Source organism: Blautia luti (genome assembly GCF_033096465.1).
Lineage (GTDB): Bacteria > Bacillota > Clostridia > Lachnospirales > Lachnospiraceae > Blautia_A > Blautia_A luti.
Window position 1 is genome coordinate 35001 of sequence record NZ_AP028156.1, and the last position, 57671, is coordinate 92671.

General features: G+C 40.7%; 51 protein-coding genes, 8 tRNA genes, 1 rRNA gene and 2 pseudogenes (2 of these 62 cut by a window edge). 53 read left to right on the forward strand and 9 right to left on the reverse strand.

Features of this window, described 5'->3' with window-relative positions:
- The 16 genes from R8695_RS00170 to R8695_RS00245 form a co-directional block, all read left to right on the forward strand.
- A 23S ribosomal RNA gene (locus R8695_RS00170) occupies positions 1-798 on the forward strand (it extends 2086 nt beyond the left edge of the window).
- Positions 799-870: 72 nt separating this feature from the next.
- Positions 871-944, forward strand: a tRNA-Asp gene (locus R8695_RS00175).
- Positions 945-983: 39 nt separating this feature from the next.
- Positions 984-1056, forward strand: a tRNA-Val gene (locus R8695_RS00180).
- Between the two features lie 7 nt (positions 1057-1063).
- Positions 1064-1145: transfer RNA gene (locus R8695_RS00185), tRNA-Tyr, on the forward strand.
- 17 nt (positions 1146-1162) lie between these two features.
- Positions 1163-1235, forward strand: a tRNA-Thr gene (locus R8695_RS00190).
- A 20-nt stretch (positions 1236-1255) separates the two neighbouring features.
- A tRNA-Met gene (locus R8695_RS00195) sits at positions 1256-1329 on the forward strand.
- Positions 1330-1333: 4 nt separating this feature from the next.
- Positions 1334-1406 (forward strand) — tRNA-Phe (locus R8695_RS00200).
- A 29-nt stretch (positions 1407-1435) separates the two neighbouring features.
- A tRNA-Lys gene (locus R8695_RS00205) sits at positions 1436-1508 on the forward strand.
- Between the two features lie 328 nt (positions 1509-1836).
- The gene (locus tag R8695_RS00210; RefSeq protein ID WP_154781037.1) at positions 1837-2154 is read left to right on the forward strand and encodes a hypothetical protein; all 318 of its coding nucleotides are present in this window, start codon (positions 1837-1839) and stop codon (positions 2152-2154) included.
- Between the two features lie 197 nt (positions 2155-2351).
- Positions 2352-3176, forward strand: a complete 825-nt coding sequence (locus tag R8695_RS00215) for a SpoIID/LytB domain-containing protein (protein WP_154781038.1) — start codon at positions 2352-2354, stop codon at positions 3174-3176.
- 95 nt (positions 3177-3271) lie between these two features.
- The gene (locus R8695_RS00220) at positions 3272-4117 is read left to right on the forward strand and encodes a M23 family metallopeptidase (RefSeq protein ID WP_154781039.1); all 846 of its coding nucleotides are present in this window, start codon (positions 3272-3274) and stop codon (positions 4115-4117) included.
- 184 nt (positions 4118-4301) lie between these two features.
- Positions 4302-5303 carry a LacI family DNA-binding transcriptional regulator gene (locus tag R8695_RS00225; protein WP_118512301.1) on the forward strand — a complete coding sequence of 334 codons (1002 nt, stop codon included), beginning with the start codon at positions 4302-4304 and terminating at the stop codon, positions 5301-5303.
- A gap of 312 nt (positions 5304-5615) precedes the next feature.
- Positions 5616-7544 (forward strand): PTS sucrose transporter subunit IIABC, encoded by a 1929-nt coding sequence (locus tag R8695_RS00230; protein ID WP_118512299.1) that lies wholly within the window; start codon positions 5616-5618, stop codon positions 7542-7544.
- A complete protein-coding gene (locus R8695_RS00235; RefSeq protein ID WP_118512297.1) occupies positions 7541-8980 on the forward strand; it encodes a glycoside hydrolase family 32 protein in 1440 nt (479 codons plus the stop codon). The genes R8695_RS00230 and R8695_RS00235 overlap by 4 nt, the downstream gene beginning before the upstream one ends.
- Before the next feature lie 215 nt (positions 8981-9195).
- Complete coding sequence (locus R8695_RS00240) at positions 9196-9438, forward strand: GIY-YIG nuclease family protein (RefSeq protein ID WP_243139603.1); 243 nt, start codon at positions 9196-9198, stop codon at positions 9436-9438.
- Positions 9439-9521: 83 nt separating this feature from the next.
- Complete coding sequence (locus tag R8695_RS00245) at positions 9522-10481, forward strand: transglutaminase domain-containing protein (RefSeq protein WP_118512293.1); 960 nt, start codon at positions 9522-9524, stop codon at positions 10479-10481.
- Between the two features lie 134 nt (positions 10482-10615).
- Here the strand turns inward: R8695_RS00245 and trhA are convergent, their stop codons facing one another.
- The gene (gene trhA / locus R8695_RS00250) at positions 10616-11278 is read right to left on the reverse strand and encodes a PAQR family membrane homeostasis protein TrhA (protein ID WP_118512291.1); all 663 of its coding nucleotides are present in this window, start codon (positions 11276-11278) and stop codon (positions 10616-10618) included.
- Positions 11279-11557: 279 nt separating this feature from the next.
- Between trhA and R8695_RS00255 the strand changes: the two genes are divergently transcribed.
- The 12 genes from R8695_RS00255 (at position 11558) to R8695_RS00310 (ending at position 26157) form a co-directional block, all read left to right on the forward strand.
- Positions 11558-12349, forward strand: a complete 792-nt coding sequence (locus tag R8695_RS00255) for a ParA family protein (protein ID WP_154781040.1) — start codon at positions 11558-11560, stop codon at positions 12347-12349.
- On the forward strand, positions 12336-12539 hold the full coding sequence (locus R8695_RS00260; protein ID WP_154781041.1) for a hypothetical protein: 204 nt from the start codon (positions 12336-12338) through the stop codon (positions 12537-12539). The genes R8695_RS00255 and R8695_RS00260 overlap by 14 nt, the downstream gene beginning before the upstream one ends.
- Before the next feature lie 104 nt (positions 12540-12643).
- A complete protein-coding gene (locus tag R8695_RS00265; protein WP_317676209.1) occupies positions 12644-13276 on the forward strand; it encodes a LacI family DNA-binding transcriptional regulator in 633 nt (210 codons plus the stop codon).
- A gap of 24 nt (positions 13277-13300) precedes the next feature.
- The gene (locus R8695_RS00270) at positions 13301-13672 is read left to right on the forward strand and encodes a substrate-binding domain-containing protein (RefSeq protein ID WP_465221365.1); all 372 of its coding nucleotides are present in this window, start codon (positions 13301-13303) and stop codon (positions 13670-13672) included.
- 332 nt (positions 13673-14004) lie between these two features.
- On the forward strand, positions 14005-15270 hold the full coding sequence (locus R8695_RS00275) for an extracellular solute-binding protein (RefSeq protein ID WP_118512283.1): 1266 nt from the start codon (positions 14005-14007) through the stop codon (positions 15268-15270).
- A 136-nt stretch (positions 15271-15406) separates the two neighbouring features.
- On the forward strand, positions 15407-16867 hold the full coding sequence (locus R8695_RS00280; RefSeq protein WP_154781042.1) for a carbohydrate ABC transporter permease: 1461 nt from the start codon (positions 15407-15409) through the stop codon (positions 16865-16867).
- Positions 16867-17721: a sugar ABC transporter permease gene (locus tag R8695_RS00285; RefSeq protein ID WP_118512281.1), complete on the forward strand. Its 855-nt coding sequence runs from the start codon at positions 16867-16869 to the stop codon at positions 17719-17721. Before R8695_RS00280 ends, R8695_RS00285 begins: the two co-directional genes overlap by 1 nt.
- 4 nt (positions 17722-17725) lie before the next feature.
- Complete coding sequence (locus R8695_RS00290; protein ID WP_243139604.1) at positions 17726-18502, forward strand: TraX family protein; 777 nt, start codon at positions 17726-17728, stop codon at positions 18500-18502.
- A 39-nt stretch (positions 18503-18541) separates the two neighbouring features.
- Positions 18542-20566 carry a beta-galactosidase gene (locus tag R8695_RS00295; protein WP_154781043.1) on the forward strand — a complete coding sequence of 675 codons (2025 nt, stop codon included), beginning with the start codon at positions 18542-18544 and terminating at the stop codon, positions 20564-20566.
- Positions 20567-20662: 96 nt separating this feature from the next.
- Entirely contained in the window at positions 20663-24061 is a 3399-nt protein-coding gene (locus R8695_RS00300; RefSeq protein ID WP_154781044.1) for a DEAD/DEAH box helicase, read from the forward strand.
- Between the two features lie 186 nt (positions 24062-24247).
- Positions 24248-24796, forward strand: a complete 549-nt coding sequence (spoVT, locus tag R8695_RS00305; RefSeq protein WP_118512275.1) for a stage V sporulation protein T — start codon at positions 24248-24250, stop codon at positions 24794-24796.
- 158 nt (positions 24797-24954) lie between these two features.
- On the forward strand, positions 24955-26157 hold the full coding sequence (locus R8695_RS00310) for a metallophosphoesterase (protein ID WP_154781045.1): 1203 nt from the start codon (positions 24955-24957) through the stop codon (positions 26155-26157).
- Here R8695_RS00310 and R8695_RS00315 read toward each other — a convergent pair.
- Positions 26150-26722 carry a M15 family metallopeptidase gene (locus tag R8695_RS00315; protein ID WP_154781046.1) on the reverse strand — a complete coding sequence of 191 codons (573 nt, stop codon included), beginning with the start codon at positions 26720-26722 and terminating at the stop codon, positions 26150-26152. The genes R8695_RS00310 and R8695_RS00315 overlap by 8 nt on opposite strands.
- Positions 26723-26786: 64 nt before the next feature.
- Positions 26787-28250 carry a nicotinate phosphoribosyltransferase gene (locus R8695_RS00320; RefSeq protein WP_154781047.1) on the reverse strand — a complete coding sequence of 488 codons (1464 nt, stop codon included), beginning with the start codon at positions 28248-28250 and terminating at the stop codon, positions 26787-26789.
- A gap of 411 nt (positions 28251-28661) precedes the next feature.
- Between R8695_RS00320 and R8695_RS00325 the strand changes: the two genes are divergently transcribed.
- Positions 28662-28733 (forward strand) — tRNA-Gln (locus R8695_RS00325).
- A gap of 172 nt (positions 28734-28905) precedes the next feature.
- Here the strand turns inward: R8695_RS00325 and R8695_RS00330 are convergent.
- A complete protein-coding gene (locus tag R8695_RS00330) occupies positions 28906-29247 on the reverse strand; it encodes a helix-turn-helix transcriptional regulator (protein ID WP_154781048.1) in 342 nt (113 codons plus the stop codon).
- Positions 29248-29715: 468 nt separating this feature from the next.
- Between R8695_RS00330 and R8695_RS00340 the strand changes: the two genes are divergently transcribed.
- Together R8695_RS00340 and R8695_RS00345 are read left to right on the forward strand one after the other, a co-directional pair.
- On the forward strand, positions 29716-30822 hold the full coding sequence (locus tag R8695_RS00340; RefSeq protein WP_331669649.1) for an RNA-guided endonuclease TnpB family protein: 1107 nt from the start codon (positions 29716-29718) through the stop codon (positions 30820-30822).
- A 435-nt stretch (positions 30823-31257) separates the two neighbouring features.
- Positions 31258-31947 (forward strand): N-acetylmannosamine-6-phosphate 2-epimerase, encoded by a 690-nt coding sequence (locus tag R8695_RS00345; protein ID WP_154780789.1) that lies wholly within the window; start codon positions 31258-31260, stop codon positions 31945-31947.
- A gap of 122 nt (positions 31948-32069) precedes the next feature.
- Here the strand turns inward: R8695_RS00345 and R8695_RS00350 are convergent, their stop codons facing one another.
- Positions 32070-32714, reverse strand: coding sequence for a type I phosphoribosyltransferase (locus R8695_RS00350; protein WP_118512377.1), 645 nt, complete (start codon positions 32712-32714; stop codon positions 32070-32072).
- Positions 32715-33206: 492 nt separating this feature from the next.
- On the opposite strand from R8695_RS00350, the gene R8695_RS00355 reads away from it, so the two are divergent.
- From R8695_RS00355 to R8695_RS00370, 4 genes are all read left to right on the forward strand, one after another.
- Positions 33207-33500 carry a hypothetical protein gene (locus R8695_RS00355; protein WP_154780788.1) on the forward strand — a complete coding sequence of 98 codons (294 nt, stop codon included), beginning with the start codon at positions 33207-33209 and terminating at the stop codon, positions 33498-33500.
- A gap of 81 nt (positions 33501-33581) precedes the next feature.
- The gene (locus tag R8695_RS00360; RefSeq protein ID WP_154780787.1) at positions 33582-34997 is read left to right on the forward strand and encodes a hypothetical protein; all 1416 of its coding nucleotides are present in this window, start codon (positions 33582-33584) and stop codon (positions 34995-34997) included.
- Complete coding sequence (locus R8695_RS00365; protein WP_167829780.1) at positions 34994-35347, forward strand: leucine-rich repeat domain-containing protein; 354 nt, start codon at positions 34994-34996, stop codon at positions 35345-35347. The genes R8695_RS00360 and R8695_RS00365 overlap by 4 nt, the downstream gene beginning before the upstream one ends.
- A gap of 186 nt (positions 35348-35533) precedes the next feature.
- Positions 35534-36370: an alpha/beta hydrolase gene (locus tag R8695_RS00370; protein ID WP_118512373.1), complete on the forward strand. Its 837-nt coding sequence runs from the start codon at positions 35534-35536 to the stop codon at positions 36368-36370.
- A 98-nt stretch (positions 36371-36468) separates the two neighbouring features.
- Here R8695_RS00370 and R8695_RS00375 read toward each other — a convergent pair whose 3' ends face one another.
- Positions 36469-37287, reverse strand: coding sequence for a MurR/RpiR family transcriptional regulator (locus tag R8695_RS00375; RefSeq protein ID WP_118512383.1), 819 nt, complete (start codon positions 37285-37287; stop codon positions 36469-36471).
- A 362-nt stretch (positions 37288-37649) separates the two neighbouring features.
- Here R8695_RS00375 and nagB point away from each other — a divergent pair, with 362 nt between their 5' ends.
- From nagB to R8695_RS00390, 3 genes are all read left to right on the forward strand, one after another.
- Positions 37650-38393, forward strand: a complete 744-nt coding sequence (nagB, locus tag R8695_RS00380) for a glucosamine-6-phosphate deaminase (RefSeq protein WP_118512371.1) — start codon at positions 37650-37652, stop codon at positions 38391-38393.
- 26 nt (positions 38394-38419) lie between these two features.
- Positions 38420-39523, forward strand: coding sequence for an N-acetylglucosamine-6-phosphate deacetylase (nagA, locus tag R8695_RS00385; protein ID WP_118512369.1), 1104 nt, complete (start codon positions 38420-38422; stop codon positions 39521-39523).
- A 196-nt stretch (positions 39524-39719) separates the two neighbouring features.
- Positions 39720-40421 (forward strand): N-acetylmannosamine-6-phosphate 2-epimerase, encoded by a 702-nt coding sequence (locus R8695_RS00390; RefSeq protein WP_118512367.1) that lies wholly within the window; start codon positions 39720-39722, stop codon positions 40419-40421.
- Positions 40422-40526: 105 nt separating this feature from the next.
- Here the strand turns inward: R8695_RS00390 and R8695_RS00395 are convergent, their stop codons facing one another.
- Entirely contained in the window at positions 40527-40916 is a 390-nt protein-coding gene (locus R8695_RS00395) for a MurR/RpiR family transcriptional regulator (protein WP_243139570.1), read from the reverse strand.
- 51 nt (positions 40917-40967) lie between these two features.
- Positions 40968-41426, reverse strand: coding sequence for a MurR/RpiR family transcriptional regulator (locus R8695_RS00400; protein ID WP_243139569.1), 459 nt, complete (start codon positions 41424-41426; stop codon positions 40968-40970).
- Positions 41427-42031: 605 nt separating this feature from the next.
- On the opposite strand from R8695_RS00400, the gene R8695_RS00405 reads away from it, so the two are divergent.
- From R8695_RS00405 to R8695_RS00450, 10 genes are all read left to right on the forward strand, one after another.
- Positions 42032-43108, forward strand: a complete 1077-nt coding sequence (locus R8695_RS00405; RefSeq protein ID WP_118512365.1) for a GntR family transcriptional regulator — start codon at positions 42032-42034, stop codon at positions 43106-43108.
- 19 nt (positions 43109-43127) lie between these two features.
- The gene (locus R8695_RS00410; protein WP_154780785.1) at positions 43128-44015 is read left to right on the forward strand and encodes an N-acetylneuraminate lyase; all 888 of its coding nucleotides are present in this window, start codon (positions 43128-43130) and stop codon (positions 44013-44015) included.
- 65 nt (positions 44016-44080) lie between these two features.
- The gene (locus R8695_RS00415) at positions 44081-45637 is read left to right on the forward strand and encodes an ABC transporter substrate-binding protein (protein ID WP_118512361.1); all 1557 of its coding nucleotides are present in this window, start codon (positions 44081-44083) and stop codon (positions 45635-45637) included.
- Positions 45638-45745: 108 nt separating this feature from the next.
- Positions 45746-46705, forward strand: coding sequence for an ABC transporter permease (locus tag R8695_RS00420; RefSeq protein ID WP_118512359.1), 960 nt, complete (start codon positions 45746-45748; stop codon positions 46703-46705).
- A 16-nt stretch (positions 46706-46721) separates the two neighbouring features.
- A complete protein-coding gene (locus R8695_RS00425; protein WP_167515489.1) occupies positions 46722-47618 on the forward strand; it encodes an ABC transporter permease in 897 nt (298 codons plus the stop codon).
- Positions 47619-47629: 11 nt separating this feature from the next.
- Positions 47630-48658, forward strand: coding sequence for an ABC transporter ATP-binding protein (locus tag R8695_RS00430; protein ID WP_118512357.1), 1029 nt, complete (start codon positions 47630-47632; stop codon positions 48656-48658).
- A 1-nt stretch (position 48659) separates the two neighbouring features.
- Entirely contained in the window at positions 48660-49673 is a 1014-nt protein-coding gene (locus R8695_RS00435; protein WP_118512355.1) for an ABC transporter ATP-binding protein, read from the forward strand.
- A complete protein-coding gene (locus R8695_RS00440) occupies positions 49670-50125 on the forward strand; it encodes a NanQ anomerase/TabA/YiaL family protein (RefSeq protein WP_118512353.1) in 456 nt (151 codons plus the stop codon). Before R8695_RS00435 ends, R8695_RS00440 begins: the two co-directional genes overlap by 4 nt.
- Positions 50126-50165: 40 nt before the next feature.
- Complete coding sequence (locus R8695_RS00445) at positions 50166-51083, forward strand: dihydrodipicolinate synthase family protein (RefSeq protein WP_118512351.1); 918 nt, start codon at positions 50166-50168, stop codon at positions 51081-51083.
- Between the two features lie 65 nt (positions 51084-51148).
- The gene (locus R8695_RS00450) at positions 51149-52591 is read left to right on the forward strand and encodes a glycoside hydrolase family protein (RefSeq protein ID WP_154780784.1); all 1443 of its coding nucleotides are present in this window, start codon (positions 51149-51151) and stop codon (positions 52589-52591) included.
- Between the two features lie 130 nt (positions 52592-52721).
- On the opposite strand, the gene R8695_RS00455 is transcribed toward R8695_RS00450, so the two are convergent.
- Positions 52722-53600, reverse strand: coding sequence for an ROK family protein (locus R8695_RS00455; RefSeq protein ID WP_118512347.1), 879 nt, complete (start codon positions 53598-53600; stop codon positions 52722-52724).
- Positions 53601-54121: 521 nt separating this feature from the next.
- Here R8695_RS00455 and R8695_RS00460 point away from each other — a divergent pair.
- From R8695_RS00460 to R8695_RS00480, 5 genes and pseudogenes are all read left to right on the forward strand, one after another.
- Positions 54122-54337, forward strand: a pseudogene (locus tag R8695_RS00460) (histidine phosphatase family protein); the annotation flags it as partial.
- Positions 54330-55019, forward strand: a pseudogene (locus R8695_RS00465) (alpha/beta hydrolase); the annotation flags it as partial. The pseudogenes R8695_RS00460 and R8695_RS00465, both read left to right, overlap by 8 nt.
- 16 nt (positions 55020-55035) lie before the next feature.
- Positions 55036-56625, forward strand: coding sequence for a phthiocerol/phthiodiolone dimycocerosyl transferase family protein (locus R8695_RS17920; protein WP_330585243.1), 1590 nt, complete (start codon positions 55036-55038; stop codon positions 56623-56625).
- Between the two features lie 123 nt (positions 56626-56748).
- Positions 56749-57408 (forward strand): IS607 family transposase, encoded by a 660-nt coding sequence (locus tag R8695_RS00475; protein WP_154780783.1) that lies wholly within the window; start codon positions 56749-56751, stop codon positions 57406-57408.
- Positions 57356-57671 carry the start of an RNA-guided endonuclease InsQ/TnpB family protein gene (locus R8695_RS00480; protein ID WP_154780782.1) on the forward strand. It continues 848 nt past the right edge of the window, so only the first 316 of its 1164 coding nucleotides appear in the window; it begins with the start codon at positions 57356-57358; the stop codon falls past the right edge of the window. Before R8695_RS00475 ends, R8695_RS00480 begins: the two co-directional genes overlap by 53 nt.

The following is a 57671-nucleotide window of genomic DNA, read 5'->3' on the forward strand; positions in this document are numbered from 1 at the left end:
GGTATTGCATGTACAGGATAGGTGGGAGGCTAGGAGATAGTAACGCCAGTTATTATGGAGCCGCTGTTGGGATACCACCCTTGCAGTATTGGGTTTCTAACCAGCCGCCGTGACCCGGCGGTGGGACAATGCCAGACGGGGAGTTTGACTGGGGCGGTCGCCTCCGAAAGGGTATCGGAGGCGCCCAAAGGTTCCCTCAGAATGGACGGAAACCATTCGAAGAGTGCAAAGGCAGAAGGGAGCTTGACTGCGACACCGACGGGTGGAGCAGGTACGAAAGTAGGGCTTAGTGATCCGGTGGTATTAAGTGGGAATGCCATCGCTCAACGGATAAAAGCTACCCTGGGGATAACAGGCTTATCACTCCCAAGAGTTCACATCGACGGAGTGGTTTGGCACCTCGATGTCGGCTCATCGCATCCTGGGGCTGTAGTAGGTCCCAAGGGTTGGGCTGTTCGCCCATTAAAGCGGTACGCGAGCTGGGTTCAGAACGTCGTGAGACAGTTCGGTCCCTATCCGGCGTGGGCGTAGGATATCTGAGAGGAGCTGTCCTTAGTACGAGAGGACCGGGATGGACGGGCCGCTGGTGCATCGGTTAGACTGCCAAGTCTACGGCCGAGTAGCCAAGCCCGGAAGGGATAAACGCTGAAGGCATCTAAGCGTGAAGCCCCCCTTAAGATGAGATATCCCATTCGAAAGAAGTAAACCCCCTTGAAGACGACGAGGTAGATAGGGCAGAGGTGGAAGTGCAGTAATGCATGGAGCTGACTGTTACTAATCGGGTGAGGGCTTGACCAAGAATCGCAGGAAGTAATGAATCTCAAGGAAATGTCAACATGTATGTAGTTTTGAAGGTGCAAAACCTTTAATGGCCCAGTGGCTCAGTTGGTTAGAGCGTCGCCCTGTCACGGCGAAGGTCGAGAGTTCGAGTCTCTTCTGGGTCGTTAGCAATTCGCTGATGAAGTAAATTGCATAAGGAATATGGAATCTTAGCTCAGCTGGGAGAGCATCTGCCTTACAAGCAGAGGGTCATAGGTTCGAGCCCTATAGGTTCCATATATTTGGATGGATTCCCGAGTGGCCAAAGGGGGCAGACTGTAAATCTGTTAGCAACGCTTTCGAAGGTTCGAATCCTTCTCCATCCACTTAGCTGTTAAGCTAAGCCGATGTGGCTCAATTGGCAGAGCAGCTGATTTGTAATCAGCAGGTTATCGGTTCGAGTCCGATCATCGGCTTTTAAATCAATAATGATTATCGCGGGGTGGAGCAGTCTGGAAGCTCGTCGGGCTCATAACCCGAAGGTCATAGGTTCAAATCCTGTCCCCGCTATTTTGCCCAGATAGCTCAGTTGGTAGAGCAGAGGACTGAAAATCCTCGTGTCGCTGGTTCGATTCCGGCTCTGGGCATTTGTGCTGAGATATGTACAAATGAATATGGAGCATTAGCTCAGTCGGTAGAGCACTTGACTTTTAATCAAGTTGTCCGGGGTTCGAATCCCCGATGCTTCACTTTAAGACTTCTGTAGATTCTACAGAGGTCTTTTTGTTTTAGATAAAGGATTTTCATAACAATTTATAAGGTCAGAAAATCCATGTTTAAGTTTTAGATGAACTGCAGTTTCTTATTTTTAACTTCTTAAAGTATAGCTTCCTGATAAATATATTTAGAAAGTAGCTTTCAGTTTATTTGGTTGCATCGTTTCTAAAAAAATTAAATTTTCAGTTCTAAAACAGAATGTGATCTGCATAGAGTTATATTACCTGATAGCCATAGGAAGTGCGCAGTCCGAATGGGACAGGCATAATGAAATATGAAATGCAGAACAGGAGGGAAAATATGAAGAATCTGAAAGATTATTTAAAAATGATAGTAACTGCTGTTACCTGCTTTTTAATGGGATTTGTAAAAAGAGAAAAAGAATATGACTGGAAACTGGGAAATGTATGGAGAAATACAGGAAACTATGTTGTATGGGACAACCCGAAAGCCAAAATGATTTCAGCATATATTGTAAAAGATAATGAATCGAAAAAGAAAGAATTTGGGGCGTTCCGTGAGAGAAGAAAGACTTCACGGAAAAATAAGATCATATATTGGAATGAACCGAGAATACAAAATAAACTAAGTAGATATGTGTATTTCAATACGGGGTAACTGTTGCAAAAAGCTATATGTTTGATTGCTGTAAAATTATAAAAGCAGATGAAAGATTTCTGCGCTCATAATTAATCTGCTCTGGTCAGGATCTGATAATGGACCTGGCCGGAGTGGATTGTCTAAAAATCATCAAAATTAATATAAATCTGTCTCTGTCCATATATTAGAAAGAAAGAATCTGGAAAGGCAGATTTATGCATCGTCTTTTTTTTCTGTGTTTTATTCCCTATCTTATGGTTATACTTATGAATGGTGCAGATACTGCATTATTAATCCGTAAATTTAATATGGAAATGATCCTGCCTGTTATTACAGCGGCACAGATTCCGGATGATTATGAGCTGGAAACAATAAAAGCCCAGACAATCATAGCAAGGTCAAATCTCATCAGACAGATTCAGGAAAGCGGGGTGAGGGCTCAGTTAAAGGAATTACAGAAAACAGGAAACAAGGATATTTTTTTGAAAAAACTGTTGAATGAAAAATATGAAACTGCTGCAAACCAGACAGAAGGGCTGATCCTTACTGCAGGGCAGCAACTGAAAACAGTACCTTATCATGAAATAAGTGCAGGGAAGACCAGAGAGGGTGCAGAATGTTTACATGACTCAGAATATGATTATCTTAAATCTGTAGAGAGTACTGCGGACAAAGAAGCTGACGGGTATTTGACGGGAATTTATGTCAGCGCGAACCGCCTGCCCGATAAATTGGTGATAAAAACCAGAGACAGTGCCGGATATGTAACAGAACTGCTTGCTGACGGAAAAGTTCTGGAAGGAGAATCTTTTCGAATGGGAATGGGACTGCCGTCTTCGAATTTCACGGTACAGAGAATTGGCAAAAGCATCCGGTTTATGTGCAGGGGAAAGGGACATGGGCTGGGATTTTCACAGTATGGAGGAAATGCGCTGGCAAAGGAGCAACAAAAAGCAGAAGAAATCCTGGCTGTATATTTTCCGAAAATGAAACTTACAGATGTGGAAGAACTGCAGATGCAGGGAAAAATAAAAGAGTAACAGGAAACAGTAAGAAATATTTCTGAAAAACTGTATAGCCTGAAATATTCTGGACACCCTATAGGTATGAAGATGAAAAAAGAGGTGAAAGGAATATGATGAATAACAAAATCACGCGAATCATCGCCAATACGGTTGGGCTGGCGGCAGTGGCAGCATTGGGAATTACAGTATATCAGCTGGGAACAGCTCCTGTAAAAGAAAACGCACCTAAGGAGCAGACAGAAAGTACAGGTCAGGAAGAAGATTCTATGGTGGATGTGGGAAACAGCCAGGTAGAATCAGAAAATCAGCCACTTATCCAGGAAGAGGGCGAAGAAAACCAGGATTATACACAAGACACAGAAAACACTGTGGAAAACTCACTCGAAGACAGTGAAGCAGATGAGGATAACAGTGGGGAAGATGCGAATAGCGATGAAGAAGATGTTTCATCGGGAGAAGAAACGTTACAGACAACCGAAAACGAGGATGCAGGCGAAGCAACAGATGTATCTGCTTCAGCAGTAAATCTTCCGGCAGTGAATTTCTCTGAAGATACTTTAATGGAGTGGCCGGTGAACGGAAATATTCTGCTTGATTACAGTATGGATCAGACCACATATTTTCCTACATTAGATCAGTATAAATTAAGCCCGGGGATTTCAGTCGGAGCAGTTGAAGGGGCACCTGTAACAGCAGCTGTAAATGGAACGGTATATTCAATAGAGCAGGATGCACAGACGGGAACTACTTTAACTATGGAACTGGGAAATGGTTACCAGGCAGTGTATGGACAGCTGGAAGACCTGACAGTATCTGAAGGGGATACAGTGAAGAAGGGAACTACCATCGGATATATTGCGCAGCCTACAAAATATTACAGTACAGAAGGAACAAACCTGTATTTCGCCATGAAGAGAAATGGCGAACCCGTTGATCCAATCCAATACCTTCCATAACTTTTCTATAATTTTTTGATAACCTTTCTATAACCTGAGACAGTAATCAGAGCTGAACCTGAAAAATGGTTTGGCTCTGATTTCGTTTGCAATAGAAAGTGGAACTGTTGTATAATAAGACATACAATCCGGATAAGTTATTGTGAAAATACATTAGAAGAATGCAACGAAAAAGGAGTTTTAAATGAACATAAATGAAATTGCCAGGCTGGCAGGTGTTTCGAGGGCAACTGTGTCCAGATATCTGAATAATGGTTATGTCAGTGAGGAAAAGAAAGCAGTTATCCACCGGGTGATAGAAGAAACCGGATATCAGCCATCTTCACAGGCGCAGATGCTCAGGACCAAGAAGACCAGACTGGTAGGAGTGATCCTGCCGAAGATCAATTCCAATACCATCAGCAGGGAAGCCGCAGGAATCAGTGATATTCTTACGAAAAAAGGATATCAGATCATTCTTGCAAATACGAATAATGATATAGAAGAAGAACTTAAATATATTTCGCTTTTCAAAGATAACCAGGTGGACGGCGTGATCTTTATTGCAACAATACTGACCCGCCGACATAAAAAGCTCTTGAAGGAATGCAAGGTACCGGTAGTGATCCTGGGACAGCTTCTGGAAGGGTATCCGTGTATTTTTCAGGATGATTATAAGGCGGCAGGCAGGATTACAGAACAGCTGGTTCAGACGGGAAATAAATTCGGATATATCACAGTTACGGATAAAGATGAAGCAGTAGGACAGCAAAGAAAAGCAGGAGTGGTGGACACCCTCGCCAGATATGGCAGAGAGCTGCAGCCGAAATGTGTGAAAACAGGAGATTTCACTCTGGAATCTGGTTATGAAGCTGCCAGGGAATTATTTCAGGAGCAGGGGGATGTGGATACGCTGATCTGTGCCACAGATACCATGGCTGCCGGTGCAATGACCTGGCTGAAGGAAAATGGATACAGGATTCCACAGGATGTGCAGGTAGCCGGGATCGGTGACAGTCCACTGGGAAAGATCCTGGAACCCAAGCTTACCACCATCCATTTCTATTATAAGACCAGCGGAATGGAAGCTGCCGAGATGCTTACCAGCCTGATGGAATCCGGGAATGGCGGTGTCTGTAAGGAAATAAAAATGGGATGTGAACTGGTACTGAGAGGTTCACACAGAGATCCTGTGAAAAGTAAATAAGAAATCATGAGGGCAGTTCTGGGTAACTGCTCTTTTTTGTCGCATAAAATTGATCAGTAATACTTCTGTGATGTGAGAAAGCCTTTTGGGCAGGATGTCACCGCAGTGTAGTACTTTTTTTGTGAAAATTCGACAAATTCTGAAAAGAATATTTGTGATAAGTTACATCTTTACAAATGGAAATGTCGTGGATATAATGAAAACAATATATGAGAACGATTCCATGCAGAAATGCTGTATAAATAAAATGAATATATAAAATAAACAAAAATATTTATATGGGGAACGATAACATAAAAGAGGGAGGATATTATGGATTACAGAAAGACAGCTCAGGAAATCTATGACCATATCGGAAAAAAAGAGAACATTATTTCCGCTGCTCACTGCGCCACACGTCTTCGCCTGGTTATTGCAGATAATGCGAAGGCAGACAAAGAATATGTGGAGAATATCGAAGGAGTAAAGGGCGTTTTCTTTGCACAGGGACAGATGCAGATCATTCTGGGAACCGGTGTGGTAAATAAAGTTTATGACGAATTTATCCAGATCGCAGGCGTCAGCGAGAGCAGTAAGGAAGAACTGAAGAAAGTAGCAGCTTCCAGAGCGAATCCTGTTCAGAGACTGATCAAGACACTTGGAGATATTTTCGTACCTATCATTCCGGCGATCGTAGCCAGCGGATTCCTGATGGGCATCATGGAGGCACTGAACTTCATGGTAAACAATGGATTCCTGAACATTGATACAAGCGGTTCTATTTATACATTTGCACAGCTTTTCAGTAATACGGCGTATACATTCCTGCCGATCTTGATCGCTTACAGCGGTGCGAAGGTATTTGGCGCAAATCCGTATCTGGGTGCAGTAATTGGTATGATTATGATCCACCCCAATCTGCAGAATGCCTGGACTGTAGCTACAGAAGGTGTTCATGCAACACAGAAAGTCTGGTTCGGGCTGTATTCCATTGATATGGTTGGTTATCAGGGACATGTAATTCCGGTTATCATTGCAGTCTGGGTACTGGCACAGATCGAGAAACGACTGCATAAAGTTGTACCGGCGATGTTCGACCTGTTTGTAACTCCTCTGGTCAGTGTATTTGTAACAGGTTATCTGACATTATCTATCATCGGACCGATCTTCGTAGCTTTAGAGAATGGACTTCTGAATGGAATCCAGTGGCTTATCGCACTGCCGTTCGGTGTGGGAAGCTGTATTATGGGTGCTTTTTATGCACTGACTGTTGTAGCTGGTGTTCATCACATGTACACCATTATTGATCTGGGGCAGATTTCCAAGTTCGGAATGACATACTGGCTGCCGCTGGCATCTGCTGCAAATATTGCCCAGGGTGGTGCAGCACTTGCAGTAGCCATGAAATCAAAAGACCAGAAGATCAAGTCAATGGCTGTACCATCTGCGTTAAGTGCATGTATGGGTATTACAGAACCGGCGATCTTCGGTGTAAACCTTCGTTTCGGAAAACCGTTTGTAATGGGATGTATCGGTGGAGCAGCAGGTGCATTGTTTGCTTCTGTTGCAGGTCTGGGAGCTACAGGAACCGGTGTCACAGGAATCTTCGGAATTCTGCTTTGTCTGAATAATCCGGTTGCTTATATTATCATGTTTGTGATCGCATTTGGCGTAGCTTTTGTTCTGACATGGTTATTCGGATATAAAGATGCTGTACCGGAGAATGAAGCCCCGGCAGCAGGAAAGAACGTAGAACAGGCAGCAGATAGCTCAGAAGAAAATAATTCAGAAAGTGATCCGGAAGATGAAAACATCCTCTACAGCCCGTTAGAGGGAACTGCAATTCCACTTTCACAGGTAAATGATGCTACTTTTGCATCAGAAGTACTGGGTAAAGGTATGGCTGTAATCCCGGATAAAGGTGAGGTTGTGGCACCATGTGATGCTACAGTTGAGACTGTTTTTGACACGAAACATGCAGTTGGTTTAAGTACAGAAAGCGGAATGGAACTTCTGATCCACATTGGTGTAAATACCGTGGAACTGGGCGGAAAATATTATACAGCTCATGTAAAGGATGGTGATCATGTAAAGAAAGGCCAGCTTCTGGTTTCTTTTGACATGGATAAGATCAAAGAATCAGGATATGATGTGACCACACCGCTGATCGTAACCAATTCAGACGATTACAAGGATGTGAAACTTCTTAAGGAAGGGGTTACAGCGTCCGGAGATAAAGTATTGGAGATTGTGAAAGAATGAGTACTTTAACGAAGGTTCTGGAGAGAAATGTAGCAGAAGTGGAAAAAAGAGCAGACCTGACCGAAGGCAGATACAGGCTGGGGCATCACCTGATGCCTCCGGTGGGCTGGCTGAATGATCCCAATGGGCTGTGCTGGTTTAAGGGAAAATATCATGTATTTTTCCAGTATGCACCTTTCGAAGTAAAGGGCGGACTGAAGTTCTGGGGACATTATACAAGTGAGAATCTGGTGAACTGGAAATATGAGGGTGTTGCGCTTTATCCGGATTCTCCTTATGACTGTCATGGAGTTTATTCCGGTTCTGCGCTGGTGGATGAAGATAAACTGCATCTTTTCTACACTGGAAATGTTAAGATCGATGGTGACTATGATTATATCAACACAGGAAGAGAGACAAGTACACTTCATGTGGTAAGTGAGGACGGAATCCATTTCAGCAATAAAGAAGTGGCAGTTTCTTTTGAACAGTATCCGGAAGAATATACCTGCCATATCCGTGATCCGAAAGTATGGAAGAATAACGGAACATATCGCATGGTTCTGGGAGGACGCTTAAAAGGGGATCACGGTTCTGTTTTGTTTTATGAATCAGAAGATATGGAGAACTGGAAGCTTACAGGAACTCTTACTACATCGGAAGCCTTCGGATATATGTGGGAATGCCCGGATTATTTTGAACTGGACGGACAGAAAATCCTGTCTGTTTCCCCACAGGGACTCAGGCGTGAGGAATACAGATTCCAGAATATCTATCAGTCGGGATATTTTCCAATGAAAGAAGATGGTTCTGTAGATGTGCAGGACTTCCGGGAATGGGATATGGGATTCGACTTTTATGCCCCCCAGACTTTCACTGATGGAAAGGGAAGACGGATTCTGATCGGCTGGATGGGAATGCCGGATGCAGATGAGGAATATACCAATCGTACGATCAAAGAAGGATGGCAGCACTGCCTGACTGTTCCCAGGGAACTGAAATACAAAGATGGAAAGATCCTGCAGTATCCTGTGGAGGAAATGAATGTACTGCGAAGAGACAGGACTTCTTTGAAGGACGAAAAGGGAGTTATGGAACTCTGTATGGGAACAGATGAAGGTTTTGATCTGGTTCTGGATGAAATCGAACTTAAAGATGGACGCTTTCAGGTAAAGCTGGGAGGGATGATGATCTTCCAGTATCTGGAGAAAACAGCCCAGATCGAATTTCACGGGGCGGCAGGTGCAGGCAGGACTGTCCGTAAAGCGAAGACAGATTCCCTGAAATCCCTTCGAATTCTGGCAGATACTTCGGCAGTGGAAATTTATCTGAATGATGGAGAAACTGTATTCTCCACCAGATATTATCCGGATCAGGAGAAGATACGTCTGAAGATCAGCGGCGGAAAATTTAAGGGAAATATATGGAATCTTAACAGGATGTTATTCACAAAATAAAAAAATTCACGTATAATAAAGCAGGTGGGAAAGCAAATCCGCAGTCGGTTTCCCTTCCTGCTTTTTCGCATATAAGCATAAAGGCTTATATGTCCGGGTGAAATACAAGTTTTACACCGACTGTTCATTATAGAGATCAGTGATGGGATGATCGTATATAGAATATACGGTTATCCACTACATATTATTTCAGGATGAATGGAGACGGTGTTGGATTGAATTACACTTATATGGTCAAATGTGCAGACGGAACTCTTTATACAGGATGGACAAACTGTCTGCAGAAACGTTTGAAAGCGCACAATGAGGGGAAAAACGGAGCCAAATATACGAAGGCCAAAAGACCTGTAAGTCTTGTATATTATGAAGGTTTTCGTACAAAGGAAGAGGCCATGAGGCGGGAATATCAGATCAAGCAGCTCACCAGAGAAAAGAAGCTGGGTCTGATGGAGTTTTAACCGGATCAATCGGATCGGTAAGCCGCAAATGTGGATTGCAGACAGATGATGGATAAATGTTTTAGATGAGGAGGAAAAAGAAGATGAAAAAGTTTACAAAATGGCTTGCTGTCTGTGCAGCTTGTCTTGCGTTGGGAGCAGTTCCGGCAGCAGGAGCAACTACATCTGTGCAGCCAACTGTTGCCCAGGCTTCAGTGAAAACAACGAAACCTGCACCGAAACCAAGACGCGGATGGTACGGAACCATGCCGAAGAAATGTTATTATGGTAAAGATGGACAGACTCTTAAGGGACTGCATAAGATCAAAGGAGAATATTACTATTTCGGTCAGATCAAAGGCTACATGAAAACTGGCTGGAAAAACATTGTGAGAAATGGAAAAATGCGCCGTCACTATTTTTCACCGAAAACCGGAAAAGCCTGTATTGGATTACATAAGATTGATGGAAAATATTATTTCTTTAATAAATATGGAATTATGAAAATTGTCAATACTGTAGACGGAAAGACTACTTACTATATTGGCTCCGATGGTGTTATCCAGGCACGAAAAAAGGGAAATACCATGTATTATGCAAATGGTAAGAAAAAGATGAATCAGACAGCATATGAGTATGAAACTCTGCTGAGAGCGAAAGCAGTCGTAGCAGCCATTACCACTCCGGGAATGTCTCAGAGTGAGAAATTCCAGACCTGCTATAATTGGGTGATCAAACATTATTACAATACACGAAGAATTTTCCAGAATCAGACTTCCTGGCCTGCATTGTATGCCAATGATTATTTCCTGACAGGCAGCCAGGGCGGTGACTGTTTCTCTGACTCATGCACTTTCGCATATCTGGCCAGAGCACTGGGATACAAGAATGTTTACGTATGTGTGGATACAGATCTTTTTGATGACAGCGGACATTGCTGGGCAGAGATCAATGGGCTGGTATATGACCCGTTATTCTCAGAGGCGAAAAATTATTATAAATATTTCGGAGCTACCTATGCATCTTATGGATTATCTCCGATCAGACGTGTACGTGTGAACTAAATAAAAAGATGATAAAAAAAAGACCTTTGCCAGCTGCATAGTCAATGCAGCCGGGCAAGGGTCTTTTTTGCAACAGTGAAATATGTTGTTAAAAAAAGCGCTGCAGGCGGAGAATCCCGCCTGCAGAACACCTTTTATACAGGAAGCGGAGCTACGAAGAAGTACATGACGATAAAGTGGCAGGCACTTCCAAGCATAACGAAAATATGGAAAATTTCGTGTGATCCGAAATTCTTGTGTTTGGCGTCAAAAAGCGGAACTTTCAGCGCATAGATCACACCGCCGATGGTATAGATGATCCCACCTGCCAGAAGCCAGTCGAAGCCAGCCCTGGGAAGTGCATGGAAGATGGGGACAAAGGCAAGAACACAAAGCCAGCCCATTCCAATATAAAGCACAGAGGATAGCCATTTCGGGCAGGTGATCCAGCAGCCTTTCAGGATCATACCAAGAATAGCAATGCCCCATACCAGTGAGCACAGAATATAGCCAATATGGTTATGAAGCACGATGAGGCACACGGGAGTATAACTGCCGGCAATCATAATGAAGATCATCATATGGTCCATTTTCCGCAGCCTGCGGTTTACTTTATCTGTGGAATCTACAGAATGATAAATAGTGCTGGCTGCATAAAGAAGGATCATAGTGAGGATAAAAACACTAAGGGCAAAAATATGGATCACATCGTAGGATCTGGCTGCTTTTATAATAAGAGGAACAGCTCCTGCCAGTGCGAGAAGTAATGCGATGCCGTGGGTGATGGCACTTCCTGGATCTTTTAACTTAAATTTCATGATAATCGCCTCCTGATACAGATGAGTCCATGGATTCTTTTTATAACTTTTTATAATAAAACAGAATGCATGGAAAATGAAAAAACTTATCAAAAACTTTGTAATGTAGTAATTAAAACTATATATTAAGTATATGAATACTATAACACAAATATTCAAAAATGCAAGTATTTATTTTGGAAATCAAATAAAACTCAGGAAGTGTGGGAAATTGTTGAAAACAGACGAAAAAGCTCATATAATGAGTATATATAAAGCAAAAACGAGGGAGGTATTTCCATGGGAAAGACCATAACCATGTGTTTTACGAACAATAAGGGAGGAAGCGGGAAGTCTACAACCTGCTCCAACCTGGGGGCAGCAATGGCGAAGGCGGGAAAGAAAGTACTGTTGATAGACGGAGATATGCAGCTGAATCTGTCGCTGGCATTTTTCCCGGAAGACTGGGTGCTGGAGCATGCGGCGGGAGAACTGAATCTGTACCGGGCCATTGGGAAACAGGCGGATCTGACAGAGTATGTGGTGCATACACCGTATGAGAATCTGGATCTGATTCCGTCATCCACATTGATGAGCTCTATTGAGTATGAACTTTTTACCAAGTGGCAGAGAGAGTTTATATTGCGGAAATGTCTGCAGAAGATCAGGGAGTCAGAAGCATACGATTATATTCTGATCGATGCTCCACCTACATTGGGAGGATGGGTCATGAATATCCTGTGTGCTTCCGATCAGGTGATCATTCCGGTAGAAGCCAGCCCGTGGGGGATGTTTGGACTGGCGAATATGTTTGAATTCCTGAATGAGGTGAAACAGATCTCACCTGAACTGGAAGTTGCGGGAATTGCGGTCACGAAAGTGGATACCCGCAAGAGCTATTATAAGCAGACCATGGATACCCTGCATGAACTGGAGAATATTCATGTATTTGAGCAGGTGATCAGGGTAGACAGTGCAATAGAATGGTCACAGGATAACAGTATTCCGGTAGTAGAATACAAAAAGTCCAGCAGAAGCGCAAAGGAATACACACAATTAGCAGAGGAGGTAATGGAACATGTCAGTAGGTAAAGGAAGCATTCAGCGTGCAGCAAGTGCAGAAGCAAAGAAAACCACAACCAGAAAGAAAGCGGTGAAGACTACAGTCCTCACTCCACAGAATTCAGAAGAACTGGAAAAAGCCTTTGTTACAAAGAAGCAGGAAGAGCCTGTAAAAGGCCCTGTGCATATCAATGAAGAGCTGCCGGTATATCTCCTGTAACCATTTATCCGGCTGTGAACCGTAAAATAGGTCTTGTCAGAGCCCCATTAATTTGCTATGCTATTTAATAAATGAACAAACGGTTGCGTAAATGGGGTGTTTTTATGGAATCAGAGGAAAAGAACATATATACAGAAGAGAAGAAAGTATATACCATAGAGGATATTGCCAGGGAACTGGGAGTCAGTAAGACTACGGTTTCCAGGGCAATTTCCGGCAAGGGACGTATCGGACAGGCAACCAGGGCGAGAGTGCTTCAGTTTATTGAAGAGCATGATTACCGTCCCAATGTGATGGCGAGAGGGCTTGCCCAGAAGAAAACTTATAATCTGGCATTGCTTTTGCCCAAGGATTATGCTGCTACGGAGTTTCCGTTTTTCAAAGACTGTATGAATGGAATCTGTGAGGTAGCGTCCAGTTACGATTATGATATTCTTATTTCTATGATAGACGGGGAAGATCTGTCACAGATACAGCGTCTGGAGGCGAACCGGAAGGTGGACGGAATGATCGTCAGCCGTGCGGTGGAGAGTTCGAAAGCGCAGAAATATCTGAAAAGCTGCAAGGAGCCTTTTGTGGTGATCGGTCCTTCAGGGGATGAGGAAATCCCATTTGTGGATAATAGGAATCAGGAAGCAAGTGAAGAACTGACCAGTATCATGCTTATGAAAGGAACCCGCAGACTGGCACTGCTGGGAGGAAACCGTTCCTACAGTGTGACAGGAAGCAGATATTAGGGGTATAAGGATGCACATGAGAAAATGGGTGTTCCGCTGGATACAGGACTGGTCTTTATGGACTGTGACAATCAGCTGAAGGTGACTGAAGCGGTGAAAAAGGCACTGGATCAGAAGGCAGACGGGATATTGTGTATGGATGATGTGATCTGCAACATGTGTCTGAGCAGCCTGAGAGAGAAAAAAGTGAAGGTTCCTTCCGGAGTACGGGTAGCCAGCATGTATGACAGTAAAAATCTGGAATATAACAATCCGCCGGTTACCAGTGTGAAGTTCGATACAGTAAGACTTGGTAAAATGGCATGTGTGAAATTGTTGAAGATTCTGGGGGAAACTCCTGAAGAAGATACACTGCCGTTGAATTACCAGGTAGTTCTGAGGGAATCTACACAGTAATTATAAATGAATATCAGTATCCATTGAGAGAGATATAAAACAGGATTATATGGGAAGTCTCGAAACAGTTGACAAGGTCAGCTTTTCGAGATTTTTTGTTGTCATTCACAGGATAAACGTTTGCGCAAATTGCTATATTACATACAACTGCATTGTGCAATATGCTAAAAAGTTACATGCTAAATTAGAGAATAATATCTAATTGACATTAAGAACCAGATAGAATATACTAAAAACATGAACAAACGGTTGCGCAACGAAAGCGAACAGGAATCTGAATACATCAGAATGAAGGTGGAGCGCAGCGTCTCAGAATATCAGGAGGTAGAGAGATGAACAAAACAGTGAAAAAGGTAATGGTACCGGCATTAGCAGCAGTTATGGCTGTTTCTTCCGCAGTATGCGTAAGTGCAGCAGAAGACGAAACAATTAAATTAACTGTATGGGGAGCTGAGGAAGATCAGACTTTATTAAAAAATCTGACAGATAAATTCCAGGAAGCTTACCCGGATCAGAAATTCGACATTCAGATCGGTGTAGAATCTGAGTCTACTGCAAAAGATACTATTCTGACAGACGTAGAAGCTGGTGCAGATGTATATGCATTCGCAGATGATCAGCTCACAGATCTTGTAAAAGCCGGAGCACTTCTGAAACTTGATGATTATGCAGAAGCACTTCAGCTTGCAGATACAACACTTGATGATGTAAAAGCAGCAAACGTTGAAGGTGCTATTGATGCAGCAACAATTGATGGCAGCCTGTATGCATTTCCAAGAGCTGCTGACAACGGATATTTTCTTTACTATGATTCATCTGTAATTTCCGAGGAAGATGCAGCAAGCTGGGACAGCCTTCTTGAAGCAGCTGATAAGGCCGGAAAGAAAGTCGGTATGACACTTGCATCCGGATGGTACAATGCTTCCTTCTTCTACGGTGCAGGATTTACAACAGGACTTAACGATGACGGAACAACAACTATGGACTGGAACGGAACAAGTGCTGACGGATATACAGGTGTTGATGTAGTGAAAGGAATGCTTGATATCACATCCAATTCATCATTTATGGCAGTTGCTGATGGGGATATGTCTAACCAGCTTGCATCCGGTAATCTGGCAGCATGCGTCTCCGGTACATGGGATGCGATCACTGCACAGGATGTATTTGGTGACGGATATGCAGCAGCAAAGCTTCCTACATTTACAGTTGGTGACAAACAGGTTCAGCAGGGATCTGTTGCCGGTTATAAATATGTTGGTGTAAACGGCTATTCTGAGAATTCCGGATGGGCAGTTCTTCTTGCAGAGTACCTTACAAACGAAGAATCCCAGCAGATGTTCTTTGATCAGAGAGAAAGCGGTCCTTCAAACAAGAATGTAGCAGCATCTGATTCTGTTCAGGAAAATGTAGCACTTGCAGCACTTGCAGCTCAGTCTGAATATGCACAGGCTCAGAAGGTTGGCGGAAAATATTGGGATCCTGCAAAGACATTCGGAGAACTGATTGCACAGGGAACATTATCTGCAGACGATGATAACGCAATCCAGGAAGCACTTGATAATCTGGTAGAAGGTGCTACTGCTTCTGTAGAATAATTGTAAAATAAAAAAATTATATAACAGATTTTAAAAATGGCCCATATGCATAACGACATGTGGGCTGTTTTAAGGAAACGGCAGATGCTGTCTGAGAAAAGACAGTAACAAAAATGAAATGACGAGGAGGAGAGATATGGCAGCACAGGACAATAATTCTGCTGCAGCGGCAGTGAGTGGATTCTTTAAATCCATCGGTGGATTTTTCGCTGACTTTGGTACTGCTGTAGTGAAAGGTGATGCTTTTGTAAAGCTGTCCCTGATCTGGATGGGCGCAGGCTATGCAAAGCGTAAACAGTATGTGAAAGCAGTACTGATGACATTGCTGGAGATCGCAGTGATCGTTTTTTCAGTGAAATTTGCAATGCAGTATGTATCAAAATTCAGTACCCTTGGTACTGTAAAGATGGAAAAAGTCTTTAACATGAAAACAATGAAAAGTGAATTTAATGATTATGATAATTCCTTTACGATCCTGTTGTTTTCATTGTTCAGCTTTGTTGTATGGTTTGCGGCAGCTGTTGTGTGGTTTAAGAACGTGATCAATGCTTATACACTTCAGAAAATGGAAGAAGCGGGAAAGCATATCAATACTTTTAAAGAAGATCTCAGATCACTGACAGAAGAGAAGTTTCATATTACATTACTGACACTTCCGGTACTTGGAGTTGTGATTTTCACATTAATCCCAATCTTACTTCTGATCTTTGTAGCATTTACAAATTATGATCAGCAGCATATGCCTCCTACTGAGTTGTTCTCATGGGTAGGTTTCAGTAACTTTATCAGTTTGTTTGGCGGCGGCGGTCTTACATCTACGTTCGGATATGCATTTGTGCGGGTTCTGGGATGGACACTTGTATGGGCTTTCTTCGCAACATTTACAACTTATATCGGAGGTATCCTGCTTTCACTGCTTCTTAACAGCAAGAAGACAAGACTGCCGAAGATGTGGCGTACTTTATTTATCGTAACGATTGCAGTACCGCAGTTTGTATCACTTCTGCTGGTGCGTAATTTCTTCTCAAATGGTGGTATCGTCAATACAATCTGTCACAGCATTGGACTGACCGGATTCTTAAGAAGCATAGGACTTGTGTCCACAAGCTATATTCCGTTTCTTTCTGCTCCGGGCTGGGCACATGTAATGATCATTCTCATTAATATCTGGATCGGTGTTCCGTATCAGATGCTGATCGCAACAGGTGTCCTGATGAACCTTCCTTCTGACCAGCTTGAGAGTGCAAGAGTAGACGGCGCAACAAACTTCCAGATATTCAGAAAGATCACAATGCCATATCTGCTCTTTGTAACAGGACCTGCTCTGATCACAGATTTTGTAAAAAATATTAATAACTTTAATGTTATTTATCTGCTCACACAGGATGTTTATACAACAACGAATCAGGCAATGGCAAGCTCACAGGCAAAAGAGGTTGACCTTCTGGTTACCTGGCTGTTCCGTCTGACTCAGGATTACTACAACTATAAGATGGCATCAGCAATCGGTATTATCGTGTTTATTATCTGTGCAGTATTCACCCTGGTTGCATTTAACAGGATGATCAAGGGAGATAAGGAGGGAACATATCAATAATGAAAAAGATGAAAGATAGTCGTACTTCTTCTATAGTATTACATAATTTATTGATCGCAGTGCTGGCATTTATCTGGCTGATCCCGATCATCTGGCTGGTATGTACCTCCTTCAGTGCATATTCAGGAATGAATACCAGTACATTTTTTCCGAAGGAATGGAGCATCAGCAATTACATGAAGCTGTTTCATTCAGATTCTGTATCTCAGTTTCCGCAGTGGTTTCTGAATACATTTATCATTGCATGCTTTACATGTGTAATTTCCACTATGTTCGTACTGATGGTTGCATATGCCACATCTGTTATGAGATTCAAGATGAGAAAACCGCTGATGAACATGGCAGTTATCCTGAATCTGTTTCCTGGTATGCTGGCAATGATAGCAGTTTATTTCACACTGAAATCCTTTAACCTGACAAACAGCTATGCCGGTCTTATCATGGTTTATTCCGCTTCTTCAGGTCTTGGTTATCTGATCGCGAAAGGATTCTTTGATACAGTTCCGAGAGCGCTCTGTGAGGCTGCCAGAATTGACGGATGCAGTGAGGCAAGAATCTTCTTCCAGATGGTTCTGCCCATGAGCCGCCCGATCGTTGTTTATACAGTTATCAGCAGTTTCCTGGTACCGTGGATGGATTTCGTGTATGCGAAGATGATTCTGAATGCAGGTATTTCTTCTAAATATACAGTTGCAATTGGTCTGTACAAGATGCTGGATAAGAGTCTTATCAATTCTTATTTCACTCAATTCTGCGCAGGTGGCGTACTGGTATCCATACCGATTTCTATCTTGTTTATGATCATGCAGAAATTCTATGTGGAAGGAATTACAGGCGGTGCTGTAAAAGGTTGATGTTATGAATATGACAACGGGAAGAAGAGGAATCGTCTGGAAAACTCCGGATATCACAGCTGATGGGCTGAAGATGTTTGCATGTATTGCCATGCTGATCCAGACAATCGGAATTGCTGTTATTGAAAAAGGACTGATCCATCTGGATCAATATACACAGGACAGTCTGAATCAGGCGATGGCCCAGGATTCCCGTTTGATGACACTTGCGGGAATCGGTTCTATCATGCAGCTTATCGGCGGGATGGCGATTCCCGTATTTACATTTCTGCTGGTAGAAGGCTTTCGGAATACTTCTGATTATAAGAAGTATCTGCTTCTGATGGTATTGACTGCGGTGATCAGTGAGATTCCTTATGACCTGGCAGTGGGCGGGAAAATTATGGACTGGTCAAGCCAGAATGCGATGGTTACCATGAGTATCTGTCTGATCATGCTGAAATGTCTGGACATCTTCAAGGATGGTTCCGGATTTACAGGAGGGCTGGTCAGAATGCTGATTGTGCTGGCTGCTGTGGTCTGGGTAAGTCTGTTCAGAGCGGAATATGGATTATGTATGGTGCTTTTGACAGCAGTATTTTATGTGTTTTATACACAGAATATTTTGAAAACAGTACTTGGCTGTATCATCAGCCTCATGTATATAACAGGTCCCCTGTCTTTCTATGGGATCTGGTGTTACAACGGTGAACGAAAAGACCGCATTAATAAATATGTTTATTATGCTTTTTATCCAGTGCATCTGCTGGTGCTTGGAGTAATTGCGAAATATGTTCTGTAAAGACTAAAACGAAGATAGCGAATTAAGAGGAGAACAAGTATGGACTTTAGAACGGACAAGCTGCTCCACGGCGGCGACTACAATCCTGAACAGTGGTTAAAAAGACCGGATATTCTGGAAAAGGATATTGATATGCTGGAGGAATCCGGATGTAATGTGGTAAGCCTGGGTATTTTTTCCTGGTCTACACTGGAACCGGAAGAGGGAGTTTTTAACTTCGGATGGCTGCAGGAGATCATTGATAAACTTTATAAGAGAGGAATCTCTACGATCCTGGCTACACCTTCAGGTGCCAGACCGAAATGGATGGCAGACAAATATCCGGAAGTGCTCCGTGTAGATGAGACACGTCACAGAGCGCTGTTCGGATTCAGACATAATCATTGTTATACTTCTCCTGTTTACAGAGAGAAGGTACATATCATCAACAAGAAACTGGCTCAGGAAGTTGCCACACATCCAGGTGTGATCCTGTGGCACATTTCCAATGAGTACGGCGGAGAATGTCACTGTCCCCTTTGTCAGGAAGCATTCAGGGGCTGGCTGAAGGTGAAATACCAGACCATCGAGAACCTGAATGACAAGTGGTGCACAACGTTCTGGAGTCACACTTATAACAGTTTCGACCAGATTGAGAGTCCATCTAAGATTGGTGAGACACAGCTTCATGCACTGAATCTGGACTGGAAACGATTTGTTACTCATCAGACAGCAGATTTCATTCATCATGAGATTGCTGCACTGAGAGAGGGTGGCAGTACACTTCCAACAACTGCAAACCTGATGCATTATTTCGGAGGTCTGGATTACTTTAAGATCGCGAAAGAGATCGATGTAGTTTCCTGGGATACTTATCCTACATGGCATAAAGAGGCTGTGATCGATACTGCCTATGATAATGGTATGTGCCACGACCTGATGCGTTCCCTGAAGGGCAAACCATTCTTCCAGATGGAATCCTGTCCGACTTCTACCAACTGGCAGAGTGTCAGCAAGCTGAAGAAACCTGGAATGCTTTTCGCACAGTCCATGCAGGCGATTGCACATGGCGGAGAAGGTTCTCTGTATTTCCAGATCCGCCAGAGCAGAGGTGCTTCTGAGAAATTTCATGGAGCAGTGATCGACCATTATGGCGGGAATGACACCAGAGTATTTAAAGAGGTTTCCAAGGTTGGAGCAACCCTGAAAGAGTTACAGGAACTGGCTGGAACAACTATGAGCAGCCAGGTGGCCATGATCTACGACTGGGACAGCCAGTGGGCAATGGAAGACAGCCAGGGACCAAGGAACAAAGGACTTCATTACCTGGAAGCAATGCTGAAATTCTACAGAGGCTTCCGTAAGCAGGGCGTGAATGTGGATCTCATCGATATGACCTGTGAACTGGACAAATATAAAGTGCTGGCGCTGCCGATGGTTTATATGTTCAAGGAAGGTTTCGCAGAAAAAGTTTGTGCATTTGTGGAGAATGGCGGCGTGCTGATCACCAGCTACTGGTCAGGAATTGCGGATGATACAGACAGATGCTATCTGGAAGGAACTCCACATGGTCTGATGGATGTACTGGGAATCAGAAGTGCTGAGATCGATGGTCTTTATGACTGGGAAGAGAATTCTTTCGTACCTGTAGAGGGTAATGAACTTGGTTTGGATAAGACTTATACATGTAAGTATCTGTGTGATCTTGTAGAGCTTAGGGGAGCACGTACTTTAATGACTTATGGAAGTGATTTCTATGAAGGCTATTCCTGCCTGACTGTCAATGAATATGGCAAAGGCAAGGCATGGTATGTGGCAGCAGATGCGGACAAAGAATTCTACGGAGACTTCCTGGAGAAAGTACTGAAAGACAGCGGCGTTTCCTGTGGAATCAAAGAAGAGATCCCGGATGCGCTGGAGATCACAGTGAGAGAGAACAGAAACGTGAAATACTATATTTACCAGAACTTCGGAACAGAGGCTGTAAAACTTCCTGTACCGGAGGGAGAGGTAAACTGGATCTATGGCAATGGAAGCGATAAACTTAATGTTTATGGTCTTGCAGTTGCGAAAGTTATCGTGTAAAATAAATAGCGATGGATGAGGAAATCCCTTCACTTTAAGCAGAGATTGATACTGCCTGGTGGAGGGGTTCTTTTTTGCTCAGGAGATGTAAATGATATGATTTCGAAAACACAGATAAAATATATGTCAGGTGCTGCATCCTATGCCAGGGGTCTGGATATTTACCTGGATGGTAAAGTGCTGGATATGGATGTGCAGGATTTCGGGAGCTATGATGAGGTTGTAGCTTCTGTAAAGGGAAGCGGAAGAAATATCTATGAGGTAGATGTTTCTGTAGATAAAGAAGATAATCAGATAGACAATATTTATTGTGAGTGTCCTGCATATGGAGAGTATGATGGAATCTGTAAGCACTGTGTAGCTGTTCTTCTGGAATATAACGAATATGCTGCAAGGCAGCAGGTGGATCCCCAAAAACTGAATCAGTTAAAAGGTGTAAAAAAGGGCATCACCATGCACACTACACCTGAACTTGCACAGCTTCTGCAGAAGCAGGCAGTTGCGAAATCTCTTCCGCTTATCCAGGGAAGCACCTATGGAAAGGTAAGACTGGAGCCGTATTTTGATTTCGATGGAAGGACATTTACAGTAGAGTTTAAAATCGGAACCAACAAGATGTATGTGTTGAAAGATGCATTTTCTTTTGATAATAATATGTCCGATCAGACCGATTACAAATATGGGAAAAATCTTCAGTTTGTTCATACCATAGAATCTTTTGATGAAGAATCCAAACCCCTGGCGAAATTTATCTGCAAATGGGCAGATAATAACAGGCAGTTTCACAGATCATCTTCTTATTATGGATACTATATGGGAAGTCTGGAAAAAGTACGGCATCTGGATCTGGCAGGGAATGAACTGGCAGAATTTCTCCTTCTTATGGAAGGCAGAATATTGCAGGGAGAGTCTGTAGGAACCAGAAATAAAACATGGGAAGTAACCAGAGAACATTTGCCAAGAAAAATAACCATAACAGGTGTGAAGCAAGGCATTGAACTGAAGGTAAGCAAATTTATCTGTGCAGCACGAACCAATCAATATAGAATCTGTTTTTTTGATAAAAAGATTTATATTGAAAATATGGAAGAACTTCTGCCGGTTAAGGATTTCCTGGACATTTTATCTCTCATATCAGGGGAAACAGCTTTTATAGAAAATAAAGATGTACCGGCGTTTTGCCAGGAACTTTTACCGGTAATCCAGAAGTTCTTTAAATGCAGGATGGTTGAATTTGATCCGGAGAATTATGGAATGATAAAACCTGAATTCCAGTTTTATCTGGATGCACCGCAGGAAAATATGATTACATGTGGTGCCACAGTCAGGTATGGGGATAGAGAGTTTTCATTGTATACTACAGACGATATTGCCATTCGAGATATGAATAAAGAGACAGTGGTCAGAAATGTGATCCATAAATATTCCAATGCATTTCATCCATTTGAACAGTGTGCAGTAATTGCTGATGATGAAGAAGCGGAATATGAGTTTCTGACAGAAGGAATTCCAGCGCTGCAGGCAGTAGGTGAGGTATTTATTTCCGATGCATTGAAGCGAATTGAGGTAAGAAATTCACCGAAAATTACAGTTGGGGTTTCTTTAAGTGGAAATCTGCTGGAGCTGAGTATGACAGCAGGGGATATGTCAAGGGAAGACCTGATCGACATTCTTTCCAGATATAATAAGAAGAAAAAGTTTTATCGTCTGAAAAATGGGGCTTTTGTAAATGCTGCAGATTCAGGTCTGGATACGGTTGAAGAACTCAGAACAGGACTTCAGCTGACTGATAAGCAGATGAAACAGGACAGGATCGAAGTACAGAAATACCGTGCGTTGTATCTGGATGCACAGTTAAAAGAGAATCCGGTTGTTTCGGCGGTGAAGGATAAATCTTTCAAGTCCCTGGTAAGAAATATGAAAACCGTTGAGGATAATGACTTTGAAGTGCCGGAGAGTCTGGATAAGGTTTTGCGGGAGTACCAGAAGAGGGGATTTCTGTGGATCAAGACGTTGAGGCATAATGGATTTGGCGGAATACTTGCGGATGATATGGGACTGGGAAAAACGCTGCAGGTGATTGCGTTTCTGCTGTCAGAATTTCTGGAAAGAAAGAATACTGATATTGAAAACATAACATTAAAAGAAGCTACAGTGTTAAATGTACAGAGTGAAACTAAATCTGAGACAGCAGAGGTGCAGGAAGCTGATATCGATGAGGCGATGAATGGACAAACTGGAAAACTGCAAAGAAATACATTAATTATAGCTCCTGCATCGTTGGTTTATAATTGGAGCAGTGAAATTCAACGCTTTGCACCAGAACTGACAGTGAGGATGGTAACGGGAACTGCGGCAGAGAGGAGAATGGTGCTGACTGAAGCTGGGACGGAGGATATTCTTCTGACTTCGTATGATCTGCTGAAGAGAGACATCAGTGAATATGAAAAGTATCAGTTCCAGTGTGAAATTATAGATGAAGCTCAGTATATCAAGAATGCCAATACCCAGGCTGCGAAAGCCGTAAAAGAGGTTCAGGCAGAATTTAAACTGGCGCTTACGGGAACTCCGGTGGAGAATCGTCTGAGTGAGTTATGGAGCATATTTGATTATCTGATGCCAGGTTTTCTTTACAGTTATAAGAAGTTCCGTGAGGAGGTAGAAATTCCGGCAGTTCAGAATTCTGATGAAGATGCCATGAAACGTCTGCAGAAGATGATTCGGCCGTTTGTGCTTCGAAGACTGAAAAAAGAAGTGCTTACGGATCTGCCTGATAAGCTGGAAGAGAATATGTTTGTACAGCTTACAGGAGAACAGCAGAAGCTTTATGATGCACATGTAAAGCGTATGATGCTGATGTTGGATAAACAGTCGGAAGAAGAATTTAAGACTTCAAAGATTACAATTCTGGCAGAGCTGACCAAACTGCGCCAGATTTGTTGTGATCCATCACTGGTTTTCGCAGATTATAAAGCTGATTCTGCGAAGACAGAGATGTGTCTGAATATGATCTGCAATGCAGTGGCGAGCGGACATAAGATTCTGCTGTTTTCCCAGTTTACAACGATGCTTGACCACCTTGCGAATCGTCTTGAAGAAGAGAAAATCAGCTATTATATGCTGACCGGCGCTACAAGCAAAGAGAAGCGTGCACAGATGGTGGAAAGTTTTAATAATGATGATACCCAGGTATTCTGTATTTCCCTGAAAGCAGGAGGAACCGGGCTGAATCTGACTGCGGCGGATATTGTGATCCATTTTGATCCGTGGTGGAATCTGGCAGTACAAAATCAGGCTACAGACAGAGCACACAGGATCGGGCAGAAGAATGTAGTGAATGTGTATAAGCTGATTGTGAAAGATACCATCGAGGAAAATATCATGAAGCTGCAGGAAAAGAAGCGTGAGCTGGCGGATCAGATTCTGGAAGGAGAAGGACTCAATGGCAGCAGTCTTACCAGAGAGGAACTGATGGAATTGCTTTCCGGCAAATAGCATTTATTTGGCGTAAAACCGCGTAGCGAAGTGCGAAGATCCGCAGGATTGACATTTTTTGTAAATATAAAGATGTATATTCTCCCTGTTTTTCCACATAATAACCATACAACACATGATATGGAAACTAAAAGGTACAAAGACAGTAAACTTCGATAAAAAGAAAAACAGGAGGAAGAAAAGTGTATGAAAGCTACAGGGATCGTTCGGCGTATTGATGACCTGGGACGTGTGGTCATTCCTAAGGAAATCAGAAGAACATTACGGATAAAAGAAGGAACTCCGCTGGAAATTTTTACAGACCGGGAGGGAGAGATCATTCTGAAAAAATACTCACCTATCGGAGAACTGAATATTTTTGCCAAAGAATATGCAGAAGCTCTGGCGCAGTCCAGCGGGATGGTGGCATGTATCACAGATCATGATCAGGTAGTGGCGGCTGCTGGCCAGGGAAGCCGGGAATATATGGGAAAACCCATCAGCAAGGCATTAGAAGAAACGATTTCCGAGAGAGGTTCTGTATTTGCCAATGGAAATGACAGAAACAGGATCCCGGTGACGCAGGAGCAGAGGGAACCGCTGTATTCACAGATCATGCAGCCGATCATCAGTGCAGGGGATGCGGTTGGTTCGGTGCTTCTGCTGGGAAAAAATGAGAGAGATGTGATGGGTGAATCGGAGAAAATGCTCATCAGGACGGCCAGCGGCTTTCTGGGACGGCAGATGGAGCAGTAGAAGGCTGGCAAGTAAATTTTTATAATAAATTAAGAGAATCTTCAGGAGCAAATGGTGGCAACTGGGGATTCTTTTTTGTATAATGGAAGTTAAGTTATGAACAGGTTGTGGATATCTGCCTGATTTTATAAGGGATATTAATAAGGAGAAAGTATTATATGGTAGCAATATATCTGGCACCGGTTTATCTGCTGGTGTGTGTTTATATTCTTTTGAGAGGTTTGCACTGGATACAGGTGCTGCATGCTGTTTTTCAGAATGTGTGGGTGTGCAGAGGGATCGGACTTATCTATCTGTTTGTTGTCTTCAGTATTCTGATCGCGTTTATGGCACCGGCTTCGGGATTTCGGAGATTTATGAAGCTTCTGAGTAATTACTGGCTTGGAGTGCTGATGTATACAATCATGACTGTGGGAATCGCAGATGTGCTGAGACTGTTGTTGAAATATCCGCTGAAGAACCTAAATTTTCCGGGAAGAACGCTGCTTTTCGGAAATGTGGGGACTGCTGTTGTGGGTATAATCTGTGCGGTAATCATTACGATGGTCAGTATTTATGGAGTGATCAATGCGGGAAATATACAGACGACAAAGTATGATATTTCTATTGATAAGAAAGCCGGGAAACTGGATTCGCTGAATGTGGTGCTGATTGCAGATCTTCATCTGGGATATAACATTGGCTGCCGGCAGATGGAGCAGATGGTGGAGAAGATCAATGCACAGGATCCTGATCTGGTCGTGGTTGCCGGAGATATTTTTGACAACGAATATGAGGCACTGGAAGATCCGGACAGGTTGGCGGAGATTCTGAGAGGGATTCAGTCTAAATATGGTGTGTATGCATGTTATGGAAATCATGATATTCAGGAGAAGATCCTGGCGGGATTCACCTTTGGCGGAAAGGAGAAGAAAGAGAGTTCCGTGAAAATGGATGAGTTTCTGGAAAAGGCAGGAATTACACTTCTGAGAGATGAGTATGTATTGATCGATGATTCTTTCTACTTATATGGAAGACCAGATTATGAGAGACCGGGACGCGGGATTGATGAGAGAAAGAGTGCGCAGGAGATTACAGCAGATATGGATCTGTCACTGCCAGTGCTGGTGATCGATCATGAACCTGGAGAATTGCAGGAGCTGGCAGATGCAGGGGTAGATGCGGACTTGTGTGGACATACCCATGACGGGCAGTTGTTTCTGGGAAATCTTACGATTAAGCTGATGTGGGAGAATGCGTGTGGATATCTGAAAAAGGGTGATATGCACAGCATTGTTACCTCCGGTGTAGGGCTTTTCGGACCAAACATGCGTGTTGGCACGAAAAGCGAAATTTGTGATATTATGATGCATTTTAAGTAATTTCTGGTTCCGGATTTTGCAAAGGAGCGCCAAAGGTAGAGTAGTATTCTTCGAGAGTAAGTCCTGTCAGTGCGAGGCATCCGGCAAGTGGACGGGTTACATAACGGATATGCCAGGGTTCCCAGGGGATGCCGGTGATGGGTTCTTTGTTTGCAGGATAGCGGATAATAAAACCGTAGAGAGAAGCGTTTCGTTTGAGCCATTTTCCCTCTGGTGTTTCGGCAAATTCCGGGATGAGCTGATATTGGATCGACGGACATGAGACATCCAGTGCAAGGCCACTCTGGTGCTCGCTGGTGCCTGGAGATGCAACATAAGGATTTCCGGTGGAAAGCTGCTGCTGGCGTTTGTAGGAGCGGTAGCCGGAGATTCCGGTAATGATCAGAGATTCTTTCTGCGCTGCCTGTATCAGCGTGAGTGCTGCATGAGCAGTGCGGATTTCCAGAAGCCGTTTGGGATCTCCGCAGGGTGCATCAAATGGAATTCCGATGTCAGTCAGATTTTCAGGAACATAGTCTGGCGGCAGAGGATGGTCTTTGTTGATCAGACGGGTATACAGATTCATAAGAAAAGCCCCCTTTCCCTTTTATGTTTATGAGGGATTGGAGGCTTTTATGTGGATTATTTTATCAATCGAGAGATTTCTCGCTCATTTCTTCAAGCAGGTCTTTCTTCAGTTCCCAGAGTTTCTGAGACAGGTCTACATAGACTTTCTGCGGATTTACGAAACGTCTGGATTCATCCCAGAGAGTATTCTGTTCTTTCAGGCAGTAGTCGCGAAGTTCCATAACAGATGGAGATTCGTAGACACGTTTACCCTTTTTGATAACTGGAACGAGAAGCTCACGTACTTCATAAGTTCCGCCAAGGAACTTGGTCTTTTTCCATGTGTCGATGGGGTCAAAGAGAACCATGTTCTCATCTGCATCTAATTTCTCATCAGCGAGGCAGATAAGGTCTGCTTTGATCTTGCCTGTTTTCTTGCTGTAGAGACGATATACGGTTTTATTTCCTGGATTGGTAACTTTCTCGGTGTTTTCGGAAAGTTTGATCTTAGGTGTGAATTCTGTGCTGTCGGCATCTTTAACAGCAGCAAGTTTGTATACACCACCGAATGCAGGATTATCATTAGAGGTGATCAGTCTTGTTCCAACACCCCAGGAGTTGATCTTTGCATCCTGTGCTTTCAGGCTGTCGATCAGATATTCATCCAGGTCACTGGAAGCGGAGATGATCGCATCATCAAATCCGGCAGCTGCAAGCATCTTGTATGCTTCTTTGGAAAGATAAGCAAGGTCACCGCTGTCAATACGGATGCCGTATTTGGTAAGTGGAATACCCTCTTCGCGCATTTCTTCGAATACACGGATCGCATTCGGAACACCGGATTTCAGGACATCGTAGGTATCTACTAATAAGGTGCATGCGTCTGGATAAAGTTTCGCATAGGTCTTGAATGCGGTATATTCATCCGGGAAGCTCATGATCCAGCTGTGGGCGTGAGTTCCAAGGACTGGTACGTCAAACATTTTGCCAGTGAGAACACAGGAAGTACCGGCACATCCGCCGATGACTGCGGCACGGGCACCAAAGATACCGGCATCTGGACCCTGGGCACGGCGAAGACCGAATTCCATGATCGCGTCACCTTTTGCTGCGTAGCAGACACGGGCTGCCTTAGTGGCAATAAGACTCTGGTGGTTGATGATGTTCAGGATAGCAGTTTCTACAAGCTGTGCTTCCATGATCGGTGCAACAACTTTTACAAGTGGTTCTCTTGGGAATACAACAGTTCCCTCAGGAATTGCATAGATATCACCTGTGAATTCGAAGTTTCTTAAATATTCCAGGAAATCATCTTCGAAAATATTCAGACTTCCCAGATATTCGATATCTTCGTCTGTAAAATGAAGATTTTCGATATATTCAATCATCTGTTCCAGACCTGCAGTGATAGCAAATGCGCCGCCACATGGATTGGTACGGTAGAACATATCAAAAATAACAGTCTGGTTGGTGGGGTTCTTAAAATAGCCCTGCATCATAGTAAGCTCATAAAGGTCTGTGAGCAGAGTAAGATTATTCGCTCTCATAGTAGCTCTCCTTTTTTCCTTAATAATAATGTCTCATTGTAAAGAGCATATTATTATTAAAATTTATTATTAAAATATTCCAACTGCCTTCTTGTATGCAGGTGGGAATGAGCGTCAGCACTTCAGATAATGAGGTTGAGGAAAACGGAAGTACTGATAAATTGGGGCTGCTGTTCAGTGGCCATCCCGAAAGAATGATTTGTGAAAGCCTGAGTGAACGCAGCAAGGTTTTCTTGATTATAGCATAATTTTACCCGGAGTACATAAAAAAGTCCCTGAAAAAGCGGTATTTTCGCGTTTTTGAAAAAAAATAAAAAAAATTAAAAAAATTTCAAAAAAGGGGTTGCATTTTCCGGAAGACTATTATATAATACCAATTGTCGCGAACGAAGTAGCGAAAACAAAACATAAAGGGCTATCGCCAAACGGTAAGGCAACGGACTCTGACTCCGTCAGTTCAAGGTTCGAATCCTTGTAGCCCTGCTACATGAGGCACCTCGGTATGAGGTGTCTTTTTTATTACTACAATACCGGAAGAGAAGAAGAAACTTAAAGAGATTGTAGCACAGATGAAAACACCTTTATCAGTGTAAAAAATGCGACAGGAATAAGAAATGAGAGGATTCACTTAGAAATAAGTGTTCCTCTCATTTTTTCATAAAGAATGTTTTTTCTCCAGGCATGCCAGATAACCTTCCATATATGCCTGGGTACGCTCTTTTCCTGTAATATCCATATTTTTGTAAAGGGACATAGTGTAGATTTCATCCTGATTCAGATCTGTACTCTGAATACAATCACATCTGGTATCAGAAAGTCCCAGAATATAATCAATAGGAACACCAAATATCTGGCGAAGCTTGATAAGTGATTTTATACTGGGAAAATATTTTTCCATTTCATAAGCACTGATTGTTTCCTGAGACACTTCTAGTTCAATACTGAGACGAATTTGAGTAATCTTTTTCTCTTCTCTTAATTCTCTTATACGGTTCATAGTTTTGTACTCCTTTTGTAAATATTGTATAAGTTGTAGTTGTATAAAACAGAAGCCAGTAGCATAATTTCTACAAGTTAAACTTGTAAATACAACAGGGAGGATGAAAGATGAATTTTTTTAACAACCGTAGCAAGAATTCCCTCACCTCTATAGGTGATGGGATGAATTGCACATTCGAGCATGTCTGCTCAAATTTATAAAAAATAACAAAACACTTGTTCTGACACAATAAATATATTATAATAGAAAAAGAACAATATGCTCTTGGAAATTGGACGGTCGAAATATGCAAGAAGTGAGTGTACATAATGAGTTTAGATAATAATTTTCATTCAGTGTTTTGGTTTGATTCTGGTTATGAAATATGGCAGAAAGATGCTGGACGATAAGATGTCAGAGAGAACAAAAGAAATCTTTGAAATATAGCACCTGTTGAAACAATCCATCAGTATATAGAGAGTCAGGGTGAGAAAGATAAACCGGGCAGTAAAAATAAGGATCTATCCAAATAAAGAACAGATAACCCAGATAGAGAAGACAATCGGCTGCAGTCGTTTCCTCTATAACAGGATGCTTGCGGATAAGATCCGCTATTATCAGGAAGAAAAAAAGATGCTGAAAAATACGCCGGCCGGATATAAAAAAGAATATCCATGGCTGAAAGAGGTAGATTCTCTTGCGCTGGCAAATGTACAGTTAAATCTGGAAGGGGCTTTCCGGAAATTTTTCCGGGAACCGGGAGTGGGATTTCCGCATTATAAATCAAAAAAACATTCGCGGAAATCCTATACAACGAATATGGTAAATGGGAATATCTGTCTGCAGGACAGGTTCCTGAAACTGCCAAAGATGCAGCCGGTAAAAATAAAACTCCACCGTATGATCCCGGAGGGATGGAAGCTGAAATCAGTGACTGTGAGCAGGGAACCGTCCGGAAAATATTTTGCCAGCCTGCTGTTCGACTGTGAAAACCAAACAGCGGAGAAAAGACAGGCGGAAAAATTCCTGGGGATGGATTTTGCCATGCATGGGATGTGTGTATTTTCTACCGGTGAAAGAGCCGGATATCCCATGTTTTACCGGAATGCAGAGAAAAAACTTGCCCGGGAACAGAGAAAACTTTCCAGATGTGAAAAGGGCAGCCGTAACTATCAGAAACAGAAGAAAAAGGTTGCTTTATATCATGAAAAGATAAAGAACCAGAGGAAAGATTTCCAGCATAAGCTCAGCCACAGCCTTGCAGAAGACTATGACGCAGTATGTGTGGAGGATCTGAACCTGAAGGGGATAGCCGGAGGCCTGCATTTCGGAAAAGGGATACAGGATAACGGATACGGTCAGTTCCTTTCCATGCTTGGATATAAGCTGGAAGAACGCGGAAAGTATCTGATAAAAGTAGACAGATATTTTGCATCCAGTAAGATATGCAGCGAATGCGGACATAAGAAGAAAGAGCTGGCATTATCAGAACGGATATACCTATGCGAATGTGGAAACCGGATGGACCGGGATGTGAATGCGGCGGTCAATATTCTGAAAGAAGGAAAAAGAATATATAAAAAATGTGCATAATAGCACAGAAAAGATCTGTAACCGGATAAAAAAGAACCGCGGGACACGCGGGGATAGCCTGTTTTAGCTTTGCCCTGAAGGGCAATTGAGCAGGAAGCTCCCACTTCAAAATCTGTAAGATTTAAGTGGCGAGAGCATGTCACATACTCCAGATGCATTTTCCAAAAGAGTAATAGATGTTCAGGGAGCTGAAGCGGAAATAGAATGGAAAAAGTTATCTGAAGTTGTAGTATATTAAACGAAAGTGAAATGTAAATACCGTGTGACTAAAAGGGCTGTCTCAGGACAGCTCTTTGTTTGTGTGTAAAGACTATACAAAAGAGAAAAGCGGGGTATACAAGAAATACTATTTCATCTATAATTTGAAGAATAAGAGATATTAATCTGGGAGTAAATCAGAATGTATAATGTGAACAAATGAGGGAGGCAGACAAAATGAACAAAAAAATACAGGCATTAAGAGGCGAGCTGATCGTGTCCTGCCAGGCACTTCCGGAGGAACCGCTTCATTCTTCATATATTATGAGTAAGATGGCTGCGGCTGCGTTGGAGGGAGGTGCGAAGGGGATTCGTGCTAACACAAAGGAGGATATCAGAGCGATTCAGGAAGAGGTGGATCTTCCGATCATTGGAATTGTGAAAAGGGACTATCCGGACTGTGAAGTTTATATTACGCCGACGATGAAAGAGGTGGATGAGCTGATGGAGGTGAAACCTGAGATCATAGCATTGGATGCGACTGGCGCGCTTCGTCCCGGTGGATTAACATTGAAAGATTTTGTGGGACAGATCAGGGAAAAATATCCGAAACAGCTGCTGATGGCAGACTGTTCTACTGTGAAAGAAGCTCAGTATGCAGATGAGATTGGATTTGATTTTATCGGGACAACGATGGTGGGGTATACGAAACAGAGTCAGGGAGACCGGATTGAAGAAGAAGACTTCAGGATCATAAGAGAAATTCTGGAAACTGTGAAACATCCGGTGATCGCAGAAGGGAATATCAATACTCCGGAAAAAGCAAAGCGGGTAAAAGAATTGGGAGTCTTCAGCACAGTAGTAGGTTCTGTGATTACACGGCCACAGCTGATAACCAGATCATTTGTGGATGCGCTGCATAAATAGAATAATCAGATTATGATAAAAAGATAATGATATATAGGATTTTTTGCCTAAAATAGAAAAAGGTGTCGTTCAATCATATACTCTTGATGGCTGAACGACGCCTTTTTACATGTTTAATTGTTTTACAATGTCGAGTAACCATATCCACTGACAAGTGCATCAATCTTCTGTTTTTTCTGGCACATTGGGCAGTTGTTGGAAGGATAGGAATGATAATCAGGTACGTCTTTAGCTTTGAAAATGGCATGTACAGGGAGAGAGGCAATGCTGTCTACTCTGCTGAAAATGGCAGCAACACCGCGGATGATTCCACCGTAATAAAGAACACTTTCGATGGTTTTGGACAGAGTGGAACCGGTAGTGATAGAACCATTCAGGATCAGAATATTTTTCCCTTTGATCATAGGCTGATAATTATCACGGAAAATAAGCTGACCGGAATTGCCAAATTCAGGTGTGATCACGTAAATAGTCTGGTGGGCATTCATGGAAAAAATGCCGGCTTTGGTCAGTTCTTCTGAAAGGTATGCGCCGATTACTTCCAGTCCATCCATACAGATGATGGTATCAATGGGAGTAGAAACTTCATAATTGGAAGCCAGTTCATGAGCAATACGCTGGGCTTCTGCAGTTCTTGATTTCATAGTTGTGAGATCAAGGTAATGAGTAATGTGAGACTGAGATGTTACAAAATGTCCCGGAATTACTTTGAGTTGGATCCGACTGTCATTGCGTGCATAAATTTTTGTTATGTTTGCCTGATTCATAATAATACCTCCCTTGTAAAGTGATATTTATTAGCTTTTTTGTATTGTACCATTATAGAGAGAAAAAATAAACAATATTGTGTAAAAATAATAAAAAAATATAATATTTATAAAAACAGTTAAAATATTACCAAAAAAGTTAGAAAATAAACAAATGAATTATCAACAAAAATAGTTAGATAAAATACAGCATAATCACGAAAGTAAAAAAGGAAGTAGATTAATTGCAAGGGCTGTAGTAGATAATAATATGCTAAATATTACACTTTTCGCGACAGTTATTCAGATCAATTGAATAGAAATAAGAAAAATAGTAAACTGAATTCATAAAAATTTTTTATTTATGGAAAGTCTGCTAATAAAAGGTTAGGTGTTTTGGGAGAAAATTATTTGCTTCAACTGGCCTGTAGACCTTTTTCAAGATAAATACAAATCGCTAAAGCCAGTAAAATTAACAGATTTAGGATTGACAGAAACGGGAGGGAGCATGGTATGGAGGAAAAAAATATTAAATATTTAACTAATTTTAAAAGCAAATTTCTAATAGTAGCCTTAGTGGTAATATTAAGCTTATTTTGGAAAATTGATGTAGTAAATGCAACATGCTCGAGTGGAATTAAGGGAAATGGAATTTCTATTAATATTAATGCTGCACCTTATACGACATTTGCGTCGTATCCTTGGGGACAATATGCATATGGAAAAGAGGGATGTGCATGGTTTGCTTCTGCGAGAGTAAAAGAATTAACTGGAAAAGGGAGTGCTATTTATTCAGGATGGGCATGATATAATACACAGTATGGAAATTATGGATTTTCCATAGGAAGTGAACCTAGAGCTAGATCATTAGCTTGTTACGGAAATCATGTGGCAGTAGTTGAAGCTGTAAATGGAGATACGATAACTGTTAGTCAGGGAGGAATGAGTGGATTGTCAGATATAGCACATGGTTATTGTGTTATATCAACAATGTCAAGAGCGCAACTAGAGTCACAGGGTGGATGTGGAACTTTTTATGGATATGTGTATATGGATGGCTCAGAACCACAACCAACAGAAAAGCCAACAAATGTAGTAATTGAACTTGAAAAAACTACTTTTTTCTCAAATGAACATGTGACATATTACTGTGCAGGGAATGGAGTGAGCTATTATGTGATTTCTGTTTATAATGCTCAAGGAAACGTGATTGAAACTGTAAAAATAAATCCAGGAGAATATTGTACAAGGTATTATGAACCGGGAAATTATATAGTGTATTGTGAAGGATATAATTCTTATGAAAATACATTTAGTAATACAATAAGCTTTGCAGTTAAATCCTCTACAGAAATTAGTAAACCGCATCAACACGATTATATTTTCAGCATTAAGAAACCAGCAACCTGTATAGAACCTGGAATTATGCTTTATACTTGCAAAGATAACGATGACAGTTATGAAGAAGAAATCCCAGCAACAGGTCATCAACACACAGAATTACGAAATGTGAAAACAGCAACCTGTGCGCAGCAAGGATATACAGGTGACACTTATTGTAAGGACTGTAATACAAAACTTACATCCGGAAATTCAATAGCAAAGAAAAACCATACCTGGGATGCAGGAAAGATTACAACAGCAGCTACTTGTAGTGGAAAAGGAATCAAGACATACACCTGTACTGCTTGTAATATAACGAAGACGGAACATACATGGGATACAGGAAAAATAACACAGAATGCAACCTGCACCACTAAAGGAATCAAAACCTTTACTTGTACTATTTGCGAATCTACAAGAATACAGGAAATTCCGGAAACTGGCCATATAAATAAGATTACCAAGTTTGTCAAGGAAACATCCTGCACATCCGAAGGTTATACGGGAGATATTTACTGTCAGGAATGCGGTAAACTTCTGGAAGAGGGAACAGTAATTCCGAAAACGGAACATACATGGAATGGTGGTGAAGTTACAAAACAGCCGACAACAGAAGAAACAGGAATTAAGACCTATACTTGTAGCAGCTGTGGTGCAACAAGAACAGAAGAACTTGAAAAACTTAAACCACAGACGATAACACCTGGAAAAATAATAAAAGATAAAGTAACAAATGGTGTTTATAAAGTTCAAAAGGACGGATTAAGTGTTGAGTTTACAAAGTCAGTTTCTAAAAATGCATCTGTAAAAATTCCAGATACAATTAAAGTAAATGGAATTACCTGCAAGGTAACTGGAATATCAGCAAATGCTTTTAAAATAATGTGTCACTTAGGACTGTTACGATTGGAAAGAATGTGACAATAATAGGGACGAATGCATTTTATGGATGTAAGAAGTTGAGTAAGGTAAATGGTGCAAATAATGTTGTGAAAATTGGTAACAGTTCATTCACAAATTGTGGAAGCCTAAGTAGTATTACAGTTTCAGAAACTGTTAGAATTATTGGCAAACAGGCATTTTATAATTGTAAAAATTTCAAAACTATTACAATTAAGACAAGTGCGTTGTCTACTAAGACTATTGGTTCAAATGCTTTTACGGGAACCTATAAAAAGCCAACTATTAAAGTTCCGGCAAAGCAAATGAAGACATATAAAAAACTGTTTGGATTAAAAGGAATGAGTTCCAAAGCAATTTATAAGAAATAAAGAAAATGCAGACAGCTAGCTGATAAATTAGCTGTCTGCAATAGGGAGAAAAAGATTATGACATATTAACTTCATCATGTAGATTCAGTTCTTCAATTTCCAATAGAAGTTATATATACAGAGTGATATAATAAAGTCAGGGTCGAATGATCCGGATTTTTTGAATATTTGGGAGGAAATATACATATGGCATTATTAGAGGTGAACTTTTTTTCTAAGGCACTGATGCGGCCGGTAACGATGAACGTGATCCTTCCGGCAGATAAAGTCTTTTTTGAAGAGGAGACAGAAGAAGATGAAAAACCTTTCAAAACACTTTATCTTCTGCACGGTGTAATGGGAAATTATACAGACTGGGTGACAGGAACCTGTATTAAGCGTTGGGCAGAGGAGAAGAATCTGGCAGTAGTGATGCCCTCCGGTGCAAATATGTTTTATATGGATCATCCTGAAGTTAATGAAAATTACAGTGAATTTATAGGAAAAGAACTTGTAAAGATCACACGAAGGATGTTCCCGTTATCTCATAAAAAAGAAGATACATTTATCGCTGGTTTATCCATGGGAGGATACGGTGCAATCCGAAATGGCCTGAAATACCATGATACATTCGGATATATAGCAGGCCTTTCTTCTGCTATGATTCTGGAAAAAATGGATACAGATGATGACAGTTCTCCTATGTTTTTCGAGAAGAAAACGTTCCTGGAAGGTGTTTTTGGAGATCTGTCCCAAATTCATGACTGTGAAATTAATCCGGAGTGGATTGCAAAGAAACTGAAAGAGGAAAAAACTGAGTTTCCGAAAATGTATCTTGCCTGCGGACTGGATGATCCGCTGCTTCCTCCGAACCGCAAATTCAGGGACGCTATGAGTGAACTGGGTGTGAATGTCACTTATGAAGAAGGACCGGGAGCCCATGAATGGGATTTCTGGAACCGTTATATTAAGAAAGTCCTGGACTGGCTGCCACTGGATAAGGACAGCAAAGAAGGGATGAACAGTGGTAATGTAGGATTATAAGTAATAAAAAGAAACTGTAACAGATCAGAAAAAGATCTGCTACAGTTTCTTTTCATTTGCTGCAGATATATTTCCTGTGACAGTAATAAGCTATCTGATCAGATGGGCTGAAGTGTCTGTATGGTGTATTGATGCAGGGCCTCTTTTTTGCTTCTGTCAATCTTGAGATAATGGGCATAAAGAACATCCAGAACCAGCAGGATCGGAAATTGCGGAGAGATGATATTTCCATACTCCAGATGTTCCATACTTGCGAATATGAGGGTCTCATCGCAGAATTCCTGATAGGATCTGTCCTGTCTGGCAGTCATAAGGAGAGTGTAGACTCCCTGCTGATGGGCGGATTTTAGAGAAGAGATGATATCATCTGTCTGTCCGCTGACACTGATTCCTATGACCAGACAGCTTTCGTTAAGAATAACGGAGTTTACTTTCATAATATGGCTGTCTGTAACTGCTTCAATATTCAGACCAATGCGCATGAAACGAAGCTTCATTTCTTGAGCGGCAAGTCCTGAGCTGCCTCTACCATAAACATAAACTCTGGGTTTTGATACCAGAAGGTTAGTGATCCGTGAAATTTGTGCTGTATCCAACAGAGCATTGGATTTATTGAGAAGTTCCTGATAAGTATTAAATTCCGATACTTCAAAATTGGGAATATTTTCTTCAGGATCAGGGGTAAGATTCTGCTTATATTCGTATATAAATTCTCTGTATCCGTGAAAACCACATTTTTGGGCAAAACGAGAGAGAGATGCTTCTGATACATACAGGATTCCGGAAATGTTTTTTGATGAAAAATCCTGTTCGTCTGTATTATGGATAAAGAAGTCGGCAATGGTTTTTTCCAGTGGAGTAAATGTATGGTAGTAAGACTCAATCAAGGGGATGATCTTATGTTTATTTAATGACATGTCAGATCCTTTCTGTATAAGCATCCGGCTGTTTTGCAGCGGGACTAAATTTTTTAAAAGATTACATAGGTTACTATATCACTGTGAAATTTATCCTACAATAATAAATATAAATATTTTCATTGAAAACAAATTCGGAGAAAGTAATTTCATTACATAGAATAAAAATAAACTCAGAGAAGCTGAATTTCGCAAAAACTGAAAGAAGATTCTAAAAAAAATGCATTATTGAAAATAGAATCAGGGAGAATTATAATTGATTTGTAGTAAACTGCAGAGCAGTTATCTGATTATGGGTAAGCAGCAAAGCAGATAAAATTATCTGTCTTGCATAACAATAAAATACAAAAAGGAGAGGGATTATGATTATTTATTCAGGCAAAGACTATGAGGAAGTAAGCAGAAAGGCAGCTAATATCATGTCTGCCCAGATCATTATGAAACCTAATGCAGTTCTCGGGCTTGCTACAGGTTCTACACCGGTTGGTATGTATAAACAGCTGATTGAATGGTACAAAAAAGGGGACTTGGATTTCTCACAGATCACTTCAGTGAATCTTGATGAGTATAAAGGACTTTCAGGAGATAATGACCAGAGCTATCGCTATTTTATGAACACCAATCTGTTTGACCATGTAAATATTGATAAGGCAAGAACTTATGTACCTAACGGACTGGAAGAAGACAGTGACAAAGCATGTGCAGACTATAATGAAGTGATCCGCAGCGTAGGCGGCATTGACATGCAGCTTCTGGGAATTGGCGGAAACGGACATATTGGGTTCAATGAACCCGGAGAAGCTTTTGAGAAGGAAACTCACTGCGTAGACCTTACAGAGAGCACCATCAAGGCAAATGCAAGATTCTTCGAAAGTATGGATGAAGTTCCGAAACAGGCATACACTATGGGAATCAAGAACATTATGGCAGCAAAGAAAATTCTTCTGGTAGCAACAGGAAGTGCCAAGGCAGATGCTTTGTACAAATCCTTGTACGGACCGATTACACCAAATGTACCGGCATCTATCCTTCAGCTTCATCAGGATGTAACTGTAGTGGCAGATGAAGATGCTTTAAGCCTGATCAGAGAAAAAGGACTTCTGTAAAATATACAGTAAAGGGTGTAGAAAAAATGATCATTAAAAACGGTAATGTATTTCAGGAAGATGGAAGCTATAAAGTAACAGATTTATATATAGAAAAGGGCAGGCTTGTAGCTTCGGAGGAAGAAGTGACAGATAAAACAGAACTGGATGCGTCCGGTCTGAAAGTACTGCCTGGTTTGGTTGATATTCACAGCCACGGTGCAGTGAGACATGATTTTTCAGATGCAGATGTGGATGGCCTGAAAGTTATTCTTAAGTATGAGAAATCACAGGGAGTAACTTCTTACTGTCCCACATCCATGACTCTTCCCAAGGAAGAACTGCTGAAAATTTTTCAGACGGCAAAGGATGTAGATCAGGATGAGACCTGTGCCCGTATTGTTGGTATCAATATGGAAGGACCTTTCCTTGATCCTGCAAAAAAAGGTGCACATGTAGAAGGATATATCCGCAAACCGGACATTGAATTTTTCAGAGAGTGCAATAAAGCGGCAGGCGGACTGATCAAACTGGTAACTCTTGCTCCGAATATGGAAGGTGCAGAAGAATTTATCAGGGAACTGCATAATGAAACAGTTATTTCTATTGGACATACAGCGGCAGATTATGACTGTGCTGCACAGGCTATGAAGCAGGGTGCAGTTCATGTAACCCATCTTTATAATGCCATGAATCCTATGGGACATAGAGAACCAGGAGTGATCGGTGCTGCAGCAGATAATGAAGACTGTATGGTAGAACTGATCGGTGACGGGATCCATATCCATCCGGCAACTGTAAGAAATACTTTCCGCCTTTTTGGAGACAGCAGAGTGATTCTGATCAGTGACTCTATGATGGCAACCGGTATGGAGAATGGAAAATATGAACTAGGTGGCCAGGAAGTAACTATGAAAGACAGAAAAGCTACTCTGGCAGACGGTACGATCGCAGGTTCTGCAACCTGTCTTTTTGACTGCATGAAGAGCGTTATCTCCATGGGAGTTCCGGAAAGAGAAGCGATTCTTGCTGCAACTGCAAATCCGGCAAGAAGTATCGGAATTTTTGATGAAGTGGGTTCTCTTGCACCTGGAAAACGTGCGGATATTGTTCTGGCAGATGAAGAACTGAATATTGTAAAAGTACTGTAGAGGTTACAGAAACTTATTATACAAACTAGGTAAAAGTCTGGAAGATACAACGATAGATTGGTAAAAATAATAATTATTTTTAAATATGATTAATCTTGAAAATTATTTTTTTCGCGTTATAATGAGCCCATAGATGAGGACAGTATTAAAAGTTACGAAATCGATAATAGTGATATAAAGAAAAGAGGTAGAAGACATGACAAAAAAAGAGCTTCTGGATGCAATTCACGGACAGATGATCATTTCCTGTCAGGCTGTAAAAGGCGAACCATTATATGTAGAAGAGAAATCTGTTATGTACTTAATGGCGCGTGCTGCGAAACAGGCAGGTACACCTGCAATTCGTACTAGCAGCATCCGTGATATCATCGCGATCAAAGAAGAAACAGGACTTCCTGTCATTGGTCTGGTGAAAATTCAGTATCCTGGATATGAAGGATACATCACACCTACTATGAAAGAAGTTGACGACCTGGTAGCAGCAGGTTCTGATGTTGTGGCACTGGACTGTACACTTCGTAAACGTGGAGATGGCACAACTGTCAATGAGTTTATCGCCCAGATTAAAGAGAAATATTCTGACATTATCCTGATGGCTGATATTTCCAATTATGAAGAAGGTATCAATGCATGGAAATGTGGCGTAGATATTGTAGGAACAACTATGAGCGGATATACTGATTACACATCCCAAAAGGATGAACCAGATTACGAACTGATGGAAAGGCTTGCAAAAGATATAGATATTCCGGTCATTGGAGAAGGAAAGATTCACTACCCGGATCAGGCTGTAAAAGCACTTCAGACAGGCGTATGGGCGATCGTGGTAGGAGGAGCAATTACCCGTCCACTGGAAATTGCGCAGCGGTTCCAGAAAGCGATTAAAAATAGCAAATAGGTAAAAGTATATATTTAAAGTTAATATTAATAAATACCAAAGGGGATATAACAGTTAAACTCTAAAGTTATCGGTTATGTCCCCTTATTTTCATGTTATAAAGAGTTATCCTACAACATTCTGGTAACGTAAAATGCCTTCAAATAGACTATAGCAATTATTTGCAATTGCATGTGCTGTTGCGGAACGGGTAGCAGAACATATATTTGGATTCTTACTACAGTATCCATAGAATAAACAGTCTATCAAAAACAGTTGCCCGACTTTAGCTGCAACTGAACCGGACTGAAGAGGACTTTCATTATAACCACATTGTAATACTACTGAAGCAAATTCAGCTCCTGCAGATTTTGGAAAATGTGTAATAAGGATTACAGGAACATGGCGGTTGGAAGCAATCTGTAAGGTGTCACACATGTCTTTGGTAGAACCTGAATAAGAGAAGAAAAGGATGGTATCTTCTGAATCAGCCATTGCAATCGCACTGGCTTGCATGTGAGAATCACAGATATGTATAAAATTAGGGGCAGCCGTTGAAAAACGGGATCATGCTTCCATTGCCATAATCATACTTCCCTCCTGACCGAAGCAATATACACGGCGGGAACGCGAAAGAATTGATATTGCTTTAGACATTGATTCTTCATCATAAAGTGCATAGCTTTCGTTTAAAGAAAGAAGATTTGCTGCGTGAACTTTAGCACATATAGTGGAAATAGAATCTTCTGAAGATATGGGTTCAGCGGAATTATTTGAATCGCCAAGATCAGTTGTACGGTCTGCCTGGGCTAATGCCAGTTTAAAAGCGTTATATCCGGAGAGACCTAATCCCCGGCAAAAACGGGTTATGGTAGCTTCGGATACATCGCAGTTTTCAGCTAAAGAAGTAATAGAAAGATATTGAGTTTCTGCGGTATGAGAAAATACATAATCTGCCAGCTTTTTTCCAGATTTGGTAAGGGAGTGATATTGTTCTGTAATGGAATCAAGAATATTGTCTGCCATATAAAACCTCCATCAAGATGTAAAATAATGCCATAAATTGCTCTTTTATTTGCTGAATTGTAAAAAATATTATAGAGTAAGATTTAATTGTGCACAAGAAAATATTATCTTTATATTTACAAATGAAAATAGGCAACAAATTTATAACAAAAAGTATAATTAAACCAGACAAAAATCAATAAAATTGTGTATGTTCTACTAAAATATTTTCATATACAAGCATCATTAAAAATAATTTTATTTAATGTTATTATAACTTAAAATAAATGAAAAACATGAAAGTTTTATAAAAATTGTAAGAAAAAAGCTATATATGGATGACATTCAGTAGAATGTAAAACACTGTAAAAACTTTTGAAAATTGGCCATTATACTGCAAACGATACATAAGACCATAAATATCATGTAATCAACAGAGCTATCCTGGCGAAAATAGAATATATGTAAGAAGAGAAAAAGCTGCCTGTATTATTTGGAAAGCTGCCCGTTTTTGACGGATATTATTGACAAAAACGGGCAGATACTATAATATATAGTCAACATATACAAAAAAAACAAAATAATAGCTAAAAAATATATAAAATACACAAAAAATAGCGGAAAATATGAGAAGATATTTAGAAATCAAAGAAGAATTAATAAAAATAGTTGCAGAAATGGAACCGGGAAAACCGCTTCCCTCCCGACCTCATTTATGTGATAAATTAGAGACTACGAGAACAACTCTTGATCGTGCTATTCAGGAGTTAGAGAAAGAGGGAGTGGTTTATTCTAAGGCTGGAAGTGGTACTTATGCTATTGGTATTCTCCAAGGAAAGGTGGATACAGTAGAAAATTGGGGAGTAATTGTCCCGAGCATCAGTGAGGAAATTTATTCATTACTTACACGTGGGATTGAAAATATAGCTTGCCGTAGAGGTGCAAATATTATTCTATGTAATTCTGATAACGATCCAGAAAAACAGAAATATTATATAAAAAGACTTCTTTTAGCGGGTGTAAGCGGATTTATTATTGTTCCCATTATTTCTTATAATGTGGAGGTTAGCAATATTTTATATGGAACATTACTCAAGTCCAATATTCCATTTGTATTATGCAATCGTTCAGTGGAGGGAATACATGCGCCTACAGTACGCTCCAATGATTTTTATGGAGGTTACATTGCTACTAAGCATTTGATTTCCAAAGGATATTGTTCCATAGCCTATATCGCACAGACTATATACAGTGTAAGCATAGAACGTTGTCAGGGTTATATAAGTGCTTTAATGGAGAACGGCTATGAAATAGATAGGAGTATGATTATTATCCCTTATGAAGAAAGAAAAAATGGAGTATATGAAAATATGAAACAGCTTCTTTCGCAGGAAAAAAAACCTGATGCGGTATTTTGCTTTAATGATAAGGTAGCTGTAAATGTCTGTCGTGCTGTGCAGGATATGGGGCGAAAGGTTTCGGAAGAAGTGGGTATCATTGGCTATGATAATAATATTTATGCATCTGTCAATCATCCACCTATTACCACGATTTCCTTTAAAAGTATGGAAATTGGGGAAAAGGCAGCAGAAATATTGGTAAAACTGATCCGAGGAGAAAAGCTAAATTCTAATTTTAATGAATACCTGTATCAACCCAGTATTGTGGAGAGGGAAAGTTGTCTTGGAAAAGGAAAAAAATAAATTTTAGGGAGGAATATAAATGAAATCAGAGTATCATGGCATTTATGCCGCATTGGTAACACCCTATACATCTGAAGGAAAAGTGGACTATAGGGAATTACAGAAGTTGGTGGATTATTTGATCTGTCAAGGTTTGGAAGGCTTCTATGTAAATGGAAGCACTGCAGAAGCGTTTCTTTTGTCAGAGGAAGAAAGAAATAGTACGATTAGAGCAGTGGTAGAAGCAAATTCTGGGCGAGCAAAGGTGATTTGTCATGTAGGAGCTATTTCTACAGAACAGGCAATAAGTTTTGCTAAAAATGCAGAAAAGTGTGGAGCAGATGCAGTTTCTGCAATTAGTCCATTTTATTATAAGTTTAGTGAAGCAGAGATTGTGCAGTATTATCAGGATATTATGAGTTCTACAGAACTTCCTATGTTTGTATATAATTTTCCGAATTTTTCCGGATTTTCTCTTACAGCAGAGGTTTTGGAAAAATTGAATCGCAATAAAAATTTGGTGGGAGTAAAATTCACAAGTTCAGATATGTTTTTGTTGGAACAGATTAAGACTCTTCATCCGGAATTAGTAGTATGGAATGGATTTGATGAAATGCTGTCAGCCGGATTGGTTATGGGCGCAGATGGTGGAATTGGTAGTACCTATAATTGCATGCCGAAACTGGCACATAAGGTATATGATGCTTTTGAAGCTGGGAATTTGAAAGAAATGCACCTATATCAGGCAAGAATGAATAAAGTAATTAAAACAATCTGTAAATATGGGGTTTTTGCATCAGTAAAAGAAATATTGGAAATGGATGGTTTTGCTTTTCATGGGGTACGCAAACCTTTTACTCCAATGACAGAAGAAGGAAGAAAAGAGCTTCGTAGGGTATATGAAGAAATAATTATTCCAAATAGGTAGAGCGAAGTAAAACACAATAGAAAACAGTAAAAACTAATAATGTGTATATAAAAGGAGGTCTTTTTATGAAGAAAAAAATTTTAGCTGCAACTCTTGCATTATCAATGGCAATTGCAACAATGGGGACTGCAATGTCAGTATATGCGGCAGATGCGACAGAGAGCGGTACATTAAAATTAGTGCTTTCTACAAATGATGGATCTACAACTGATGACCGTGTGCCGACACCATGGATGAATCATAATCTGGCTACATCCCTGATGTTCAGAAATCTTTTGATTGCTGACAGCTCTTTACAGGAAACAAGTCCGGATTTGGCAGAAAGTGTAGAAGTAAGTGATGATGGATTAACATATACCATTACTATGAAAGATGGAGTGAAATGGTCTGATGGTGAAGATATTACTGTGGATGATGTAATCTGGTCTATAAACATGGTTCAGGAAGCAGCCAGAAAAAATAGTATTTATTCCGCTGCTTTTGGTAATATTACAGATCTTACCGCAGATGGAAACGTAATTACAATGAAACTTGGTACACCGTATGCACAGATGAAAGATATTTTGGCTCAATTTTCTATTTTACCAAAACATTGTCTTGAAAAAGAAGATGGAGAATCTATAGATTCCTGTTCTTATTGGACTGCTCCTGTGACTTCTGGATATTATACGGTAGGTGAATTTAATACAGGGAATTATTTTACATTAGTTCCGAATACTTATTATGAGGGAACTGCACCGAAAATACAAAATGTAACAGTTTCTTTTGTATCGGATTTCTTGACAGCTGCACAGTCTGGATCGGCAGATTTCCTTTATGGAAATGCTTCTGATTTGGTAGATGGAATGGCGCAGTTGGATAATTACACTTCAATTCCAGTTGATGTATTGTTTTATAAATATTTTATTTTTAATATGAAGGGAATTGATGGTAAAGAAAATGAAGCAATGCAGTCTGTAGATGTTAGAAAGGCACTCATTGAATGTATTGACCGCGCTACTTTGGCAACACTTTATCCAAATGCTACAGTTATTAACAGTGGTGTGCCAAATAGTGATGAAGCATATAACGGATATGAATATGCCTTTGATGCGGAGAAAGGAAAGGCAGATTTGGAGGCTTCTGGATATGACATGAGCCGTCCTTTGAAAATTTGCTATTATAATAATGATCAGACCAGTATTGATTTGATTAATACTGTAGTTTATTATCTTGAGCAGGCAGGACTTACTGTTGAAGCAACTTTATCAAATGATGGAACTACAGATTTGTTTACAACTAGGGATTATGATATAGGCTTTAAAGGTTTAAGTAGCTTCTCTATGAATGAGTGGTATGCAGAGTATATGAGCAATAGTGCAACCTTTGCCAATATTTTCGGCGGAGATACACAATTTGACGAGGCTGTTTCTGCATTGAGTGCAGCAAATACTCAGGAAGATAGAGATGCGGCACTTGATACGCTTCAAACTTTAGAACAGGAAAATCTTTATAAGGTTCCTCTTTTTACAGTAGGTAATTATGTATATCTTAGTGACAGTGTAGAGCTTCCTGATGGTGTGGAGTTTTGTAATCCACTTTACACTTGTGATATTGATTATGTAGACTGGAATGTAAAATAATAAAAAAGATAAAGAGAAGTTAGGGCAAATGGATAACTGGAGAGGGGAATCTGCAGAATATTGCGGTTCCCTTCTTTCGATATAGTTTGCAGGATTGGAGCAAAACTTATGATTAAATATATTTTAAAAAAATTACTACAGATGATTCCGATGCTCCTAGTGATTAGCTTAATCGTTTTTCTGGGATTACGTGCCACGGGTATTGATCCTATTACCTATATGGTAAGTATGGAAGTGCAGGCGCAGTCTCCGGAAATTGTGGAACAGCTTCGGGAAAATTTAGGGTTAAATGATCCTCTGATCGTTCAGTATTTCAATTGGCTAAAACAAATTGTCACCGGTGATTTGGGCTATTCTTTTGGTGGACAGAGTATAGCTTCAATTGTAGCAGTGCGATTGCCATATACACTGGAATTGTCTGGATATGCGTTGGTTTTCAGTACAATTATTGGTGTGGCCATTGGAATTTTCAGTGCAGCAAGACAAAATGGAGTGGTGGATTATGTGGGAAGAGTTTTTGCAGTTCTCGGTCAGGCAGTGCCACAGTTTTTAGTTGGAATTATTTTGATACAGATTTTTTCTATCAAGTTAGGTTGGTTCCCTTCCGCAAACCGAGTCAGTCCAGATGCAACTAATAAAATATATGATGCGTTTATTCACTTATTTTTACCAGTACTGACGCTTACCATCGGTATGGTAGCGGTGTTGATGCGATACGCTCGAAATACTATGTTGGATGTGATGAATAGTGATTACATCCGTACAGCCAGATCAAAGGGAATTCCAGAGTGGAAGGTTTATATGAAACATGGCTTTCGGAATGCCATGAAACCGGTATTGATTATTGTTATGTTTAGAATTCCAGTGTTGATAGGTGGATCAGTGGTTATTGAGTCAGTATTTTCTTATCCTGGAATTGGATTGACAATGACTAATGCCATTGTATCTAATGATTATCCAACTGTTATGGTTATTACATTGATTATTGCAGCAGTAATGTTGATTTGTTCTTTTATGGTGGATGTCTTAAACGCGCTGCTAGATCCGCGTGTACGATTAAGTGAATAAAGGGAAGAGGGGTTATATGGAAAATACAAAGACAGTAAGTATTAAAAAACAGAATAAAAGTGCGGCCTCTTCTCTAATGAAGAAAAACATTCGTAAATTTATGAGAAACAAGCTGGCGGTTCTGGGACTGGTTATTGTAGTAGCCATGACTGTTGCTAGTATTATGAGCATGGTATTGAAAGTGGATTATTCTACACCAGATTTGCAAAATATGAAAGTAGGGCCTGGTACGAATGGGCATATTTTAGGCACAGATACTATTGGAAGGGACTTATTTGCCAGAGTGTTGTTTGGGGGATGCTACTCTATTTTTATTGGCGTATTTTCATCAATAATGTCTGGCATTATTGGAGCAGTATTAGGGGCAGTTGCGGGATATTTTGGAGGTCGAGCAGATAAATTTTTGGTTAGGGTATCTGAATTGTTTCAAACTTTTCCCCAACTGGTACTTGTGATGATGCTGGTGGCTATTTCTGGCACAAGGGGAATGGCAAATATCATTATGATTTTTACTTTTACGGGTTGGATGACCACTTTCCGTATGGTAAGAAACGAGTTTATGAGTATCAAGTCGGAAACCTATGTCAAAGTTTGTGAGGCTTTTGGGATGGGAAGAATTAATATTATGTTTAAGCAGATTCTTCCAAATGTAATGACTCCAATCATTGTATCTACTACAACTAATGTGGCAGTATATATTCTTCAGGAAGCTACATTAAGCTTCATTGGACTTGGAATCTCTGACCAGACACCTACATGGGGAAATATTCTAAATGCTGCTAAAAGCGTAGCTGTAGTGACAAATCAGTGGTGGATATGGGTATTTCCGGGATTAGCAATTACGTTATTTGTACTTGCAATCAATTTTCTGGGGGATGGTATCCGAGATGTCATGGATGCAAAACAGCAGTAAGGAGGAACTTCATGGATAATCAGAAAATTATATTAAATGTTGAAAATCTTAATACAACGTTTATATCTGATAAAAAAGAAATTAAAATTGTAAAAAATGTTTCCTTTCAGGTAAAAAGGGGAAAGGCACTTGCTGTTGTAGGAGAATCTGGCTGTGGAAAAAGTGTGACCATGAATTCTATCATGCGTTTTCTGGGGAAAAATGCGATTGTGAAAGCAGACAACATTCAGTATAATGCATTGCATGATGGAAAAGTGACAGAGTATCATCTTGAAAGTATTACCAAACCAAATGGATCAGAAATGCGTTCATTAAGGGGACCGGATTTAGCCATGGTCTTTCAGGACCCTATGTCAAGTCTGAATCCTGTCTATAAGGTAGGAGATCAGGTAGCAGAGGGACTTTTACAGCATAATAAAGGAATGAAAAAAGCAGAGGCAAGGGAAAAAGTTTTGGAAATGTTCCGTAAATTGGGAATTCCAGATCCAGAAGAACGTATTGACTGCTATCCGCATCAATTTTCAGGCGGTATGAAACAGCGAGTGGTAATTGCGATTGCCATGATTTGTAATCCAGAACTAATTATTTGCGATGAACCGACTACGGCACTGGATGTAACTATTCAGGCCCAGATTATGGAGCTTCTTAAATCTCTTCAGGTAAACGAAGGAAAATCTATTATTCTGATTACACATAATATGGGTCTTGTAGCAGAAATGGCAGATGAAGTCTGCGTTATGTATATGGGACGTGTGGTAGAATTTGGAAGTCTTGAAGATATTTTTGATCATACCAGTCACCCTTATACAAAAGCTCTTTTACGCAGTGTGCCGGTGCTTGGTTTGGGTGATAATCAGAAGTTGGAGACGATTCCTGGAGTTACGCCAAACCCAGTTGACTTGAAAGAGGGATGCGAATTTGCTGATCGTTGTTCTGAATGTATGGAAAAATGTCGTAGAGGAAAAATTCCAATGTTTGAAGTCAGTATCGGGCATAAAGTTCGTTGTCTGAAATATGATTCTTATCCGGAGGTGAAATAAAATGGAAACGGAAAAGAAGGAGGTAATTTTTAAAATCAAAAATCTGAAAACCTGGTTTCCTATTAAAAAGGGGCTTATGAAAAAAATAGTAGGGAATGTAAAGGCTGTGGATGATGTCAGCATTGAGGTGTATAAAGGAGAAACACTGGGAATAGTAGGAGAATCTGGCTGTGGAAAATCAACCTTTGGAAAGACTGTTATGATGCTTGAGAAACCTACAGACGGAGAGGTTTTATTTAATTATAACGGTGAGTATAAAGATGTTACAAAATTTACTAAGAATGAAATGTTTGAGTTCAGAAAAAAAGTACAGATGGTTTTCCAAGATCCATACTCTGCATTGAATCCGCAGAAAAAGATTTATACTTCTTTTGAAGAACCCTTAAAAACGCATGGGGTGAGTTCTGTGGAAGAACGGGAAAAAATTATGAATCGTGTATTGAAAATGGTTAATATTCAGCCGGATTATCTGATGCGTTTTCCACATGAATTTTCTGGAGGACAGCGCCAGCGTCTGTGTATTGCAAGAGCACTGGAAGTAACACCGGAAGTTCTTATTTGTGATGAACCGGTATCTGCACTAGATGTCTCAATTCAGGCACAGGTACTGAACTTGATGAAAGAAATTCAGAAAGAGATGAATCTTACCTATCTGTTTATTGCTCATGATCTTTCTGTTGTTCAGTATATGTCGGATCGTATCATGGTTATGTATCTTGGAAAAATTGTGGAAGTAGCAGATTCCAAAGCTTTATATGATGAGCCATTACATCCTTATACAAAGGCTCTGATTTCCGCAATTCCTGTAGCAGATATACATTACAAAAAGAAACGCCAGGTACTGGAAGGAGAAGTACCTAGCCCAATTCACAAACCAAGTGGTTGTGCATTTCACAATAGGTGTCCTTACTGCATGGATATCTGCAAAAAAGAAGATCCTGCTCTTCGTTATCATGGAGCAGACGGACACATGACTGCGTGTCATTTATATGATGGAAGTGAGGTAAATGCATGATTTATACAGATTTGAATAATCTTGAACGTTATCTTGGAATGAGAAAACATCTGGATACAGCGATTCATTATATTAAAGAACATTCTCTAAATGATCTGAAAAAGGGATGCAATGAAGTTGATGGTGATTTTGCATTTATCAATTGTTTTGAATACGAAACATTACCGGAAGAAAAAACATTCTTTGAAGCTCATGAGAAATATGCCGATATCCATATGGTGATTTCCGGAGAAGAAAAGATGGGTGTTAGTGATATGTCTCTGATGACAGTGACAGCAAAAGATGAAGAAACGGATTCCATTGAATGCCATGGTCCGGTTGAACATTACATGGATTTGACACCTGGAAAAGTGTTGATCGTATTTCCTGAAGATGCTCATAAAGTGAAAATTATGAAAGATCAAGTTACACAGGTAAGAAAAGCAGTTGGAAAAGTACTGGTTACAGAGTAAATAGAAAAGGGATATAGGAAAGAATAGGAGGACTAAGAAGATGAAGGACATTACAAAATATCAGGGAATTATTCCGGCTTTTTATGCATGCTATGATGACAATGGAGAAATCAGCCCGGAGAGAGTAGAAGCTCTTATCAGACATCTGATTGCAAAAGGCGTGAAAGGTGTTTATGTAGGCGGTTCTTCAGGAGAGTGTATTTATCAGAGCGTTGCAGACAGAAAGCTGGTTTTGGAACATGTAATGAAGGCGGCAGAAGGAAAATTGACAGTGATTGCACATGTGGCATGCAACAATACTGCTGACAGTAAAGAACTGGCAGCACATGCAGAGTCACTGGGTGTTGACGCAATTGCTGCAATTCCTCCGATTTATTTCCATCTGCCAGAGTATGCGATTGCAGAATACTGGAATGATATTTCCAGTGCGGCACCGAATACAGACTTTGTAATTTATAATATTCCTCAGCTTGCAGGAGTAGCCCTGACTATGCCTCTCTTCCGCGAAATGAGAAAGAATCCGAGAGTAGCAGCAGTGAAAAACAGTTCAATGCCTGTACAGGATATCCAGATGTTTAAAATGGAAGGCGGAGAAGGCTTCGTTGTATTTAACGGTCCGGATGAGCAGTTAGTATCAGGACTTGCTATGGGAGCTGATGGAGGTATCGGAGGTACTTATGCAGTAATGCCGGAACTTTATTTAAAAATCAAAGAGCTGACAGATGCTGGAAAAGTAAAAGAAGCCAGAGAAATCCAGTATGCAGCAGATGCGATTATTTATGCAATGTGCGAGTGTCATGGAAATTTATATGCGGTTATGAAAGAAATCCTTCGTATCCGTGAAAACCTGAACATTGGTGGCGTAAGAAAACCATTACCGGAAATCATCCCGGAAGATATGGAACAGATTAAAAAATGTGCCGGAATGATTGACGAAGCGATTAAAAAATACTGCTAACGAAGAATCGTAACTGTTCAATATTTTCGCAGCTACCCCAAATTATAAAAAGGATGGACTGATTTATGAAGACATTTCTGAGTGTTGACAGGAGGCTTTTGAATCCCCAGGCAATAGAAAATGTGGAACTGAAAGTAGCAGTTCCGACAAAAGATACAAAAAATAATCCGCTATTCATTCAGGACATGCCTTGGGAAATCAGGATTGATAATGGATATCCCAATGTGATTTATGATAGCAGAGAACAGATTTTTCACTGCTATTATACATTATTTATAGAAGATAAAGATACAGAAGGTACTACTTTGCAGGAGCGTACACAGAGAAATTACAGACCAAGAATGGATCGAGTGACTTCTCTGGCGTATGCCCACAGTAAGGATGGAATCCACTGGGAAAAACCTTCGCTTGGTCTTGTAGACTGGCGTGGAAGCAAAAAAAATAATCTTTTGTTCCGATATGCGCATGGAACAGGGGTTATGCTTGATGAGCAGGATAAGGATGCCGGACGCAGATTTAAAATGGTGACTAAAGTTGATGTTCCGGGACATGGAGCGCATATGGCGGTTGGTTTTTCTAAGGATGGAATTCACTGGGGAGAATTGATTCCCTGGCCGGAATATAATCCACAGGCAGACAGCCATAATTTTCCATTCTGGAATGAAGAAGAACAATGTTATATGTTAATTTCCCGTATATGGAAAGACGGAATCCGTGTGACGACCATTAGTCATAGCCAGGATTTTATCCACTGGAGTGAACCTATAGAAATGCTTCGTGGAAGAGGATATGAAAACCAGATTTATTCTATGCCCGTATTTAAAGCACAGGATCTGTATCTGGGTCTGGCATCTATAATTCACGAAGGGGACAGAACAAAAGAAAACTTTGACTGTGTGGATTGCGAACTGGCCTGGTCTGCGGATGGTAAGAAATTTGACTTTGAAGCAATGGATCAGCCGGTAATTCCAAGAGGCACCGGACACTATCCGGATGGAGAATTTGATAATTCCTGTATCTATGCGTCATCACCTGTGATAGATGGACAGAAAGTATGGGTCTACTATATGGGTGGAAATGGACAGCATACAAATTTCCGGGAATCTTCACTGGGAAGAGCATACTGGGAAGTGGATAAATTTGCCTGTTGGACAGGAAGAAAAGAAGGCATTGAAAGCATTCTGACTACAACTACGTTGACTTTAAGCGGAGATTATGTAGAAGTGTTGGCAGATGTAGTTGATACAGAAAAAGACTGGGAGCTTGCAGCTTCTGTTCATCCGGTCTGGACAGAAAATGCTTATGAAGGATTGAGAATAGAAGATGCTGTGGCAGAAAAATCCGGCCGATGGATTCGTATTTCATGGAAAGGGGAAAAACTTCCGGACAAAAGCGGATGCATCCGATTTAAATTTCAAAATTTGAAAATCTGGGCTGTCCGTGGAGAGATGGAATATAAAGGTCATCGCCTCTGGGAAGGCGCAGATATGGAAAACGAAGGAATGTAAATAAAAAAGATATATTAATATCCTGGCAAATAAGAGACATTTAAGTTTCATACCTGTCAGGATATTTTTAGTTTATTCTACTCATATTTAAACTCTCCGCAATGGAGAAATCATATACAGACGGATTTTTCTACAGTTTCTGAGAAGCGAGATAATAAGCCCCCAGAAGTCCGGCAGAATTTCCAAGTTTTGCGCTTGAAATCTGTACATGTGCAAAGCTGGACATAACCATCTGTGGGATTCGTGCGTGAATTTGTTCCAGAATGTAAGGCTGAACCATAATACCACCACCGAGAACTATGCTGGAAGGATTAAAAATATGAATCAGAGTTGCAAGACCAAGTACGATTTCATCAATCCATTTGCTTACAACTTCTTTGATTTCTGGGTGTTCTAAATTAGCAAAAATTTGACGGCCGTTGGTAAGAGACGGGTCTACAGCGGAAACCATTTTTACCAGAGCAGTGGCGGAAGCGTAACGTTCATAACATCCGTCAAATGGGTCTGTGCCGGCGAGTTTTTCTTCTGCGTGGGTAATGATGGCACCAAATTCTCCTGCTGAGAAAGAAGAACCATGGTAAACATGTCTGTTTTCAATGATCGCTCCGCCGATACCAGTTCCGTAGGTAAGGCAGAGAAAAGAATCTTTTCCTTTTCCGGCACCGAAGATGGCTTCTCCGAGTGCTGCGCTGTTGACATCGTTTTCTACTGCGACAGGAACATGGAAGCGTTCCTGAAGGACTTTCTGAAACTGTGTGTCCGTATAATCCGGGATATTGCTGTTGGCATAAATAATATACCCATCTTCAGGATTTACCTGTCCTGCGGTACTGATGCCAATCGCATCGAAAGGAAGATATTGTTCCGCAAGACTGCAGACAGTATTTAGAATATGTGGACCGCCTTTGAAAGCTTCTGTCGGGCATTCTTTAGTTTTTTCGAGATGTCCGTCCTGGCAGATTCCGTATTTGATCGCGGTTCCGCCAATATCAAAGACCAGAATTTTCATAAGAGACTCCTTTCGTTTTTGAGTTTGGTTTTGTGGTATGTTTTTGTTTTTCATAATATCTTTCTTTGAGTATAGCATATGGAAAATGGAAAGTCATTACAAAATGAAAAAAATAGTTTCATAAAAAATAATGATATAAAATAATTTTCAATAACAGGATAAATATACACCATTCTGCCGCAAGAGGAAGCCGTGCATGGAACACCGCATGTGCAGTGAGATTGATGTTTTCCAGTAAATTCGTTTTTGAGTCATTTGACTTTAGAACAGACGAAATTGTACCGGGTAACACCGCTTCTGAGTTTGGATGCTATTATCTGGATGCAAATGAAGCAGTGAAAGCAGAATCCAATAATAGTGAAAACACGTTCTAATATATGCTTGATACGTAACAATAGATGTGTAAGACTCTTATTATAATTGCAAGTAATATCAGAAGAGGACAGGAAGCTGTTTTCGGATATTGTGGATTATAATAAGAGTTTTTATGTATTTTGAAACAGGAAAGGAAAGAAATATAAATGAAATTATTGATAGTACGTCACGGAGACCCTGATTATACCATAGATTCTCTTACAGAGAAGGGATGGAGAGAGGTTGAGTTTCTCTCAGAGAGATTAACAAAACTGGAGATCAGAGACTTTTATGTTTCACCGTTGGGAAGGGCAAAGGATACTGCTTCCCCTACCCTGAAAAAGATGAACCGAACAGCCACAGAATGCGACTGGCTGCGGGAGAATGGCACAGGCTACTGCCCATATTGTGGTATCAGTGGAATACAGGCTGGCGCCTGAACACAGATTTCCGGTACCGTTGGAGGATTGTTATGCTGCAACCAGGGAATTATATACTAATCAGCTGATCATAAATACAGATCCTGAGGAAATTACAATTGTAGGTGATAGTGCAGGGGGAAATCTGGCAGCAGCAGTATGTCTCTTGGCAAGAGACCGGGGCGAATTTATGCCCAGACGCCAGATTCTGATTTATCCGGCACTGGGAAACTGTTATACAGAGAAATCTCCCTTTAGATCTGTGCAGGAAAATGGCAGTGATTATCTTTTGACTGCTGTAAAAATGGAGGATTATCTTAATTTGTATCAAAGTTCACCGTCAGATAGAAATAATCCATATTTTGCTCCGATTGTTGAAGAAAATCTTAAAAATCTTCCGGAAACCCTTATCCTTACAGCTGAATATGATCCTCTCCGTGATGAGGGAGAGGCATATGGAAAGAAGCTGCGGGAAGCCGGAAATCAGGTGGAAATCCGTAGAATAAGCGGTGCATTTCATGGATTTTTTGCGTTGGGATTTAAGTTTTTGCATGTGCAGGAAAGCTTTGGATATATTAATCAATTTCTGAATGCAAGCTATGAAAAAATTCTGCATCTGAGTATAAATGATGAAAAGATAAAGTGACCGGAAGGCGAAAAATATGAGAACAGAATATTCTAATTGGAGAAAACTGGATAATGCAGCTCTGGCATTTCCGCTTGTAACAGGGGAAAATGATACAAGAGTTTTTCGTTTTTACTGTCAGCTGAAGGAGGAAGTGGACAGTGATATTCTTCAGCAGGCTTTGGACAGAACTATGGAGAAATATCCATTGTTTCAGGCAGTATTGCGAAAGGGTCTTTTCTGGTTTTATCTGGAGCACAGCCATATCAGGGCATTGGTAAAACCGGAGACAGAGCCGCCTTGCAGCCGTCTGTATATTCCAGACAAAAAATCCCTGCTGTTTCAGGTGAGCTATTATAAAGAACGAATTAATTTTGAAGTGTTTCATGCGTTGACAGATGGCACCGGAGCCATGCATTTTCTCCAGGAGCTTGTACAGAATTATCTCATTCTGGCCCATCCAAAGGAGAATTTTCCGGAGATAAGAAGGGAGAAGAAAACAGGTCGCGGAAACATAGAGGAAGATAGCTTTTCCCAGTATTATTCTTCAGATATTCCCAAGAACAGGGAGAAGAAAAAAGCAGCTGTAAAGCTGAAGGGAGAGAAGCTGGTCCATTCAGATATGCATATCTCGGAAGTAGTTCTTTCTGTAAAAGAGGTTCATCAGAAGGCCCGTTCCTACGGTGTGTCCATAACAGTGCTACTTACAGCTGTGATGCTCTGTTCTATCCGTGAGGAGATACCAAAGAACCAGCAGAAGCGTCCGGTGACATTGATGATACCTGTAAACCTGAGAAATTATTTTCCGTCTCAGTCCATGACAAATTTCTTTGGATGGATTGAGGTTGGTTATACTTTTTCTGATACAACAACCTTTGAAGAAGTATTGGCGGATGTAAAGCTGCAGTTTGAACAGGAACTGGAAAAAGATAAAATAGCCATGCATATGAATGACTATGTAAGGATTGAGAAAAATATATTTGTCCGTGCCGTTCCTCTGGAAATTAAGAAATATTTTCTGATGATCGGAGCGAATCTGGGAAGCAGAAGTATTACTGCTGTTTACTCTAATATTGGTATTATACGTCTTCCTGAGGAGTATAGAGAATATATCCGGCATTTTGGGATTTTTGCCAGTACGAATTCCCTGCAGATGTGTTCCTGCTCTTATGGAGATGAGATGGTGCTGGGATTTACTTCCCAAATACCGGATGACAGTATTCAGAGAAACTTCCGGAGAATGTTAAGTGAGGAGGAAATTCCCCATAGAGAGTTAAAGAACGATTTTCCCGGCTGCGGCGAACAGCAGAGACTGGAAAGAAAAGAAAATCAGAGGATTGTGCAGACCTTTAGTTTTCTGTGTCTGGCAGTTGCTGCTCATATCTGTGATTGCCATTTTGTAGGATCGGTTTACCGGATGGAGAGGCTGGTCTGTGGATTTTATTCTTCCTTTTGGAGTTTTGTCGGTTCAGTTTTCTGTTCCGGTGATTGCAAGAGTAAACCGTCTGAAACGAGAAGAATATCTGTTTTATCTTGTGCAGGCATTAGCATTCTGACACTGGCAGCATTGTTTATTTTCTGCAAGAAGGATACCTTACGGGAATTTCATAAAAAGCTTAGGATGTAAGAAAAATACAGGGAAGAAAATAGAGGTTATTAGCAGTTAAATATAAATTATAGAATTATATAAGCACATGTTGTTGAGTTTTATAAGACATTAGAGTAGTATATTATACTAGGGGTTGATACTTTGTGTAAATATTATTCTATACATGAATTTTCAAAAATTATAGGCGTATCTGCCCAGACATTACGAAATTGGGATGCCAATGGAAAACTTCATCCGCATCATACTACAGTAAGTAGCTATAGATATTATTCTGATGAGCAACTCAACCAGGTAATAAATGTAAAGCCTAAAAAACGCATTACAATTGGATATTGTCGCGTTTCCAGCCATAAACAGAAAGATGATCTGGAACGACAGATTGATAATGTTAAGACATATCTTTTGGCAAAAGGACAGCCGTTTGAGATAATAAGTGATATCGGTTCCGGGATTAATTATAAGAAAAAAGGACTTCAGGAATTGATCAGGCGAATATCTCAAAATCAGGTTGAAAAGGTTGTTGTTTTATATAAAGATCGGCTATTACGATTTGGTTTTGAGCTGATAGAATATATCGCTTCACTTTATAATTGTGAGATTGAGATTATTGATAATACTGAAAAATCCGAACAGCAGGAACTTGTTGAAGATCTGGTTCAGATAATCACAGTATTCAGTTGTAAATTACAAGGAAAACGAGCGAATAAAGCTAAGAAACTTATCCAGGAACTGATACAGGAGGAAACAGATGGTAAAAGCCATAAAAGTAATGCTGATACCAAACAATGTACAGAAAACTAAGATGTTTCAGTACGCAGGTGCTTCAAGATTTGCTTATAACTGGGCTTTGGCCAGGGAAATAGAGAACTATGAAAAAGGCGGCGGATTCATTTCAGATGCAGAACTCAGAAAAGAATTTACGAAGCTTAGACATTCTGATGAATATGTATGGTTACTGAATATCTCAAATAATGTGACCAAACAGGCAGTTAAAGATGCCTGTACTGCTTATAAGAACTTTTTCAGGGGGTTGCAAAAGTTCCCAAGATTCAAGTCAAAAAAGA

Coding starts and splice junctions, on each gene's coding strand:
- R8695_RS00210 (WP_154781037.1), top strand. CDS start 1,837: ATGAAGAATCTGAAAGATTATTTAAAAATGATAGTAACTGCTGTTACC.
- R8695_RS00215 (WP_154781038.1), top strand. CDS start 2,352: ATGCATCGTCTTTTTTTTCTGTGTTTTATTCCCTATCTTATGGTTATA.
- R8695_RS00220 (WP_154781039.1), top strand. CDS start 3,272: ATGATGAATAACAAAATCACGCGAATCATCGCCAATACGGTTGGGCTG.
- R8695_RS00225 (WP_118512301.1), top strand. CDS start 4,302: ATGAACATAAATGAAATTGCCAGGCTGGCAGGTGTTTCGAGGGCAACT.
- R8695_RS00230 (WP_118512299.1), top strand. CDS start 5,616: ATGGATTACAGAAAGACAGCTCAGGAAATCTATGACCATATCGGAAAA.
- R8695_RS00235 (WP_118512297.1), top strand. CDS start 7,541: ATGAGTACTTTAACGAAGGTTCTGGAGAGAAATGTAGCAGAAGTGGAA.
- R8695_RS00245 (WP_118512293.1), top strand. CDS start 9,522: ATGAAAAAGTTTACAAAATGGCTTGCTGTCTGTGCAGCTTGTCTTGCG.
- trhA (WP_118512291.1), bottom strand. CDS start 11,278: ATGAAATTTAAGTTAAAAGATCCAGGAAGTGCCATCACCCACGGCATC.
- R8695_RS00255 (WP_154781040.1), top strand. CDS start 11,558: ATGGGAAAGACCATAACCATGTGTTTTACGAACAATAAGGGAGGAAGC.
- R8695_RS00260 (WP_154781041.1), top strand. CDS start 12,336: ATGTCAGTAGGTAAAGGAAGCATTCAGCGTGCAGCAAGTGCAGAAGCA.
- R8695_RS00265 (WP_317676209.1), top strand. CDS start 12,644: ATGGAATCAGAGGAAAAGAACATATATACAGAAGAGAAGAAAGTATAT.
- R8695_RS00270 (WP_465221365.1), top strand. CDS start 13,301: ATGGGTGTTCCGCTGGATACAGGACTGGTCTTTATGGACTGTGACAAT.
- R8695_RS00275 (WP_118512283.1), top strand. CDS start 14,005: ATGAACAAAACAGTGAAAAAGGTAATGGTACCGGCATTAGCAGCAGTT.
- R8695_RS00280 (WP_154781042.1), top strand. CDS start 15,407: ATGGCAGCACAGGACAATAATTCTGCTGCAGCGGCAGTGAGTGGATTC.
- R8695_RS00285 (WP_118512281.1), top strand. CDS start 16,867: ATGAAAAAGATGAAAGATAGTCGTACTTCTTCTATAGTATTACATAAT.
- R8695_RS00290 (WP_243139604.1), top strand. CDS start 17,726: ATGAATATGACAACGGGAAGAAGAGGAATCGTCTGGAAAACTCCGGAT.
- R8695_RS00295 (WP_154781043.1), top strand. CDS start 18,542: ATGGACTTTAGAACGGACAAGCTGCTCCACGGCGGCGACTACAATCCT.
- R8695_RS00300 (WP_154781044.1), top strand. CDS start 20,663: ATGATTTCGAAAACACAGATAAAATATATGTCAGGTGCTGCATCCTAT.
- spoVT (WP_118512275.1), top strand. CDS start 24,248: ATGAAAGCTACAGGGATCGTTCGGCGTATTGATGACCTGGGACGTGTG.
- R8695_RS00310 (WP_154781045.1), top strand. CDS start 24,955: ATGGTAGCAATATATCTGGCACCGGTTTATCTGCTGGTGTGTGTTTAT.
- R8695_RS00315 (WP_154781046.1), bottom strand. CDS start 26,722: ATGAATCTGTATACCCGTCTGATCAACAAAGACCATCCTCTGCCGCCA.
- R8695_RS00320 (WP_154781047.1), bottom strand. CDS start 28,250: ATGAGAGCGAATAATCTTACTCTGCTCACAGACCTTTATGAGCTTACT.
- R8695_RS00330 (WP_154781048.1), bottom strand. CDS start 29,247: ATGAACCGTATAAGAGAATTAAGAGAAGAGAAAAAGATTACTCAAATT.
- R8695_RS00345 (WP_154780789.1), top strand. CDS start 31,258: ATGAACAAAAAAATACAGGCATTAAGAGGCGAGCTGATCGTGTCCTGC.
- R8695_RS00350 (WP_118512377.1), bottom strand. CDS start 32,714: ATGAATCAGGCAAACATAACAAAAATTTATGCACGCAATGACAGTCGG.
- R8695_RS00355 (WP_154780788.1), top strand. CDS start 33,207: ATGGAGGAAAAAAATATTAAATATTTAACTAATTTTAAAAGCAAATTT.
- R8695_RS00370 (WP_118512373.1), top strand. CDS start 35,534: ATGGCATTATTAGAGGTGAACTTTTTTTCTAAGGCACTGATGCGGCCG.
- R8695_RS00375 (WP_118512383.1), bottom strand. CDS start 37,287: ATGTCATTAAATAAACATAAGATCATCCCCTTGATTGAGTCTTACTAC.
- nagB (WP_118512371.1), top strand. CDS start 37,650: ATGATTATTTATTCAGGCAAAGACTATGAGGAAGTAAGCAGAAAGGCA.
- nagA (WP_118512369.1), top strand. CDS start 38,420: ATGATCATTAAAAACGGTAATGTATTTCAGGAAGATGGAAGCTATAAA.
- R8695_RS00390 (WP_118512367.1), top strand. CDS start 39,720: ATGACAAAAAAAGAGCTTCTGGATGCAATTCACGGACAGATGATCATT.
- R8695_RS00395 (WP_243139570.1), bottom strand. CDS start 40,916: ATGCAAGCCAGTGCGATTGCAATGGCTGATTCAGAAGATACCATCCTT.
- R8695_RS00400 (WP_243139569.1), bottom strand. CDS start 41,426: ATGGCAGACAATATTCTTGATTCCATTACAGAACAATATCACTCCCTT.
- R8695_RS00405 (WP_118512365.1), top strand. CDS start 42,032: ATGAGAAGATATTTAGAAATCAAAGAAGAATTAATAAAAATAGTTGCA.
- R8695_RS00410 (WP_154780785.1), top strand. CDS start 43,128: ATGAAATCAGAGTATCATGGCATTTATGCCGCATTGGTAACACCCTAT.
- R8695_RS00415 (WP_118512361.1), top strand. CDS start 44,081: ATGAAGAAAAAAATTTTAGCTGCAACTCTTGCATTATCAATGGCAATT.
- R8695_RS00420 (WP_118512359.1), top strand. CDS start 45,746: ATGATTAAATATATTTTAAAAAAATTACTACAGATGATTCCGATGCTC.
- R8695_RS00425 (WP_167515489.1), top strand. CDS start 46,722: ATGGAAAATACAAAGACAGTAAGTATTAAAAAACAGAATAAAAGTGCG.
- R8695_RS00430 (WP_118512357.1), top strand. CDS start 47,630: ATGGATAATCAGAAAATTATATTAAATGTTGAAAATCTTAATACAACG.
- R8695_RS00435 (WP_118512355.1), top strand. CDS start 48,660: ATGGAAACGGAAAAGAAGGAGGTAATTTTTAAAATCAAAAATCTGAAA.
- R8695_RS00440 (WP_118512353.1), top strand. CDS start 49,670: ATGATTTATACAGATTTGAATAATCTTGAACGTTATCTTGGAATGAGA.
- R8695_RS00445 (WP_118512351.1), top strand. CDS start 50,166: ATGAAGGACATTACAAAATATCAGGGAATTATTCCGGCTTTTTATGCA.
- R8695_RS00450 (WP_154780784.1), top strand. CDS start 51,149: ATGAAGACATTTCTGAGTGTTGACAGGAGGCTTTTGAATCCCCAGGCA.
- R8695_RS00455 (WP_118512347.1), bottom strand. CDS start 53,600: ATGAAAATTCTGGTCTTTGATATTGGCGGAACCGCGATCAAATACGGA.
- R8695_RS17920 (WP_330585243.1), top strand. CDS start 55,036: ATGAGAACAGAATATTCTAATTGGAGAAAACTGGATAATGCAGCTCTG.